Annotated in this window: 14 protein-coding genes and 1 pseudogene; 7 read left to right on the forward strand and 8 right to left on the reverse strand. The window is 73.9% G+C overall.

From position 1 onward, the window contains the following. The first annotated feature begins 145 nt into the window (after positions 1-145). From ACZ4Z1_RS35340 to ACZ4Z1_RS35370, 7 genes are all read left to right on the forward strand, one after another. Positions 146-2,005, forward strand: coding sequence for a lasso peptide isopeptide bond-forming cyclase (locus tag ACZ4Z1_RS35340; RefSeq protein ID WP_468490759.1), 1,860 nt, complete (start codon positions 146-148; stop codon positions 2,003-2,005). A gap of 21 nt (positions 2,006-2,026) precedes the next feature. After that, positions 2,027-2,284 (forward strand): lasso peptide biosynthesis PqqD family chaperone, encoded by a 258-nt coding sequence (locus ACZ4Z1_RS35345; protein ID WP_468490760.1) that lies wholly within the window; start codon positions 2,027-2,029, stop codon positions 2,282-2,284. Positions 2,285-2,327: 43 nt separating this feature from the next. Next, positions 2,328-2,744, forward strand: a complete 417-nt coding sequence (locus ACZ4Z1_RS35350) for a lasso peptide biosynthesis B2 protein (protein ID WP_468490761.1) — start codon at positions 2,328-2,330, stop codon at positions 2,742-2,744. Between the two features lie 148 nt (positions 2,745-2,892). Next, positions 2,893-4,674 (forward strand): ABC transporter ATP-binding protein, encoded by a 1,782-nt coding sequence (locus ACZ4Z1_RS35355; protein ID WP_468490762.1) that lies wholly within the window; start codon positions 2,893-2,895, stop codon positions 4,672-4,674. 281 nt (positions 4,675-4,955) lie between these two features. Next, on the forward strand, positions 4,956-5,627 hold the full coding sequence (locus ACZ4Z1_RS35360) for a hemopexin repeat-containing protein (RefSeq protein WP_468490763.1): 672 nt from the start codon (positions 4,956-4,958) through the stop codon (positions 5,625-5,627). Between the two features lie 231 nt (positions 5,628-5,858). Continuing rightward, positions 5,859-6,524, forward strand: a complete 666-nt coding sequence (locus tag ACZ4Z1_RS35365) for a TetR/AcrR family transcriptional regulator (protein WP_468490764.1) — start codon at positions 5,859-5,861, stop codon at positions 6,522-6,524. Positions 6,525-6,735: 211 nt separating this feature from the next. Next, a complete protein-coding gene (locus ACZ4Z1_RS35370) occupies positions 6,736-7,866 on the forward strand; it encodes an epoxide hydrolase family protein (protein WP_468490765.1) in 1,131 nt (376 codons plus the stop codon). 87 nt (positions 7,867-7,953) lie between these two features. Here the strand turns inward: ACZ4Z1_RS35370 and ACZ4Z1_RS35375 are convergent, their stop codons facing one another. The 8 genes and pseudogenes from ACZ4Z1_RS35375 to ACZ4Z1_RS35410 all read right to left on the reverse strand — a co-directional run. Next, complete coding sequence (locus tag ACZ4Z1_RS35375; RefSeq protein WP_468490766.1) at positions 7,954-8,457, reverse strand: hypothetical protein; 504 nt, start codon at positions 8,455-8,457, stop codon at positions 7,954-7,956. After that, positions 8,454-9,197 (reverse strand): alpha/beta fold hydrolase, encoded by a 744-nt coding sequence (locus tag ACZ4Z1_RS35380; protein ID WP_468490777.1) that lies wholly within the window; start codon positions 9,195-9,197, stop codon positions 8,454-8,456. The genes ACZ4Z1_RS35375 and ACZ4Z1_RS35380 overlap by 4 nt, the downstream gene beginning before the upstream one ends. A 183-nt stretch (positions 9,198-9,380) precedes the next feature. After that, complete coding sequence (locus ACZ4Z1_RS35385) at positions 9,381-10,577, reverse strand: cytochrome P450 (protein WP_468490767.1); 1,197 nt, start codon at positions 10,575-10,577, stop codon at positions 9,381-9,383. 146 nt (positions 10,578-10,723) lie between these two features. Further along, a complete protein-coding gene (locus tag ACZ4Z1_RS35390) occupies positions 10,724-11,938 on the reverse strand; it encodes a cytochrome P450 (protein ID WP_468490778.1) in 1,215 nt (404 codons plus the stop codon). 277 nt (positions 11,939-12,215) lie between these two features. Continuing rightward, positions 12,216-15,506, reverse strand: a complete 3,291-nt coding sequence (gene fabD, locus ACZ4Z1_RS35395) for an ACP S-malonyltransferase (RefSeq protein ID WP_468490779.1) — start codon at positions 15,504-15,506, stop codon at positions 12,216-12,218. Between the two features lie 41 nt (positions 15,507-15,547). After that, positions 15,548-37,408 (reverse strand): annotated as a pseudogene (locus ACZ4Z1_RS35400) (amino acid adenylation domain-containing protein); the annotation flags it as partial. Positions 37,409-37,424: 16 nt separating this feature from the next. Continuing rightward, entirely contained in the window at positions 37,425-45,806 is an 8,382-nt protein-coding gene (locus tag ACZ4Z1_RS35405; RefSeq protein ID WP_468490768.1) for a type I polyketide synthase, read from the reverse strand. Between the two features lie 44 nt (positions 45,807-45,850). Next, positions 45,851-49,056: condensation domain-containing protein (locus ACZ4Z1_RS35410; protein ID WP_468490769.1), on the reverse strand; the 3,206-nt coding region annotated here is incomplete at its 5' end.

Here is a 49,056-nt window from a genome sequence, read left to right on the forward strand (position 1 = left end):
AGGTGAAGAGAGAGGAGCAGGAGCAAGCATATTGATCCTCGGCGCCCCCCCCCCCCCCCCCCCCCCCCCCCGCCCCGCGGCAGGCCGAGCCCGTCCGCCGGTCCCCCGCCCGTTCCCGAAGTCACTCCGACCGAAGGCCGTAGCTGTGGAAGAGTCCCTGTCTCTGTCGGCCCTGTCCAGCTGGTTCGTCGTCCTGCCCGACACCGACGCGGCCACCACGGTCGCCGCGAAGGCACTCTCCCACGCGTCGCACAGCCTGCGTCACGCGTCCGGCAGGCCCTGGCTGGTGGGCCGGTGGACGGCGGAGTCGGCCGTCGTGGGAGTGCACGGCAAGACCCGCGTCGTCGTGATCGGGGAGCATTCCGTCACCCACCAAGAAGCCCAGCGCGCCGCCGCGGCAGCAGCCACCACCGCGTCGCTGACTGCTCTGGACCGCCACAGCACCACCTGGGCGGGCAGCTTCCACCTCGTGGCCAGTTCAGACGGAGAGGTCCGGGTACAGGGCGGGGTCGTCGACCTGCGGCGGGTGTTCTACGCCGACACCACGCCTGCGGCGTCGGCCCGGGTGAGCGTCGCGTCCGACCGGGCCGACGTGCTGGCCGAACTGGTCGGTGCGGAGCTGGACGAACGCCGTCTCGCCCTGGAGTTGCTCACCTTGGGCGTACCGCACCCGCTGTCGGGATCACCGCAGTGGCGGGGCGTCCACGCTCTGCCCGGCGGCCACTGCCTGAGGCTCGACGCCGACGGGCGGGCGCGGTCGAGCCGGTGGTGGTCGCCGCCCGACCCCGATGTTCCGCTGGCGGAGGGGGCCGTGCGCCTGCGCGAGGTGCTGACCGCCGCCGTCGATGTGCGCACGCGGGGACGCGACCTGGTGACGACGGACCTGGGCGGTCTGGACTCGACCGCCGTGTGCTGCGCCGCGGCACGCGGGGAGGCGAAGGTCGTCGCCTACACCGCCGCCCTCCACGACGAACTCGGCGATGATGTGCACTGGGCGCGGCAGACCGTCCAGACCCTGGGATCGGTCGAGCATCACGTCGTGCCCGCCCAGGACACGGCCCTGACGTTCGACGGCATCGATACCCTCCAGGACATCCTGGACACGCCCAGCATGCTCACGGTCGACCGCAACCGCCGCATGCACCTCGTGGGCCTGGCGGCCGCCCGGGGTTCCGGGGTGCACCTGACCGGACTGGGAGGCGACGAACTCCTGGCCGGAACACCTGCCCGCCTGCACGCCTTGATGTCCGCTCACCCCTTCCGCGCGCTGCGGGACGTGCGCGGGTACGCGGCCAAGTACCAGTGGCCCCGGCGCAAGGTGCTGCGCCAACTCGTGGACCGCCGCTCCTACCGGAGCTGGCTCGCCCGGGTCGCCCGTGACCTGACCGAACCGGCGGCCGCCGCGGACGAGCCGCTGCTCGACTGGTCCGTACCGCCCCGGATGCCGCCCTGGGCCACGTCCGAGGCTGTCGCGGCGGCGCGCGAGCTGCTGTCCACCTGCCTTCCGGACGCCGAGCCGCGGGGCAGGGGGCATGGCGAACACCGGGAACTGGCCGCGATGGACGGCATCTCCCAGTGGACCCGGCACATCGGGCAGATGGCCGCACCCCTGGGGGTCACCGTGGCGGCCCCGTACTACGACGACCGCGTCATCGAAGCGTGCCTCGCGGTCCGAACACCGGACCGGATCACCCCTTGGCGTTACAAACCGCTGATCGTGGAGGCCACGCGCGGCATCGTGCCCGAAGCCGTCCGCACGCGCGGCACCAAGGCCAACGCCACCTTCGAGGAAGAGACCGGGCTGCGGCGCCACCGCGGCCGGCTGCTGGCGCTCTGCGAGGAGTCCCGGCTGGGCCGGCTCGGCCTGGTCGACGTGGACGCCCTGCGGGAGTGGTGCCGCCGCTCGCTGTCCGCGGAGACGGAGAGCTACCTGCTGCACCCGACCGTGGCCTGTGAAGTGTGGCTGCGCTCCCGCGACATGACACCGGCACCGCCGGGCCCCTGACCGAACAGAGAGGTGACGGCGATGTACGCGCTGAAACCCGGTGTTCTGCTGACCGAGACCGAGTACGGCATGGCGCTGCTCGACCAGAAGAGCGCCGAGTACTGGACCCTCAACCCCACAGCGGCAGTCGTCCTCCAGTCCCTGCTGGACGGCCGCGGCATCGAGCAGGCGGTGGAGGCACTGACCGGACACTACGAGGGTGTCGACACCGACCTGGCCACCCAAGACGTCATTCGCATCATCGACGACCTGCGCTCCGCGGGCCTCATCGCGCCGTAGCCGCCGCACCGGGCACGCGCCTGCCCCAGGGAAGAGGTACGCAATGTCGACGCCGGAAGCGGTCCCCTACCGCCCTCGCTCCATCCCCTTGGCCCGCCGCCTCACGGCTCGGGTGGCGGTGGGCTGCGCCCATGCGCTGGCCACGCTGCCACCCGGCCGGATCCGCGTCGTCCTGGGCTGGATACGGCGCGGGGCCGAGCCCGCCACGCTCGCCGAGGCCGCCCGCGCCCGGCAGACGGTGCTCGCCGTGAGCCTGGCCGCCGGAGGGAGCAAAGGATGCCTGCCCCGGTCCCTGGCCACCGTGCTGCTGTGCCGTCTCCACGGGCAGTGGCCCGCATGGTGCGTAGGAGTCCGCGCCCGCCCGCCGTTCGCCGCACACGCCTGGGTGGAAGCGGAAGGGGAACTCGTCGGGGAGAACGTACCGGCCTCCTACTTCCAGCGCTTCTTCGCCGTGGAGTGAGGCCGTGACCTCAGCGCCCCCGACCGAAGCCCGCCGTACCGACGGCCCGGCGCACCCACCGGATCAGTCGGCCGGCCCCGTCGGCCCCGACCCTGCGTGGTCCGGCCTCCGGATCCTCGCCGGCCATCTGCGACCGCAGCGCGGACGCATGCTCGTCGGAGTCGCGCTCGGCCTGCTGGGCAGCCTCCTGGGACTGGCCCAGCCGATGGCGGCCAAGCACGTGATGGACCTCATCGGCCATGAGCAGCCGACCGCCGGCCCCGTCATCATCCTCAGTACGCTGGTGGTGGCCGGCGGACTTCTCGCGGGTCTCGGCCACTATGTGCTCGACTGCTCCGCCGAGTCCGTCGTGTGCACCGTCCGGCGCAGGCTGACCCACCTTCTTCCACGCCTGCGCGTGCCGGTGATCGAACACACCGAGCCGGGCGATCTGATCGCCCGCGTCACCTCTGACACCGCACTGCTGCGACGCACCGCTCCCCAGGCCGTGTCGGCCGCGGTCACCGGCACTCTGATCACTGTGGCGACCATCGTGATGATGGGGCTGCTGGACGCTGTGCTGCTCGGCGTCACCCTCACCGTGATCGCGTTCGTCGGCCTCGTCGTCATCGTGGTGACCCCGCACATCGGCCGGGCCACCCGGCACACGCAGGAAGCCGTCGGCCGCATGGGAGCCGGGCTCGAACGGACGCTGGGTGCGCTGCGCACCGTCAAGGCGGCGGGCGCCGAGCAGCGGGAGACCGCGGCGCTGCACCGTGCGGCCGAGTACGCCCGCCGCACGGGCGTCCGCGCCGCCGCATGGGAGGCGGTGTCGGCAACCCTGTCGGCCGTCGTCCTCCAGGCCTGCTTCCTGGTCGTGCTCGGCGTAGGCGGTGCGCGGGTGACCTCCGGCTCCATCGGCGTCTCCACTCTCGTCGCCTTCCTGCTCTACCTCTTCGCGCTCGCCCCCAGGATCGGGCAACTGGTCGAAGGGGCTGGGCAGTTGCAGATCGGGGCAGCCGCGGCCGTGCGTATCCGGGAAGCCGAGTCGCTGGAGGCCGAGGAAGCGGAGGGTGGTACGGAAGCGGAGGGTACGGCAGGGCGTACGGAAGGACGTGGCGACGCGGCGGCCACGGCCCCCGAGCAGCCTCCCGGCTCTCACGGACGGCACGGGCACCCCGCCACGGTGACCTTCCGGCAGGTGCGCTTCGCCTACCGGCCAGATCTCCCCTCGGTCCACCGTCACGTCTCCTTCGCCGTTCCCGCCGGGGGCATGACTGCGATCGTCGGACCGTCCGGCGCGGGCAAGACCACCGTCTTCGCCCTCATCGAGCGTTTCTACGAGCCGGACGCCGGCCGCGTACTGCTGGACGGCAGGGACGTACGCCGATGGCCTCTCGCCGAGCTCCGCGCCGCCATCGGCTACGTCGAACAGGACCCGACCGTCCTCGCCGGAACCTTGCGCGACAACCTGACACTGGGCGCAGCCGACGCCACCGACGAGCAGATTGCCCAGGTCCTGCGCCTGGCCCGGCTCGACACCGTGACGGACCGCCTGCCGCACGGTCTGGACACCCAGGTCGGCCACCGCGGCAACCGGCTCTCCGGCGGCGAGCGGCAGCGGGTGGCGATCGCCCGGGCCTTGCTCCGACGGCCTCGGCTGCTCCTCCTCGACGAGGCCACCTCCCAGCTCGACGCGGCCAACGAGGCCGCCCTGCGGGAGACCATCACGGACACCGCACGCCGCACCACCGTCCTGGTGGTCGCACACCGTCTGTCCACCGTGATCACCGCCGACCGCATCCTGGTCATGGAAGCCGGCCGGGTCCGGGCACGGGGAACCCATGTCGAACTGATGGCGCGTGACGCCCTGTACGCCGAATTGGCGAGCACACAACTGATCGCCTTCCGCCGGCGTCACGGACCTTCAGCCCCGGTTCCGGAATGCTGACCTCGGCGTTCAGGTCCGTCCCGGATCGGCGACGTCGCGGGCTCGCGCCGCGGTCCGGCTCGTCCCCAGGCAAGTTGTACGGGTGACGTGCGAGGCCACCGAGGGAGTTTTAGGTGGATGAGGTATGGCCTGATCCAAATGGTGGAGTGATGAGGAATGAGCCGATACATGGTGGTGGCGTGACACGACCGCAGTGGGCTGGCAGGGTGACGGAACGAGCTCGGACAGCCGCCGGCCGGCCGGCGTCAACCAGACCCATCGACTGCAAGAGGGTGTGGAACGTGGCAGAGCAGACCGCTGCATCGGGGTCCTTCTACCGGCGCATCGACGCCGTGGTGAGGGCCAAGGGCAACGACCCCGTCACGTGGGTCCTCAAGGACAACTCCTACGTGCGCTACGACATGAAGGACAACCACGGCTTCGAGGGGTACCCGAAGCTCATCGAGGGCAACTGGCCCGGCCTGGTGGACAGCTTCGGGCGCCGTATCGACGCCGCGCTCAACCGCCGGGACCAGCCGCACATCGTCTACCTCTTCAAGGACAGCCAGTACGTCCGCTACGACCTGGATTCCGACAAGGTCGAGCCGGGCTACCCGCTGAGCATCGCGGAGGGGTGGAAGGGGCTGCCGCCGGACTTCCAGCTCGGCATCGACGCGGCCGTCAACCACCAGAGCAGCCCGAACGTCAGCTGGTTCTTCAAGGACGACCTGTACATCCGCTACGACGTCCCGAACGACAAGCTGCTGGGCGGCCCGACGCCCATCCTGCGCGGCTGGCGCGGGCTGCCGGAGACCTTCCAGCGGGGTATCGACGCGGCCGTCAACTCGGTGCTCGACGCGGACAAGGTGTACCTGTTCAAGGATGACCAGTACGTCCGGTACGACCTGGTCAGCGACAGGACCGACAGCGGCTATCCGCTGCCGATCGAGGGAAACTGGAACTTCTTCGTGTGAGCCGCTCGGCATGACGCTTGCGGCGGCACGGCGCCCCGTCCGGCTGGTTCCGGGCGGGGCGCTGGCGTGGGTGTTCGGACCGCTGCCAGGTCCACCGGGCCACCCGGCGCACGTCGACATCCAGGTTTCCCGTCGGGCGTGTGCCGAAGGCGTGGGGTGCACTGCCGCAGCGTGATGACGGCGCAATCACCTATTTGTACATCTGTTCTTAAGGCTTGTACGTTAGCGCGCATGTCGCACATCGAACCGCTGCCGACGGACCCTCCCGAAGGCGGAACGGCTGCCCAAGACGTGGTCGGCGGCGAGTGCCGGCCCCGCGCCGGGTCGGGTGGCGGGCGGCGGCGCACCCGTCGCAACGACCCCGGCCGCAAGACGCACATCCTGGACGCCACCCTCGACGTCATCGCGGAGCGCGGGGTGGCCGGGACGACGCATCGGCACGTCGCTGCCCGGGCCGGCGTACCGCTCGGGTCGATCACCTACCACTTCGCCGGCCTGGCCGATCTCCGGACGCAGGCGTTCGCCCGGCACGTCGAGCAGCAGTCCGCCGTGTTCAGGGGCCTGTTCGAAGGCGTCGGGACGCGCGAGCAATGCGTCGAGGTCCTCGTCGATCTCGTCCACGGAGGTCCGACCCGGCACCGCAGCGCGGTCCTCGGCTTCGAGCTGCACCTGGCGGCGCTGCGCAACCCCGCGCTGCGGGCTCTGACGCAGGCATGGACACAGGACAGCCGCACCGTTCTGGCCCGTTTCACCGGCCCGGACGGCGCCGCCCGCCTGGACGCCCTGCTCGAAGGGATGATCCTGCACGCGCTGCTCAGGACCGCGCCGGAGTCGCGCGAGACGACGCGGGAGGCGATCGCCCGGACGCTCGGCCCAGCCGGTCGGCCGGGAACGTGACCGGGGTTCCTGCCGCCGTCCCGACAGCGTCGGTAGCGGGCGCGGTGACGACGGCCGGTGAGAGGGCTGCCGCGTGCGACAGCCGCTGCCTCCGTCCACCGGCCCGGAGGCTTCCGCCGGAACACTGCTCTGGGGTACGGGTGCGGCGCTCGCGCTCCGGCACGCATACACACACCGCTGTCGTGCGAGTACGAAACCCTTGGAGATTCCCGTGGCCCGTCATACGCCCCTGATCACCGTCACCGAGGCGGAGCTGAACGAGTTGCGCTCACGGCTGCTGCACACCCGCTGGCCGGCCCCCTGGCCCGCCGGCGGGTGGGAGGCCGGAACGGACCCCGGTGAACTGCGACGCCTGGTCACCTACTGGGCCGGCGACTACGACTGGCGTACTCACGAAGCCTGCGTCAACGCCCTGCCGTCGCACCTCGCGGACATCGACGGAACGCCCGTCCACTACCTGCGTTTCGACGGCGAACACCCCGGCGCCCTGCCGATCGTCCTGACCAACGGGTGGCCCAGCTCCTTCCTCGAACTGACCGGCCTCGCCCGGCGGCTGGCCACGCCGACGCGGTACGGGGGTGACGCCGCCGACGCGTTCACCGTCATCGTCCCCTCGCTGCCGGGCTTCGGCTTCTCGCCGCAGCGGCCCTCGCTCGCGGAGCCGCCGCAGACCCATCAGATCTGGCACCGCCTCATGCATGACGAACTCGGCTTCGAGCGCTACGCGGCGCACGGCAGTGACCTGGGCGCCGGCATCACCTCCCGGCTCGGCGAGGCGCACTCCGAGGCGGTGGTGGGCATCCACCTGACGGCGATCGCCGGCCCGGTCGCCTACGACGCGGCCGGTGTCACCCCGGAGGAACAGGAGTACCTCGATTCCGTCGCGGCGTGGTCCGCGGAAGAAGGCGGCTATCTGCACCAGCAGAGCACCCGCCCTCTCACGCTGAGCTACGGCCTGGCCGACTCACCGACCGGGCTGCTCGCCTGGCTCGTCGAGAAGTACCGCGCGTGGAGCGACTGCGGTGGGGACCTGTCGTCCCGGTTCAGCGACGACTTCCTGCTGACCCAGGCGTCGCTCTACTGGTTCACCGGCGCCATCTCGACTTCTTTGCGGCCCTACTACGAGTACGCCCAGGGGCTGACGAGGAGGGTCGAGCGGGTCGACGTGCCCACCGCCGTCGCCCTGTTCCCGGCCGACCTCACCCAGCCGCCCCGCAGTTGGGCCGAGCGCACGTACAACGTCACCAGGTACACGCGCATGCCTCGTGGCGGCCACTTCGCCGCCCACGAAGAACCCGAGCTCCTCGCGCACGATCTCACCGAGTTCTTCCACGCACACTGAGAGATGGTCAGCCGATGGGGTTGACGAAGGTGGCGGGGTGGCGCCGTCCTGGTGGACGGCCATCGTCGCGCTGCTTCCTCACGGGCGTCAGCCCTCGTCGTCCTGATCGTCTCTGGAGGCGCGCCGCCCCCGCGTGACCGCGAGGACACTGCCGACGACGGCGATCACGGCGATGGCCAGGGCGATGCTGAATCCGCCCTCCGTGTCCCAGTACACGTCTTCCAGGCTGATCAGCAGCGCCGCCTCGTCGACGACGAGGGCCAGGCCCACCCCGTAGGCCAGGCCCAGCCAGGCGCGTGCCCGTGCCGAGCGTTCGGCCAGGCTCGCCGCGCCCACCACCGCGAGCAGCAGGATCCCCCACACGTAGTGGTGCAGGTGCACCCCGCCGGCCTGAAGGTCGCCGACTCCGGCCGCGTCGATGTGGATGAGCCAGGTCAGCAGGCGCATCCCGCCGAAGGTGAGCGTGAACCCCCACCAGGCCAGGATGAAGCCCCGGCGCTTCGGTGAGATGCCGGGCAGCAGGCGCAGCCAGGGCGAGGGGCGCTCCGTGTGTCCGGACGGTGCGCGGCCGGACGTCTTCGAGGACTTCATCCGAGCTCTCCCGCCGTGAACTTCTCGATCAGTGCGGCCATGGCGTCCGGCGCGCTGTAGTGGGCCGCGTGCGCCGCGCCCGGGATGTCTTCCGCGCGCCCGTCGGCGACCAGACCTGCCAGGCGCCGCGTCCATGTGCCGGAGGCGATGGTGTCACCCGCTCCCCGTACGACGAGTGTGGGCGCGCGGACCCGGGCCAGGTTCGCCTCGAATGAGTCGGCCGCGTCCCGCAGCGAGTGGTCAAAGGAGGCGGCGCAGCGCAGGGGGCCGGTCATCAGATAGTCGAACGCGGCCAGGAAGAGCAGGCGGAGGGGCTCTCGGGGAGCGTCCGCGACGAGCCGTGCGAACTGGCGCCGTCCGGAGACCCCCGGTTCGAGCGCCGGACCGACCAGCACCATGCGGCTCACCAGGTGGGGGTGGCGGGCGGCCAGGGCCGCGGCCACCTGGCAGCCGACCGAATTGGCCACCACCGGACTCGGGCCCAGGAGCAGTCGCCGGTGCAGGCAGGCCAAGGCGTCGGCGAGCTGTCCGACATCGGGTGCCCGGCGCACGGCGGACCGCGACCGCGCGTTGCCCGGCAAGTCCGGCACCACCACGGTCGCCCCGCCCGCGGCCAGCCGACGCGCGAGCGGCCCGAAGTACCGCCCCGAGAGTCCGAGGCCGTGTACGAGCACCATGGCCGGGCGGCCCTCGCGGGGCGGGGGCCCGTACCTGCGGGCGAAGAAACCGACGTCACTCATGTGATCCACGTGCCCACGATCACCTCCCGCACAACCCGGGTCCAGCCCGGCGCGCAGGCTGGGTGACCTGCGGTGCCGTCGGCAGGTCCTGGGACGAGGGCGTGGTCGCGAAGGCGTCCGGGTGCCTGCGGAACCGGCGCATCGCCTCGTCGGGCCTCGGTCCAGGCCGGCCGCCCCCGCTCGTCAGGCGCCCCCGAGCGTCAACCGCAGAGATTCCATGCCGATGTTCGCGCGCACCAGCCGCGCCCGGTGCGAGGTCCCCTCGGTGATCGTGTACTCGGGAATCCGGCGGTGCCACTCCTCGAGGAGGAGGTGCATCTCCAGGCGGGCGAGGTGGGCGCCGAGGCAGCGGTGGGCGCCGAGGCCGAAGCTGGTGTGTGCGTTGTCCGGGCGGTGGAAGTCGATGGTGTCGGCGTGCGGGCAGGTGGTCTCGTCCCGGTTGGCCGTTGACAGGTGGACGTTGATCCAGGTGCCGGCGGGCACGGGGCAGCCGGCGATCTCGGTGTCCTCGGTGGTGACCCTCGGCAGGAACGGCGCCGGCGGGTCCAGTCGCAGCAGTTCCTCCACCGCCGCCGGTACGAGGGAGAGGTCGTCCGCGAGTTCCCGGCGCCGCTCGGGGTGGGCGGCCAGGCGCTCCATGCCGAGGCTCAGCGCGTCGGTGACGGTCTCCAGGCCGGCCATGACGAACATCAGGCACAGTCCCAGGGCCTCGTCGTCGCTGAGGCGGTCCGCGCCGTCGATGGCCAGCAGTTCGCTCAGGATGTCGTCACCGGGGCTGCGGCGGCGGGTCTGGATCAGGTCGGCCAGATAGCCGCCCATGGCCATGGTCTGTCCGATCCTGGCGGTCCGGTCCTCGTCCGTGAGGGACAGTTCGCCGGCGGCATCGGCGGTGAGGTCGATGGCGGCGTTCTTCCACTCCGTGAAGCGGACGTGGTCCTCCAGGGGCAGTCCGAGCAGGGTCAGCAGTGCCTGGGCGGGGAAGGGGACGGCGACGTCGGCGACGAAGTCGCAGGTACCGCGAGCCTTGACGGCCTCGATGAGGGCGACGGCCCGGGTGCGCAGGGCCTCCTCCAGCGGCCGGATCCGGCGGGGGCTGAAGAAGGGCTGCAGGATGCGCCGGTAGCGGGTCTGCTCGGGCGGGTCGAAGGCCAGGGGGATGAGGGGGTAGCCGGTCTCCACGGTGTCGAATGCCTTCTTGGCGGAGAACCGGTTGGGTTGCCTGAGCACCGCCTTGACGGCTGCGAGGCTGGTCACGGCGAGGCCGTCCGCCATGCGCACCGGCTCCTCCTGGGCGAGCAGGAGCCGCCAGGCGTCGTCGCGGCCTTCGGCCACCGGGAGGTCGCCGACCGTGCGGACGGTGTCGTGGTCAAGCCTGGTCATGGTGCCGTTCCGTTCTGTGTCATGGCTCCGCCATGCGTGGTGGCCGGGCCGGTGTCCCGCCCCGGCCGGGATTTCCGTGGGGAAGCGGAGGGACGGGAGACCGCGGGTCCTGGCCCGTCCGCTCCCGTCCTTACCGCTCCTCGGGGTCAGACCCGTATGGGCAGCCGTGCCGCGCCGCGCAGGCTGAGCAGGCCGTTCCACTCGACGTCGCCGTCCATGCTCAGCCCGGGGAAGCGCCGCACCAGCTCGCCGATGGCCACCCGGCCCTCGATACGGGCCAGTGCCGCACCGAGGCAGTGGTGGAGGCCGCCGCCGAAGGAGAGGTGGCGGCGCGCGTTCGGGCGGTCGAGCCGCAGTTCCTCGGCGTCGGGGCCCCAGAACGACTCGTCCCGGTTGGCTCCGGCCAGGTTGGCGAGGATGAACGATCCGGCGGGGATCTCGTACCCGCCGACCTGGTACGGCTCCAGCGTCACGCGCCTGCTGTTGTGGACCGGGGCGTCGTAGCGCAGGAACTCCTCGACCGCGTTGCCGATCAGTTCCGGTGCGGCGCGCAGCGCCTCCAGCTGGTCCGGGTTGCGCAGCAGGGCGAGCGTCCCGCCGGAGAGCAGGTTGACGGTCGTCTCGTGGCCCGCGACGTAGAGCATGGTCACCTGGGCGACCAGTTCGTCGTGGGTGAGGGCGTCCCCTTCGTCCTCCGCGGCGATCAGCGCGGTGAGCAGGTCGTCGGCGGGATGGTCGCGCTTCCAGGCGACGGCGTCGCCGACCAGGTCGAACAGCTCCGCGTCGGCGGCCTCGACCGCCTGCATCACGACGGGGTCGGTGGTGGGCTCGACCGAGCGCATCAGCATGCCGGTGAGGTAGCGCATCCGCCGGTGGTCGGTCGGCGGCATCCCGAGCATCCGGGCGATCACGGTGAACGGCAGCGGGAAGGCGAGGGTTTCGACCAGGTCGGCGCCTCCTGCCTCGGCGATGCCGTCCAGCGCCTCGTCGACCAGGGCGCGGATCTGCGGCTCCATCGCGTCGATCGCGCGCGGGGTGAAGGCCATGGAGACCAGCTTGCGCAGCCGGGTGTGGTCCGGCGGGTCCCGGTCGAGCAGGGCCAGCCCCTTCAGGCGCGGCTCGTCGGTGACGCCGGCCTTCTCGTACGCCTCGCGGAACGGGCCGGGGGCGACGTGGCGTTGCTCGACGGAGAGGCCGGACCGCACCAGCGCGTGCACGTCCTCGTAGCGGGAGAGCATCCAGAAGCCGCCGGGGTGTTCGTGGACCGGCACGTGTCTGCGCAGCTGCGCGTAGTGGGGGTAGGGATCGTCCATGAAGTCCGGCGTGAACGGGTTGAAGATCATCGGCTCGCTCTGCGGCACCGTGCTCAAGGTTTCTCCTGTTTGTGAACCGGACGTACGGGCGCCGGCTGTCGCGGACGGGGTGGGGCGGTCCGGTCCCGGGGCGGACCGCGCCGGTGACGCGGGGTGGGCCGGTCCTCGGCGGACCCGCCGTGAAGGGGCGCGCCGTTCGAGGCGGGCCGGCGAAGGGGGCGGGTCCTCGGGCGTGGTGCCGGGTCAGATGCCGCGGGCAGGGGCCGGGTCTCGGTGGAGAGGGGCGGTCCCTGTGGCGGTCCGGTGGCTGCGCCCTGAGAACGATTCATACGTTACCCGCCGAAAGCCGTATCTTCCAGGCCTTTTGCATGCTGTGCAGCCGGGCCGCGAGGTGCTCCGCCGCGCCCTCCATGAGGGTGTCGGCAATGGCTTCGACCGTACGGGCCCGCCACTGCCGCAGGGCGGTCCCGGCGACCGCCTGGTTGAACGCGCCCATCGACGGCCCGCAGTGCACCAGGTAGTCGGCCCGGGACCGCTGGTCGCCCGTCGACGCGAGACGGCGGGCGCGTGCGAAGTACTGCTGGAGCAGGGCGGTGTGCCCGGCGTCCGGCCCGCTGCCCGGTGGTACGGCCGGCAGTGGCTCTCCGCCCAGGTAGCGGTCGCGTATCCGCGCCCGGACTTCGTCGTCGAGTCCGCTGGACGAGGTGTGCCGGCGCGACAGGTCGTGGAGCCGGGACGCCCGGGCGGGGAAGAGGAGGCCGCGCTTCAAGTAGCGTGCCCGGGCGCCGGGTTCGGACGGCTCGTCCCACGGTGCGGTGGTCACGTCGTACTCGCGCGCCTCCTGCAGGAGGTCCTTCACCTCGTCGCTGGTGGCCGCCTCCACCGAGCACTGGTTCACCGAACCCGTCAGCACGAAGTCGGCGCCCATGAGGAACGCCGCCGCGGCTGCTTCCGGGGTGCCGATGCCGCCGGCGCAGCCGACGTGCACCCGGTGGCCGGGCAGGGCCGCCTCGTCCCGCAGCCGGAGCAGCGCCGGAAGCAGGGTCAGCAGGTCCGGCGCGCCGGTGAGCCATCCGCCGTCCGCTTCGGCGCACAGATCGTCCGCCATGGGGCGGCCCGCCGCGGCGCCGGCCTCCTCCTCGGTCACCGCGCCGGCCGCGAGCAGCCGGGCGACCAGGGGTGCGGGCGGCGGCGCGAGGAACGCGGCGGCGATGTCGGTACGGGAGACCTTCGCCAGGATCCGGCCGCCCTTGAGCCGGTAGCGGACCAGCTGCTCGGTGATGAGCGGGAAGCCCGACGTCTCGACCAGGCCGATGCCGTGCCGCAGCAGGGCGTCGACCAGCGCGGCCTCCTGTTCCGGCGCGCCGTTGCGGTAGAGGTGGTTGACGCCGAAGGTGCCGCCGGGGCCCAGTTCGCCGACGGTGTCCCGCAGGTACCGGTCCGTTTCCCCGGCGCTGAGGCCGCCGATGCCGAGGAAGCCGAGCAGGCCCGCCTTGGCCGACGCGCGCACCAGCTCCGGGCCGGACACTCCGCCGTACATCGAGCCCACCACGTAGGCGCGTCGCAGCCCGTACCGTTCGCGGAACGTGCGGGCGCCGAGCGTGTCGGCGTCGAGCGGGGCGATGTCGGCTGTGGCGCTGTCGAGCGGGGGCCGGCCGGGGTTCGCAGTTGCGGTGGCTGCGGCCACGGCGGTGGGAGACGGAGCCACCGGTGGGAGTGGTTCGGCGGCCGCCCTGATGCGCGTGACCAGCTTGGTGAGCACCTGGCCCGGGCCCAGTTCGACGAAGGAGAAGTCGCCGTGGCCCATCAGCCGGCGCACGGTGTCCGTCCAGCGGACCGGCGAGGCGATCTGTGCCGCGAGGCGTTCCTTGAGGTCTGCGTGGGTGTACGGCAGGGCGTCGACGTTCGCCAGGACCGGTACCGACGGCGGGCGCAGGGTGAATCCGTCGAGAAAGCGGGCGAACCGCCCGGCCGCGCCGCGCATGTAGCGGGAGTGCAGCGGCGCGCTGACGTACAGCCGGACGGCCCGGGCGCCAGCGGCCCCGAAGGCCGTGCAGGCCGCGTCGATGCGCTCGCCCGGGCCGGAGATGACGAACTGGTCGGGGGCGTTGTGGTTGGCCAGGTCCAGGCCGTCAAGAGCGGGTTCGGCTAGCATCCGGGTGACGGTCTCCTCGTCGATCCCGATCACGGCTGCCATCGCGCCGTCGTCGGCGGCGGCCATCAGAGCACCGCGTTCACGTACCAGCCGCAGCCCTGTCCCGAAGTCGAAGACGCCGGCCGCGAAGAGCGCCGCGTACTCGCCGAGGCTGTGCCCGACCAGGTAGTCCGGCGGCACCGGGTCCTGGGCCGCGCGGTCGAGATACGACAGGGCGCCGACCACGTACAGCGCGGGCTGGGTGAACTCGGTGCGGCCGAGGCGGCGCTCCGGGTCGGACAAGCACAGTTCGGCGATCGAGTAGCCGAGCACGCGGTCCGCGGTCGCCGTCTCCTCCGGGAACCGTTCGAACAGCCCGGCTCCCATCCCCCGTCGTTGCGCTCCCTGCCCCGGGAAGCCGTAGACCTTCATGCCGTGTGCCTTCCTCGATGTCTGCGCTGCTGTGGGGGCTTTCGGGGCCGCGGAAGCCTCCGGGGCCCCGGAAGTCCGCGGGGGCGCCGGGAGCCGTGCGGCCTCCGCGCTCCTTCGTGCCTTGGGGGCGGCACGGGTACGTACCGCCTCGAACAGGCCGATGTCGTCGGTGAACGGGCTGAGCAGCGGCAGCGACTGTGTACGCGATCCCTCCGGGAGGGCGGCGCGTACGAAGTTGTGCAGCGTGCCCGAGGGACCGAGGTCGAGGAGGAGGAAGTCGCCACGCTGCCGCAGGGCCGTCAGGGTGCCCTCGAAGTCGATCGGCCGGCGGGCGACGGCACGGAAGTGGTCCGCGGTCGGCCGCTCGACGGGTCTGCCGTCCACGCAGGACAGCCAGGGGATGCGCGGCGGGGTGAGTGTCACGTCCTCGAAGCCCGCCCGGCACGTGTCGAGCACCTCGTCCATCAGCCGGGAGTGGTAGCCGTACTCCACCGGCACCCGCAGGTGCAGAATGCCGGCGGCGCGCAGCCCGGCCTCGGCCCGGGTCAGTGCCGCCTCCGCGCCCGCGACGACGAAGCTGCCCGGGTAGTTGCGGGCCGCGATCTCGCAGCCGCGCAGCGCGGGCACCGCCTCCAGCACCTCCGGACCCGCGAACACGGCGAGCATCCCGCCGGGAGGAGTGGCGCGCAGCGCGTCCGCCTGCCGGACGAGCAGCCGCAGGCAGTCGAACGGGTCGAGGCTGCCCGCGACGACGGCCGCGGCGTACTCGCCGAGGCTGGCGCCGAGCAGGAGGTCGGGGGTGATTCCCGCCGACCGCAGGGTCTCCGCCAGAGCCAGTTCGATCATGACGATGCCCGGGTGGGTGATCCGCGTGTCGAGGAAGGGCCGGCTCTTGCGCCGGCCCGGGTCGAAGATCCGGGCCAGCACCGACTCGCCCAGTTCCCCGGCGACCGCGGCGTCGTAGCGGTGCAGTGCCGCGCGGAACACGTCGTTGCCGTCGAACAGCTCCCGGCCCATCTGGTAGTACTGCGAACCTTGCCCGGAGAACATGAACACCACGGGCAGCGGCCCGCCGGCGGACGCCGTCCCGCTCACCGGTAGGTGTCCCAGAACAGGCCGCCGGCCGCCGGGGCGGTGGGGACGGCGGTGCTCCGGATGACGACCCGCCGGTTCAGCACGGGCTCCGGCAGCGGCTGCCTGGCGGGGCGGTCGCCGGGGGGCGCGGGGGCGAGCAGCAGGTGCGCGTTGGTGCCGCCGTCCGCGAAGCAGCTGACCGCGGCGGCGGTGGCGACGTCCGGCCAGGGCAGGGCCTGCCTGGGGAAGTACAGCGGCGAGGCGGCCACGTCGAAGTGTTCCAGCGGCTCCTGTCCGGAGCCGAACGGCACCTGTTCCTTGTGGTGCAGCATCAGGACCACCTTGATGAACGCGGCGATGCCCTCCGCGACCAGCGGGTGGCCGATGTTGGGCTTGACCGAGCCGAGGGCCACCGGCTGCGCCGAGCCGGCCCGGTAGACCGCCTCCACAGCCTTGAGTTCGAGCAGGTCGGTGACGGTCGTCCCGGAGCCGTTGGCCTCCACCCAGCCGACGTCCAGCGGGCCGAGGCCGCTGCGCTCCAGGGCGGTGGCCATCACCTCCTTCTGCGCCTGCAGGTTGGGCGTGGCCGGGCCGGCGGTCCGGCCGTCGTTGTTGACCGCGATGCCCTTGAGGACCGCGAGCACCCGGTCCCCGTCCGCCTGCGCCCTGGACAGCGGCTTCAGGACGACCGCGCCGACGCCTTCGCCGAGGATCAGGCCGGCCGCCCGCCGGTCGAAGAGGTGGAACTCCGGCCCCGGGTTGAGCAGTCCGCGCTGCCCGAAGACCTGGTAGGACCGGTCGTCACCGAGCAGGCTCACCCCCGCGACCACGGCCGACTCGATGTCGCCCGCGCGCAGGGCCTGCGCGGCCGCGTCCATCGCCACCAGGGCGGACGAGCAGGCGGTGTCGACGACCAGGCTGGGGCCGCGGAAGTCGAAGAACTGGGAGATGTTGGCGGCGAGGTAGTTCTGGCCGGTGGCGACCACCGGGTTCTTCGCCCGCGTCAGCCGCGCCGGGTCCGGTGTGTGGGTCGCCCGGCCTCCGACGTACACACCGATCCGGCGGCCCTTGAGGTCGGCGGGCCGGTGACCGGCGTGGTGCACGGCCCGGTTCACCTCCTCGATCAGCAGGAGCGCCTGCGGGTCCATGGCCGCGACGTCCGGTTCGGACAGCAGGAAGGCCTCCGGGTCGAAGCGCAGCTCGTCGGCGAGCAGTCCGGCGTGGTGGCCGACCGGCCGGCCGAAGCGCTCCTCGGGGACCGGCCGCAGCGCCGAGCGGCCCTGGCGCAGCAGCTTCCAGTACGCGTCGGCGGATCCGGCGTCGGCGAAGCGGCAGGAGAGGCCGACGACGGCGATGTCCGCGACGGCGCGCGAGGGGTTCCCGGCGGGGGACGCGCCGACGGTGAGGGCCGTATCGGCCGAAGCCGTACCGGAGAGGGGTGTACGGGACGGGTCCGCACCGGCCGGGGGTGCGTCGGCCGGAGCCGGGTCGGCCGGAGCCGCATCGGCCGGAGCCGCAGCGACAGCGGCCGCACCGAAGGCCGCGACCAGGGCCTCCGGATGCTCGTCGGCGAGGTACGCGGCGAAGCCGTCGGCGGTCGGGTGTTCCAGCAGTGCCGACGGGTCGACCGACACGTCGAGCCGCTTGGCGGCCCCCTGGGCGAGCTGGGAGACCAGGATCGAGTCGATGCCGTAGTCGTGCACCGGTACGTCGCCGGTCAGCCGGGCCCGGTCGAAGCGCAGTTCCTCCGCGAGCCGGTCGAGCAGCCACGAGGCCGCCGCGCCGGCCGCGGCCCGGAGCGCGCCGGACGTCCGCGTGGGCGCGGCGGGCGGTCGGGGCGAGGAGGTGTCCGGGGGTGTGACCTGAGGCGATGACGTGGACGCCGTCGGCTCCGCGGCCGGTTCCAGGCGGCGGTCCGCCAGCCGTTCGGGGCGCCAGTCGGCGCCGGGCCGTACCACCGCGGGCAGGACCACCCGCGCGCCGCTCGTCAACGCCCGGTCCAGCAGGGCGAGTCCCTGCTCGTCCGTCAGGGCGGCCAGCCCGGAGGCCCGGTAGGCGGCGCTGCGCGCCTCCCCCATGCCGGTGTCCTTCCAGCTCGGCCACTCCACGCTGATCAGTGGCAGCCCGTACGGACGGGCCTCGGCGACCGCGTCCAGGTAGGCATTGGCCATCGCGTAGTCGCTCTGTCCGACCGCCAGCGCGGGCACGGCGGCGGCGACCGAGGAGTAGAGCACGAACAGGCTCAGCGGCTCGTCACGGAAGCACTCCACGAGGGTGTCCAGGCCGAAGATCTTCGGGTCGGTCACCCGCTCGACGCCGGTGCGCGGCTTCCGTACGAAGGCGGGGTTCTCGGTGTCGGTGAAGCCCGCGCTGTGGATCACGCCGCCGACCGGGCCGAGCCGGAGCCGGACGTCCGCCAGGGCCTTGGCCGTGGCCTCCCGGTCGTCCAGCGGCACGGCGAGCACCTCCAGTTGCACGCCCCGGTCCACCAGGTCGGCGAGCGGGCGCAGCTTGCGCCCCAGGGGACCGTCGGCGGCGATGTGCGTGGCCCATTCGGCCCGGGGCGGCAGTTCCTCGCGTCCGGTGAGGACGAGTTTGCGGACGCCGTACCGGTCGACGAAGTGCCGGGCGCTCAGCAGGCCGATCCCTCGGGTGCCTCCGGTCACCCAGAGGACGTGGCCTTCCGGGAAGTGCGGCGCGCGCCGGGGTGCGGCGGGCAGTTCGCGCAGTTCCGCGCGGTGCCGTACGCCGTCGCGGTAGGTGATCTCGGACGGGCCTTCGCCGGTGGCCAGTTCGTCGGCCACCCACCGGCAGAGCTGCTCGTCGGAGGACGGTCCGGTGTGCAGGTGGCGGGAACGCACGTGCCGGTACTCGCTCTGCAGCATCCGGTACAGGCCGGTACGCGCCGCGCCGCCGGGTACGGCGTCCGGGCCCCTGGAGACCAGCAGGGCGCTCAGGTCGCGCCGTCCCTGGCCGACCAGGTGCTGCAGCCAGCGCAGCCAGGTGTGCAGGGCGGCGCGGTCGACGGGCGCCGACGGGTCGGCGCAGCCCGCCAGGTCGACCACGGCGTCGAAGCGGTCCCACCGGGTGGCGGGCCCGTCGAGGTCGGTGGCGAGCTGTTCGGTGGTGAGGATCTCGGAGTCCGGGAGTGTGGCGGCGAGTCGGGCGGCCAGCTCCCCGGTCCCCGGAGCGGTCAGGACGGCGGTGCGGCCGGGCGCGGTGGTACGCCCGGGAGTGCCGGCGGGGGCGGGGACCCAGTGCCGGGTCAGCAGCAGGCCTTCCGTGGCGGTGGTTTCGAGGGCGGCCAGTTCGGCGTCGGCCGCCGCCAGCCACACCCGCTCGCCACCGAAGGGGTAGCCCGGCAGCGACACCCGTGCGGGCCGTCCTTCCGGGTGCAGGGCCGGCCAGTCGACCTGCTGTCCTGCCGTCCAGGCGACGGCGTACGCCGCGGGATCGGCCTGCGGGGTGTTCCCCGCGGCCGGGGTGCGCGGGTCGGCCACTCCCGTCCAGCTGTCGGCAGGGGTGACGCCGGTTGTGAACTCGTCCAGCCGGTCTGCCAGTTGGGGCAGACTCTCGAACCGGATCGCGAGGCGGTGCGCCATGGCCTCACGTCCGGTCTGCAGCGTCCAGGCGACCTGTTCCGGTGCCGCCCCGGCGCCCTCGGCCCGCAGGTGTGCCGCGAGGCGGCGCGCCTGCTCGGTCAGCCGGTCGGCCTCGCGGGCGGAGAGCACGGCCAGTTGCGGTCCGGCCGGACGGGCCGGGGGCTGCGTTGCGGCCGGGTGTTCCTGGAGGATGACGTGGGCGTTGGTGCCGCCGGCGCCGAAGGAACTCACTCCGGCGGTCCGCGGCTGCTCCGTGCCGTCCGCGAGCATCCGGCGCGGCCAGGGCGCCGTCTCCCGCTGGACGTGGAACGGTGTCGCCGCGAAGTCGATGTTCGGGTTGGGCGGGTCGGCGTGCAGGGTGGGGGCCAGCTCACCGTGGCGCATCTGGAGCAGCACCTTGGTGATCGCCGCGATGCCGGCCGCCGATTCGGCGTGGCCGATGGCGGACTTGACCGAGCCGATCGGCAGCCGCTCGGGCAGATCGCCCTGGAAGGCCCGCATCATGCCCGCGACCTCCACCGGGTCGCCGAGGGCGGTACCGGTGCCGTGTGCCTCCACGTAGTCCAGGTCCGCCGGGCGCATCCCGGCACGGTCGAGCGCGGTCCGGACGAGGTCGCCCTGCGCCCTGGGGTTGGGCACGTTGAAGCCGCGGCCGGATCCGCCGTGGTTGACCGCGGACGCCTTGACCACCGCCAGGACACGGTCGCCGTCGGCCAGTGCCGCGTCCAGGCGTTTGAGGAGTACGGCGCCGGAGCCCTCGGCCGGTACATAACCGGTGCCGTCTGCGCCGAAACTGCGGCAGCGGCCGTCCTCGGCGAGGAAGTTGCGCCACGCCAGTTGCAGGTATTTCGCCGGGTGGCTGGTGATGTTGACACCGCCGGCCACCGCGACGTCGCAGTCACCGTTGCGGATGGCCAGGCACGCCTGGTGGACGGTGACCAGCGCGGAGGAGCACATGGTGTCCACGGCGACGCTGGGACCGGAGAAGTCGAAGAAGTACGAGACCCGGTTGGCCACCGAGGCGAACGAGGAGTGCGGGGGCAGGCCCTCGCCGCGCAGCGCGGCCTGCACCCCGTACAGCTGGTACTGGCCGTACATCATGCCCACGAACACACCGGTGCGGGAGCCGCGCAGTTGCTCGCGGGTGTAGCCGGCGTCCTCCAGCAGGTGCCAGGTGGTCTCCAGGAAGACCCGCTCCTGGGGGTCGGTGTGCTCGGCCTCGATCTGCGACATCCGGAAGAACAGCGGGTCGAAGCGGTCGGCGTCGCGCAGGAAGCCGCCCCACTTGCCGTACGTCCGGCCGGTGGCCGTCTTGTCCGCGTCGTAGAACCGGTCGTGGTTCCACCGGTCGGCCGGGACTTCCTCGACGCAGTCGCGGCCGGCCCGCAGGTTGCGCCAGAACTCGTCCACGTCGTCGGCCTGCGGGTAGCGGCCCGCGACGCCGATGATCGCGATGTCGTCGGCGTCGGCGGTGGCTGGGGTGACCGGGGCGGGGGCGACGGCCGGGGCGGGGATGAGGGTCGCGGCGGCCTGGTCCGTGTCGGCCCGGTCGGAGACGGGCCCGGAGGCGGGGTCGGAGACGGGCTCCGGGGCGGGGCCGGGCTTCTCCCCTGCGTCCGGCGCGGCGAACGCGTCGGGGTACGTGTCGGCCAGGTACTCCGCCAGTTCGCGGACCGTCACGTACTCGAACAGAAGGGTCTTGGACAGCGGGCCGCAGTGCTCCTCGAACCGCCGGGTCGCGCTCAGCGTGATCAGCGAGTCCACGCCGTAACGGTCGAAGGGCTCCGTGACGGCCAGTTCCGCCTCGGGGAGCTTCAGCTCTTCCGCCATGATCCGGCGCACCACCTCCTCGGCCCGGGCGCACACGTCCGTCCGGTCCCGCGGCGCGGTGTTCCGAGACGCGGTTGCCGGGTCAGCGGACGGCCGGGCCTCGGTGGGCCTGTCCGCCGTGGCGGCAGCCGGCGGGGCGGCCGGTTCCGCGTTGAGCGCGGCCAGGATGCGGGCCGGGTCCCCCGGTGCGAGCAGCAGGCGCGGCGCGGTGCCGGCCAGGGCGCGTTCCAGCGCGTCCAGCGCCGGTTGGGTGCGCAGCGGACGCATGCCGAGTTCCCTGGCCATGGCCTCCTCGCCCGCGGCGTCGGTGCGCATGCCGCCGTCGGCCCAGACCGGCCAGGCGGCGGCGAGGGTGCGGCCCCGCCGGCTGCCCTCGCGGCGCCACCGCTCCCGCTGTTCGGCGAAGTGGTCCAGGAAGCCGTTGGCGAAGGCGTAATCGGTCTGGCCGACGTTGCCGAACGCCGCCGCCGCGGAGGACAGGGTGACGAAGTAGTCCAGTGGGTCGTCGCGGGTCGCGTCGTCCAGCAGCACCGTGCCGTGGACCTTGGCGGCCAGCACCGCCTCCGCGTCCGCCCGGTCCTTGCGTTGCAGCAGGCCGTCCCTGAGCACTCCGGCGGCGTGCAGGACGCCGCTGAGCGGCCCGTAGACCCGGCGGGCCTCGTCGATCAGCGTGCGTACGCCCGCGGGGTCGGTGACGTCGGCCCGTACCAGGTGGGCGCCGATGGCCTCGATCCGGGCGCGGGCCCCGGGGCCCGGAGCGCTTCTGGCGGCGAGCACGATCCCGCCGCCGGGGTTGCCGGCGGCGCCCCGTACGGCCGCGATGTGCTCGGCCAGCAGCAGCCCCAGCGCGCCCGTGCCACCGGTGATCACATGGGCTCCGGAACCAGTGAACGCGGACTCGGCGCGGGCCGGCAGGGTCAGCCGGCGCCAGGCACGGCGGGTGCGGCCCGCCGCGTCGACGCGGGCCTCGGTGTCACCGGCGGAGCCGAGTTCGCGGACCACCGCGTCGCCCAGCGGGCCGGCCGCGACGGCCAGCACGCCGAAGTCGACCGCCGGGTGCTCCTTGCGCACCGACCGGGCGAACGCGGCCATGGCCGGGAGGGCCGGCGAGGAGGCCGGGTCGCGGTGCACGAAGAGGTAGCGCAGCGCAGCACCGCGTCGCTCCCGCTGCCAGGCCTGGAGGAACGCCGTGGCGGTGTGGAAGCCGTACTCCACCGCCCTGCCGGGATCGGCACCTTCGCCGGCCAGGTGCACCACGTGCACCGGTCCCGGCTGCCCGGCGCGGACCGCCGCGTCCGCGTCGAAACCGGCGCCGAGCGCGATCCGCCGGGTGGCCAGGCCCGCAGCCGTCAGAGCGGTGCCCACCTCGTCCCCGTGGGAGCCGGCGTCCAGCAGCACGACGGAGCCGGTCAGCTGCTGACGGGTACGCGGCGCACGTTCCATGACCGGCTCGAAGGCGGTGACCGTGTCCCGGGCAGGCACTGCGCGGAGCGTGAACTCCTCGATGGTTGCGGCCACTTCACCGGACCGGTCCAGGAGGCTCACGTCGAAGCGGAGCGTGCCGCTGGCGGCCGGCCGCGCCGAGGGGACGGCGTAGGCGTACATCTCCTCGGGCAGGTCGGCGTGGAGCCGGACCGAGCCCAGGGAGAACGGCAGGTACGACAGCGGGGCCGCCGTGTCGCCGGCGCCGGGCGCGAGTCTGCCGGCCGTCTGCAGGGCCGCGTCGAGCAGCGACGGGTGGAACACGTACGTGCCCGCGTCCGCGACGTGCGCCGTGGGGAGCCGCAGCGCCGCCAGGGCCTCGTTCTCCCCCACGGCGAGTTCCTCGATCACCTGGAAGACGGGCCCGTAGTCGAAGCCCAGCCGGGAGAAGACCGCGTAACAGTCCGGTCCTTCCTGGACGGTGGTGCAGCGCGCACGCACGGCCGGCACGTCGACGGGCGCGGGGCGGCCTTCGGGCACGCCGAGCAGCAGGGTGCCGTGGGCGTGCACCGGGGAGGCGTCCCCGTCGGTCCGTACCTCGAAGGACGCGTCGGAGCGGTCACCGGTGAGCTGGACCACGAGCCGGTGCTCGGAGCCGGCCGGGACCCGGACGGGGGCGGCCCACACGAGGCCGTCGACACCGCGGACCGGCGTGCCGGCGGCCAGCTCGCCGGCCAGCCGGGCCATCTCCAGGTACGCCACGCCGGCCAGCACCGGTTCGCCGCCCACGACGTGCTCGCGGAGGAAGAACTCCTCCCCCGTCAGCGTCTTGGCGAACGCCGGTCCGGCGAAGGTGGAGACGTTGGTGTCGAGCAGGGCCGGGTGCAGCCGGGCGGTTGCCCGCTCCGGCGCGGCGGACGGGCCGGCGTCCGGGGTGAACCAGTGCCGGGTGCGGGCGAACGGGTAGGTGGGCAGGGGCACCCGGCGGCGGGCCGCGCCCTCGTGCAGGGCCGCCCAGTCGGCCTCGGCGCCTGCCAGCCAGTCGTCCGCGACGGCGGTCAGGTCCCGGGAGGTGGTGGCCGGGCGCGGGGTGCGGTGCCGCTCGGCCTGTCCGGTGCGCACCGCGGACGAGCGGCCGGCGAGATGCGCGGCCAGTTCGGCGCGGAGCGCGGCGGTGCCGTCGGCGACCACGGCGAGCCGGTGGGTCATCGCCTCACGGCCCACCTGAAGGGTGTACGCGAGGTCGCCCGGAGCCACGTCGTGGTCCGCCAGGTGGCCGGCGAGCCGTTCGGTGGTCTGGCGCAGCTCCTCGGGCGTGCGGGCGGAGAGCACGAACAGCTGCTCCGCCGCCGGCTCCTCGCGGGTGTCCCGCATGGTGGGTTCCTCCAGGACGATGTGCGCGTTGGCCCCGCCGAAGCCGAAGGAGCTGACACCGCCGCGGCGCGGCAGGACGTTCCCGTCGGCGTCGCGCGGCCGCGGCCAGGGGCGGGCGGTCGAGGCGACCTCGAACGGGCCGCCGTCGAGTTCCAGGTGGGGGTTCTGCTGCTGGACGTGGAGGCTGGCCGGGATGGTGCCGTGCCGCAGCGCGAGCACGACCTTGAGCAGTCCGGCGATGCCCGCCGCGGCCTCCAGGTGGCCGATGTTCGTCTTCACCGAGCCGATGGCGCAGCCGGGTGCCGCGGCCGGCCCGTGCCCGTCGCGCAGTCTGCGGAAGGCGGTGCTCAGGCCGGTGGTCTCGATCGGGTCGCCCAGGGCGGTGCCGGTGCCGTGCGCCTCGATGTAGCCGACGGTCTCCGGGGGTACGCCGGCTGCGCGGTACGCCTCGACCAGCAGGTCGGCCTGGGCGTCCGGACCGGGCGCGGTGAGCGAGGTGGTGCGGCCGCCGTGGCCGGCGACGGCCGCCGTGATCACCGCGTGCACGGTGTCGCCGTCGCGCCGCGCCCGCCCGTCCGGCTTGAGGAGCACCACGCCGGCGCCCTCGCCGCGTACGTAGCCGTCGGCCCGGCTGTCGAAGGTCTTGCAGCGGCCGTCCGGGCTGAGCATGCCGCCCTGGCTGAGCACTTCGTGGACGGCCGGCGACAGGACCAGGTTGACCCCGCCCGCGATCGCCAGGTCACAGGTGCCGTCGCGGAGCGCGGCGCAGGCCTGGTGGACGGCGGTGAGCGAACCGGAGCAGGCGGTGTCCAGCGCCATGCTGGGGCCGCGCAGGTCCAGCAGGTAGGAGACGCGGTTGGGGATGACCGAGAGCGCCGCGCCGGTGGCGGTGTGCCCCTGGGGTGCGCACCCGGCGGCGCGCTGGATCTCCAGGTACTCGGCGTTGGCGACGCCGACGTAGACGCCGACGCGCTTTCCGGCCAGGTCGGACGGGCGGTAGCCGGCGTCCTCGACGGCCGACCAGACCACTTCCAGCATCAGCCGCTGCTGCGGGTCCATCAGCTCCGCCTCGCGCGGGGAGATCCCGAAGAAGGCCGCGTCGAAGCGGTCCACGTCGGGCACGAAGCCGCCCCAGCGGGTCTCCGGCCGGTCCCGCCAGTCCCAGCGTTCGGCGGGGACTTCCCCGATCAGGTCGTCTCCGGCGGCCAGATGCTGCCAGAACTCCGCCAGGTCGGCGGAGCCCGGCAGGCGTGCGGCCATGCCGATGACCGCGATGCGGTCGCCGTGCGACGGCTCGGCGGGGGTCCTGTCCGGTGTTGTGTCCGGGGTCCCGGTCGGTGTTCCGGCGGGAATGCCGGCCGGAACACCGGTCCGGTCCTCGGCGGGCCGCGGTACGGCCGTGGGCGCCTCAGCGGGGGCGCCGAACCGTGCGGCCAGGTCGGCGGGGTGGTTCTTCCACAGGTGTCCGGCCAGCGCGGACAGCGTGCCGTGGCGGTAGAACAGCGTCGGATAGACCTCGATGCCGTACGCCGTGCGCAGCTCGACGCTCAGCGCGGTGAAGCGGACCGAGTTCATGCCTGCCTCGCCGAGCGGGGTGTGCGCGCCGATGTCCTCGGCCGGCACTCCCGTCAGGCGGCTGACCATGCCGGCCAGTTCGGCCGTCAGGGCGTCGGTGTCCGCCGGGGGTTCGGTGGCGGCCGCCGGCCGCCCGGTGTCCGGGACGCCGAAGCGGGCCCGCAGTTCGGCGGGCGGCAAGGCGGCCAGCGTGGCCCGGTCGACCTTCTCGTTGAGGGTGTGTGGGAAGCCGGTCACCCTCACCAGCGCGTCCGGGATCATGTGGTCCGGGAGCCAGGCCGCCAGGTGTTCCCGGGACGGGTGGGCGGCGCCGTCGTCGAGTACGTAACAGGCCAGCAGCGAGCGGTCGCCGCCGCCTTGGCCGCGGGCCACCGCGACGGCGTCGCGGACGCCCGGCAGCCGCCGCAAGGCCGTCTCGATCTCCGTCAGTTCCACCCGGTGGCCGCGCACCTTCACCTGGGAGTCGATCCGCCCCAGGTAGGTGATGCGGCCGTCGGGCAGGCGGCGGACCAGATCGCCCGTACGGTACATCCGCGCGTCGGGCGCGGACGCGAACGGGTCGGGCAGGAAGCGCTCGGCGGTCAGCTCGGGGCGTCCCAGGTAGCCGTCGGCCACTCCGTCGCCGCCGATGTACAGCTCACCGGGCGCGCCGGACGGCACCGGCCGGCGGGCGCTGTCGAGCACGTACAGGCGGGTGTTGGCGATGGGGGCGCCGATGGTCACCGGTTCGCCGCGGCGCAGCCGGGCGGCCGCCGACCAGATGGTGGTCTCGGTCGGTCCGTAGAGGTTCCACACCTCGCGGTTGCCGGCGAGCAGCGCCTCGGCCGTGTCGCCGGGCAGGGCTTCGCCGCCGCACAATACGGTGAGCGAGGGGTCTCCCTGCCATCCGGCGGCCAGCAGCATGGCCCACGTCGCGGGGGTGGCCTGGACGACCGTGGCCGCGCTGCGCTCGACCGCCTCCCGCAGCCGCAGTCCGTCCTGGGCGACCTCGGTCGGCAGTACCTCCACCGTGCCGCCGGTGATCAGCGGCAGGTACAGCTCCAGGCCCGAGATGTCGAAGCAGACCGTGGTCAGGGCGAGCAGGGTGTCCCGGGGCCCGAAGCCGGGCTCGCGCGCCATCGACCACAGGAAGTTGGTCAGTGCCCGGTGCGGGACCTGTACGCCCTTGGGGCGGCCGGTCGACCCGGAGGTGTAGAGGATGTACGCCGCGTCGGACGGTCCGGCGGGGCCGGGCGAGGGAGCCGAGGGCGGCTCCCGGTCCGTGTCGACGAGGAGCCGGGGCACCGTCCCGTTCCACGGGGCGTCGACGGTGCTGTGGGTGATGATCAGGTGCAGTCCGGCGTCGTCGGCCATGTAGGCCAGCCGCTGCCCCGGGTACGCGGGATCGAGCGGGACGTACGTACCGCCGGCGGCCTGCACGGCGAGCAGCGCCACCGGCAGACCGGCGTCGCGCGGGAGCAGGACGCCGACCGTACGGCCCCGGCCGACGCCGGCGGCGGTGAGGCGGGAAGCCAGGGCCGTCACCTGGTCGCGGAGCCGGCGGTAGGTCAGCTCGGTACTGCCGTACCGGACCGCCACGGCCTCGGGGCGTGCCTCGGCCTGGCGGCGCACCAGGTCCCAGACGAGGGTATCCGCCGGGTAGTCGGCGGCGGCGGGCGGCGCGAGGAGCGCGTGCTCGCCCTCGGTCAGCAGGTCCAGGTCACCGACCGTGGTGCGGGGCGCGCCGACGGCGGAGGCCAGCAGGGTGACGAAGTGTTCTCCGAAGCGTTCCACCGTGGCGGTGTCGAACAGGTCCGGGTTGTACTTCAGCGTGTACCGGCAGCCGTCGGGGTGGTCGACGAGGTCGAGGGTCAGGTCGAACTCGCCCTCCTGGTGCACGCCGTCGACCCGGCCCCGCACCACGCCGTCGTCCCGCAGGTCGCGGGCCCAGTTGTGGAAGTAGAACGCCACGTCGAACAGGGCGTCCGGGGCGCCCGGGTCCGCCCGCCGCAGGTCCTCGGCGAGGGTGAGCAGGGGGTAGGCACTGTGCTCCAGGGCTTCCAGGACCGTCCGGTGGACGCGGCGGACCAGGTCGCGGAAGGGCTCCTGGCCGTCGACCCGTTCGGCCAGCACGACCATGTTCATGAAGTAGCCGAGCACGTCGTCGTACCCGTCGGCCGGGCGGCCCGCCGTCGGGGTGCCGACGGTGATGTCCGCCTGGTCGCCGTAGCGGTGCAGCAGCGCGAAGTAGCCCGCCAGCATGACGCTGGACAGGGACGTGTGCGCCTCGGCCGCGAGGGCGCGGGCCCGGTCCGTGACCGTCGCCGGGACGCGTCCCTCGACGCTCGCGCCGCGGAAGCCGGGCACGGGCGGCCGCGAGCGGTCCAGCGGCAGCGGCATGGTGGTCCGCCGGCCCCGCAGGCGCTCGGTCCAGTACGTACGCAGGCGCTCCGCCTGTGGTCCGGCGAGCAGTTCGCGCTGCCAGGTGACGAAGTCGGCGAACCGGCGGGCGGGCCGGTCCGCGGGCAGCGGGCGGCCGTCACGGAGTGCGCGGCAGCCGCGCTCCACCTCGGCCAGCAGCAGGGGGATGGACAGCCCGTCGAGCACCAGGTGGTGCACCGTCAGGCACAGGGCCTGCCTGCCGTCGCCGAGGGTGTAGAGCGTCGCGCGCAGCAGCGGCCCATGGGCCAGGTCGAACGGCTGCCGCGTGTCGGCGGCTATCCGGTCCCGGAGGTCGTTGTCCGCCACGGAGGTGAGGAAGACCTGCTGGAAGGGGAGTTCCGGTTCGGCCGCGATACGGACGTACGGGCCGTCGCCGTCCGTACGGACGGTGGCGCGCAGTTCCTCGTGGCGGTCGAGCAGGTCCTGCAGGACCACGCGCAGGGTCAGCACGTCCACGTCGGCGTCGAGCCAAAAGGCGAGGGGCAGGTTGTAGGCGTGGTTCCCCGGCGCGATCTGCTCGATCACCCAGAGGGCGCGCTGGCCTTCCGACAGGGGGTGGGTGGACAGGCCGGTGTCACCGCGGGGGCGGAGGACGGTCCGCGCCTCCGGCGGGGCTGCCGGCGCGGGCCGGGTGCCCGGGGCGGTGGGAGGTGCGGTCGCCGGGGCCGGCTCCGCCGCCGTACCAGCCGGGGCCGTGGCTACGGCAACCGTCGCTGCCGGAGCCGGGGCGGCCGGAGCCGGGGGCGGCGTGCTCGCGGAAGCCGGTGCCGTACGCACGCGCTCCTCGGCAGCCGGCACGGTCTCCGTCACCACCGCGGCCGCGGACTGCGCTGCGCCCGTCGGCACCGCGTCGGCGAGCCAGCCGGACGCCAGGTGCGCGGTCAGCTCCCGCAGCGTGGGGAGCCGGAAGAACTCGTCCAGCGGCACGGTGACGCCGAACGCCTCGTCCACGACGGACACGATCTTCATCCCGCTGAGGGAGTCGAAGCCGTAGTCCATCAGCGGGCGGTCGGGGTCGATCCGCTCGTCCAGCTTCAGGATCCGCTCCAGCAGCTCCCGCAGCCGTTCGCCGACCACCGCTTCCGGATCGGAAGGTGTCACGGCCGTCATCGCCTCTTCCCCGTCCTGCCGTGCCACGACGGCCGTCACTGCTTCCGGGGCGGTGACCTGCACCGCCGCGGGAACGTCCTGCGTCCTTCCGGCGGGCGCGCCCGCGGGCGCCTCCGCCGTCGCCGCCCGTACGGCGTCTTCGCTCTCGGCGACCAGTACGCGCTGTCCCAGCTCGGCGTCCGCGGAGCCGAGCGCCGTGATGCCCGTCCAGCCCTCCTCCCGGAGCAGCCGGGTCCAGCCGGCCGGCGGGGCCAGTGGCGAGCCGGGGATGCGCAGTTCGCCGTCCTGGAACGCCCACCAGCCCTCCATCACACCGCCGCCGAGCGTGAGGTACGGCCGGAGTGTGGTCAGTTCGTTGAGCACCAGCCTGCCGCCGGGCCGCAGCATGGCCTTGATCCTGCGCAGCGTGGCCCGCAGGTCTTTGGTGGCGTGTACGACATTGGTGGCCAGGACCAGGTCGGCGGAGCCGGGCGGGAAGCCCTGGGCTGCGAAGTCGCGTTCCAGGTTGAGCAGCGCGAACCGTACGAACGGGTACGGCGCGGCGAACCGGTCACGGCCGTGTTCGAGGAAGCGCGGCGAGATGTCGGTGAAGGTGTAGCCGACGCGGCCGGGGTGACCGGCCGGCAGCGGGAGCACCCGTTCGCTCGTGGCTCCGGTCCCGGCGCCCAGCTCCACCACCCGGAGCGTCTCGTCGCCGGACAGCCGCGGGAGCCGGGCGTCCAGGAAGCCGCGGACCGAGTCGGCCACCAGCCGGTTGAAGTGGTCGGTGAGCGGGTTCCCCCGGTAGAGGTTCCGCACCAGCTCCATGGAGCCGTCGGGGAACATGACTTCGGTGCCGACCAGCTCGCCGCGCAGGAGCTGCGGGTACACGCGCAGGAAGGCGCGGTTGAGGGTGGCCGTGGGCTCGATGTCCGGGTGCGTGGCCGCGACGCGGTCGAACTCGGCCTCCCACTGGTCCGCGGCCCTGGCGGGCCCTTCCTCGGTGACACGGACGGTGGTGGTGAAGCGGTCGCCGTCGCGGGTCAGGAACCCGGCTTCGGTCAGGAGGCCGAGCACCGCCTCGTGCAGGCGCCGGAACTTGTCCCGGATGCGGAGCCGGTCGCGCAGTTCCTCCGCGTGGTGGCGCTCCCCCGGAGTCCGGAAGGCGCCCATCCGCCGGTACACGCCGAGCAGCCCGGACACCGAGGCCGCGTCCAGCTCCGCGTACCCGGCGAGCACCCGGGTGACGGCGGGGTCGGCGCCCGTCGTGGTGTGCGGGTGCCCGGTGGCGTCGGCCGGCGCGTCCGGGCGGCCGTCGCCGGGCGGCGTGGCCCCGGCGCCGGTCCCGGCGGCGGACGGCCGGGGAATCCAGTACCGCTTGCGGGCGAACGGGTAGCCGGGCAGTTCGATCCGGCGGGCGGTCCCCGGGGTGATCCGCGACCAGTCGACCTCGGCGCCCGTCACCCAGTGGTCGGCCACCGCCGTCACGTCCCGCCGCGTCAGCGCGTCGTCCAGGGCGGCGGATTCGCCGGCGGAGCGACGTACGACGGTACGGGCCACCCGGCCGGTGCGGATGCGGTCGTCCGCGCCGCCCGCCGCGTACGTCTCCAGCAGTGCGACGGCTTCGGCCACCGAGCCGGCGGTCAGGGCCAGGCGGAACTCGTATGCCGTACGGCCGGACTGCAGCGTGTGCGCGACATCGGTGAGCCGTGGGAACCGGCCGCCGTCCTCCGGGCTGGCCCCGGCGGGCCGGATGCCCGCCACCGCCTGCGCCAGCGCGCCGATGGTCTCGGCCGCCCTGGCCGCCGGCGGCAGCCGGGTGCCCAGTTCCGCCGCCAGCAGCGCGTGGAAGTGGGCGCGTTCGGTCATGCCGAATCCGCAGTCGACCAGGTCGGTCCCGAGGTCGAGCGTCCCGGGCGCCACGCCGGCCAGTCCGGCGGCCAGCCGCAGGCAGCGGCTCCGGGCGTCCTCCAGCGCGTCCTCGGCCGTCGCGGTGTCCGCCGGGGCGCCGCGGCGCAGGAAGGCCGCGAGGTCAGCGGCGTACGCGGGCAGCCGGTCCGCGCTCCTGGCGGACAGCACCAGCACCTGTTCCCCTGCGGGCTCCTCCGGCTCCGGCGCGCCGGCCGGCAGGTGCTCCTCCATGACCACGCAGGCATTGGCACCGCCCGCGCCGAACGAGCTGACGACGGCCCGCCGCGGCAGCTCGGCGGTTGTGCCGTCCGTGCCGGGCCGCGTCTGCCGTGCCCAGGGCTGGAGGGTCTGCTGCACTTCGAAGGGTGTGGCCGTGAAGTCGATCTCCGGGTTGCGGCGTTCGGAGTGCAGGGACGGCGCCAGCATCCCGTGCCGGAACTGCAGCAGCACCTTGGTCAGCCCGGCGATGCCGGCCGCCGACTCCAGGTGGCCGATGTTGGTCTTCACCGAGCCGACCGCGACCGGCGGCCGTCCGGTACGGCGTGCCGGGTCGACGGGCCCGCCGAACGCCTCGGTCAGCCCGGCGATCTCGATCGGGTCGCCGAGCAGGGTGCCGGTGCCGTGGGCCTCCACGTAGCCGACGGTGTCCGCGCCGACTCCGGCACGGTGCAGTGCCTCGCGGATCACGGCACTCTGGGCGGCCGCGCTCGGCACGGTGTACCCGCCGCTGTTGCCGCCGGAGTTGACGGCCGAGCCGCGGATCACACCGAGGACGCGGTCGCCGTCCGCGACCGCCGCCGCCAGCGGTTTGAGCAGGACGGCGCCGACGCCCTCGCCGTCGACGAAGCCGTCCGCGTCCGCGCCGAACGCCTTGAGCCGGTCGTCGCGGGCGAGCATCCCGGCCTGTGCCAGGCCGCGCAGGTGCTTCGGGTGCAGGATGAGGTTCACCCCGCCCGCGAGCGCGGCGGCGCACTCGCCGGACCTGATGCTCTGGCAGGCCAGGTGCAGGGCGGTCAGCGAGGCCGAGCACGCGGTGTCCACCGCCATGCTGGGGCCGGTGAAGTCGAAGGTGTAGGAGACCCGGTTGGCGACGGACCAGTGGCGGGAGTGGGCGTCGGCCGGTACGCCGAGCGCGTTCGCCTCGCCGCCCATCCACTCGTAGTCGCTGCCCATGACCCCGGCGAAGACGCCGACCGGTCCCTGGGCGGCGAGCACCGCCGCCGGGTAGCCGGCGTCGTCCAGGACCGCCGCCGCGGTCTGGAGGAACAGGCGCTCCTGGGGGTCCATCGCTTCGGCGTCGGCGGGTGAGATGTGGAAGAACAGCGGGTCGAACGCGTCGACGTCGTCGATGAATCCGGCCCACTTGCTGTAGGAGCCGCGCTGCCCGGCCGGGTCGTGGTGCGCGTCCGCGTCCCAGCGGTCGGCGGGCACCTCCCGGATGCAGTGCCGGCCCTCGGCCAGGTTGTCCCACAGCTCGCCGGCCGTGCGGGCCAGCGGGTAGCGCCCGGCGACGCCGATGACCGCGATACGGTCGTCGGCGCTCTCCTCGGCCGGTGTGCCGCCCGCGGGGGACGCGGCGGCGGGTGCGTCGGCGTACAGCTTGCCGATGAGGAAGTCGGCCACCGCTCTCGGTGTGCGCCGGTCGAAGACCAGGGTCGCGGGCAGCCGCAGTCCGGTGCGTGCGGCGAGTTTGTTGCGCAGTTCCACGGCGGTCAGCGAGGTGAAGCCCAGACGCAGGAACTCGGCGTCGGGGGCGATGGCGGCGGCCGAGTCGTGCTTGAGCGCCGCCGCGGCCTCCCGTAGCACCAGGTCCCGGACGACGCGCTCGCGTTCACCCACGGGGACTCCCCGCAGACCGGTGTTCTCGCGGGTGGCGGGCTCGCCACCGACGGGGGTACGGGCGGTGCGCACGGCCGGCCGGGGCCGTGCCGGGGCCGGTGTGCGGAACAGCGCCGGCGGTCTGCCCGTCGCGGGATCGGTCGCCGTACGGTCGAGCCGGGCCGCGACCAGGTGGGCCCGGTCCGTGGCGACGGCGGCGTCCAGGAGTGCCAGGGCTTCCTCGGTGGCCAGCGGGAGCACTCCGGCGTCGGTCAGCCGTGCCAGGTCGGCCGTGTCGAGCCGTCCCGTCAGGGCGCTGGGCTGCGCCCACAGGCCCCAGCCCAGCGACAGGGCGGGCAGGCCCAGTCCGCGCCGGTGGTGTGCCAGCGCGTCGAGGAAGGCGTTGGCGGCGGCGTAGTTGCCCTGCCCGGCGGTGCCCAGCGTGGCGGCGACGGAGGAGAACAGGACGAAGGCCGACAGGTCGTGGTCGCGGGTCAGTTCGTGCAGGTGCCAGGCGGCGTCGGCCTTGGCTGCCAGCACGGAGCGCAGCCGTCGCGGTGTCAGGGAGCCGATCACTCCGTCGTCCAGCGCGCCGGCCGCGTGGACGACGGCGCGCAGCGGGCGGTCCTGCGGGACGGTGGCCAGCAGTCCGGCGAGTGCTGTGCGGTCGCTGACGTCGCACGCCGCCGAGGTCGCCGTCGCGCCCAGCGCGGTCAGCTCGTCGGCGAGCTCCCGCGCCCCCCGGCGGCCGGCCAGCAGCAGGTGGCGGACGCCGTGTTCCGTCACCAGGTGCCGGGCGACCAGCCGGCCCAGGGTTCCGGACGCCCCGGTGACCAGCACGGTGCCGCCGGTGGGGAAGGCGGGCGGCACGGGGGTGCCGGGCAGGTTCGCGCGGACCAGCCTCGGAACGCGGACGCGGCCGCCGCGGATCAGGGCCTGGGGTTCGCCGGCAGCCACCAGCTGCGGCAGCAGCCGGGGCAGCGTCTCCATGTCGTCGGTGTCGACGAGCAGGATCCGGTCCGGGTTCTCCGTCTGCGCGGCCCGTACCAGGCCCCACACGGCGGCAGCGGCGGGGTCCGGCTCCGCGTCGGCGCCGTCGGCGGACGGTACGGCGCGGTGCGTCGCGACCACCAGGCGCGCCTCACCGGTCTCCGCGCCGGTGAGCCATGTCTGCAGGTCGGCGAGGACCGCGGAGGTCACCGCCTGGACGCGCTCGGGCAGGTCACCGCCGGCGGACGGGCAGCGCAGCGTCGTCACGTCCGCGAGGGTGGCCGCGGCCCCGGGGGCGGCCGGCGCGGGGATCCAGTTCAGCTCGTACAGCGCGGCGTCACCCGGCTCGCCGGCGAGTGCCGTACCGAGCGGACGCAGGGTGAGGGAGCCCGCCGACAGCAGGCCGCGGCCGGTGCCGTCGGCGACGTGCAGGGCCGTCGAGCCGTCCGCCAGCGGGGTGAGGCGCGCCCGCAGGCCGGTCGCCTCCGCGGCGGCGTCCGCGTCCAGCCACCGTACGTCGCTCCAGGAGAACGGCAGTGCGGGCCCAGCCGTCACGTCCAGCGCGTGCAGGGCGGCGTCGAGCAGCGCGGGGCGGACCGGCTCGGGCAGGGACACCTCGGCGAACAGCTCGCCGTCGTGCTGCCACAGGGCCCGCAGGCCCCGGAAGGCCGGGCCGTACTCCAGTCCCCGGTCGGCGCGGTCGTCGTACCAGGAGGTGAGGTCCACCGCTTCGGCGCCCGGGGGCGGCCATGCGGCGAGGTCCGGCAGGGCCGTGTCCTGCTCCGGCGTCGTGTCCTGCGTGGCGAGTGTGCCGGTGGCGTGCAACTGCCAGCCGTCCTGCGGGCGGCGGGCGTACAGCCGCAGGTCACGGTGACCGCCGTCGGCGGGGTCCATCAGCAGCTGGATCTCGATCTCGCCTTCTTCGGGCACCACCACGGGCGCCTGGAGGGTGAGTTCGTCCACCGCGTGTCCGGCGTGCAGCGCCATGTCCAGCAGGGCGGTGCCGGGTACGACGACGCGGCCCCGGACCCGGTGGTCGGCCAGCCACGGGTGCGACCGCAGGGACAGCCGGCCGGTCAGGGCCGTCTGTCCGGCGTCCGCCAGGTCGACGGGGGCGGACAGCAGCGGCCGGGGCTTGCGCAGCCAGTACGGTTTCGGCTGGAAGGCGTACGTGGGCAGTGCCACGGTGCGGGCGCCGGTGTCCGCGAAGAACGGCTGCCAGTCGACCGGCACGCCCCGGGCGTACAGCTCGGCCACGGACAGCAGGAACCGGCGGGACGCGTCCTCGCCGCGGCGCAGCGATCCGACGGCGGTCACGGCGTGGTCGCCGTCCTGGGCGATCTCCTCGATGCCGGCCGTCAGCACGGGGTGCGCGCTGCACTCGACGAAGGTCCGGTGTCCTTCGGCCAGGAGGGCGCCGATGGCCGTCTCGAAGCGGACGGTGTTGCGCAGGTTGCGGTACCAGTAATCGGCGTCGAGGTCCGCGGTGTCCTGGACGTCGCCGGTCAGGGTCGAGTGGAAGGCCACCGGCGCCGAGCGCGGGACGATGCCGGCCAGGTCCGTACGGATACGGTCGCGGATGCGCTCGACGTGCGCCGAGTGCGAGGCGTAGTCCACCGGGATGCGGCGCGCCCGTACGTCCTCGGCCGCGCAGTGCGCCAGCAGCTCGTCCAGCGCCTCGGTACCGCCGGACACCACCGTCATGCCCGGGCCGTTGAGGGCGGCGACGGAGATCCGGCCGTCCCAGGCCCGGAGCAGGGAGCGGGTCTCCTCCGCCGGCAGGGCCACGGCCGCCATGCCGCCTTCACCGGCGATCTCCAGCAGCGCCCGGGAGCGCAGCGCGACCACGCGGGCGCCGTCCTCCAGCGACAGGCCGCCGGCCGCGCAGGCGGCGGCGATCTCGCCCTGGGAGTGTCCGACCACGGCGGACGGCACCAATCCGGCGGACCGCCAGACTTCGGCCAGTGACACCATGACCGCCCACAGCACGGGCTGTACGACGTCGACCCGGGACAGTGCCGCCTCGTCGTCGATGGCGTCCCACAGCGACCAGTCGACCAGGCCGCTCAGCGCGCGCCCGCACTCGTCCATCCGCGCGGCGAACGCCGGGGAGGTCTTCCGCAGCCCCTTGGCCATGCCGACCCACTGGGAGCCCTGGCCGGGGAACACCCACACCACACCGGATTCCGGGGCGACGGAGCCTTCCACCACCAGCGGTGACGACTCCCCCACCGCCAAGGCGGACAAGCCGGTCAGCAACTCGGCGCGGTCCTGGGCGACGACCACCGCACGGTGCTCGAAAGCCGACCGGCTGGTCACGGTCGAGAACCCGATGTCGCGCGGATTCGCGTCCGCGTCGGACCGTACGTGGTCCAGCAGCCGCGCTGCCTGCTCGCGTAGGGCCGCCTCGGTCACGCCCGACACCACGACCGGCGCCGGGTGCTCCTGGGGCGGTGCCTGCCCGGGGGTGTCCGCGGTCTCCGCGGGCGCCTGCTCGATGATCACGTGCGCGTTGGTGCCGCTGGCCCCGAAGGACGAGACGCCGGCCCGGCGCGGCCGCCCGGTCTCCGGCCACGGCCGCTGCTCGGTCAGCAACTCGACCGCCCCCGACGACCAGTCCACATGGCGCGACGGCACATCGGCGTGCAGCGTTCGCGGCAGCACACCATGACGCAGCGCCAGCACCATCTTGATCACGCCGCCGACCCCGGCCGCCGCCTGCGCATGGCCGATGTTCGACTTCAGCGAACCCAGCCACAGCGGTTCTTCACGGTCCTGCCCGTACGTCGCCAGCAACGCCTGCGCCTCGATCGGATCGCCCAGCGTCGTGCCGGTGCCGTGCGCCTCCACCGCGTCCACGTCCGCCGCCGACAGGCCCGCGCTCACCAGCGCGTCACGGATGACCCGCTCCTGCGACGGCCCGTTCGGAGCCGTCAGTCCGCTGGACGCGCCGTCCTGGTTGACGGCAGAGCCACGTACCACCGCCAGCACCGGGTGCCCGTTGCGCCGCGCGTCCGACAGCCGCTCCAGCACCAGGACGCCCACGCCCTCGGACCAGCCCGTACCGTCGGCCGCGTCCGAGAACGCCTTGCACCGGCCGTCCGGCGACACGGCGCGCTGGCGGGAGAATTCCACGAACGTCGTCGGCGTGGACATCACCGCCACCCCGCCCGCGAGTGCGAGGGAGCACTCCCCCGACCGCAGCGACTGCGCCGCCAGGTGCAACGCCACCAGCGACGACGAACACGCCGTGTCCACCGTCACCGCCGGGCCCTCGAACCCGAACGTGTACGCCACCCGCCCGGACGCCACACTCGGCAGGCTGCCGGTCAGCAGCTGTCCCTCCAGGCCGCTCGCCGCGCCCGCGAGCTGCGACGCGTAGTCGCTGTACATCACTCCCGCGAACACGCCGGTACGGCTGCCGCGCAGCGAGGCGGGGGCGATGCCCGCGCGCTCCAGCGCCTCCCAGGAGGACTGGAGCAGCAGCCGCTGCTGGGGGTCGGTGGCCAGGGCCTCCCGTGGCGACATCCCGAAGAACCCCGCGTCGAACTCCGCGGCGTCGTGGAGGAATCCGCCGTGCCGGGTGTAGGTGGTGCCGGGCCGGTCCGGGTCGGGGTCGTACAGTCCGTCGAGGTCCCAGCCGCGGTCCGCCGGGAAGGCGGACACCGCGTCCACGCCGTCGATGACGAGCTGGTGCAGGTCCTCGGGTGAGGTCACGCCGCCGGGGAACCGGCACGCCATGCCCACGATCGCGACCGGCTCCCGGCCCGCCGACTCCAGCCGTGCCAGCTTTCCACGGGTCTGCCGCAGCTCGGTGGTGACCCGCTTCAGGTAGGCGAGCAGCTTCTCGTCGCTCATGTTCTCAGGGCCTTCCCAGCTCATCGTCGATCAAGGAAAAGAGCTCGTCCGCGCCGGCCGCGGCGATCTCCTGGTCGAGCACCGGCTCCGGCGCGTCCTCGGTGGTCACCGTGGCCAGCAGCTCCCACAGCCGGGCGGTGACGGCCGTGCGCAGCGCGTCGTCGCCGACGGCGGCCACGCGCGCCTCCATCAGGTCCAGGTCGGCGAGGACCGAGGGCATGTCAGGGGCCTGCGGCGCGACCGGGGTTGGCGGTGCGGCGGCAGGTGGCGGCGGTCCGGCCGGAGCCGGTGATGCGGCCGGGAGCTGTTCCGGGGTGAGCCGTCCCAGCAGGTGCCGTGCCAGCGCGGCCGGGCTCGGGTGGTCGAAGGTGACCGTGGCGGCCAGGGTGAGGCCGGTCAGGGCACCGATCCGGTTGCGCAGTTCCAGGGCGGTCAGCGAGTCGAAGCCCAGCTCCGTGAAGCCCCGGTCGAAGGGCACGTCGCCCACACCCGACCGGCCCAGCGCGGTCGCGATCTCCGTCTGCACCATGCGGCGCACCGCCAGCTCCCGGTCGTGGCCGGACAGGGTGAGCAGCCGGTCCCGGAAGGTCTGCGTCCGCCCTGCTGCCCCGGTGCCCGCCCCGCCGGCGGCGCGGACGGAGGTGCGCCCGGCCCCGGAGGACGGCCGGGACCGTCCGCGGAGCATCATGGGCAGGCCGGCCTGCGACGGCCCGGAGCGGTCGAACCGGGCGGGTACCAGGTGTGCCCGGTCCGCGCCGAGCGCGAGGTCGAACAAGGCCAGCCCGTCGTGCGTGGGCAGTGTCAGCAATCCCCTGCGCAGCATCCGCCGCAGGTCGGCGTCGCCGAGCCGCCCGGTCATGCCGGTGCGCTGCTCCCACAGGCCCCAGCCCAGGGAGAGTGCGGGCAGCCCCAGCCGGCGCCGGTGGTGGGCCAGCGCGTCGAGGAAGGCGTTGCCGGCCGCGTAGTTCGCCTGTCCGGCCAGTCCGATCGTGGCCGAGACCGAGGAGAACAGCACGAACGCCGACAGGCCGAGGTCGCGGGTCAGCTCGTGCAGGTGCCAGGCCGCGTCCGCCTTCGCGGCCAGGACGGCCGTGAGCTGATTGGCCGTCAGCGACAGTGTCGCGCCGTCGTCCATCACCCCGGCCGCGTGCACCACGGCCCGCAGCGGCGCCGATGCGGGGACCGCCGCGACGGTCTCCGCGAGCGCGGACCGGTCGGTGACGTCGCAGGCGGCCACCCGGACGGTGGCGCCCGCCGCAGTCAGTTCCGCGACCAGGCCGTCCGCGCCGTCGGCGGCCGGGCCGCTGCGGCTGACGAGCAGCAGGTGGCGTACGCCGTGCGCGGTCACCAGGTGCCGTGCCACGGCGGCGCCGAGTCCGCCGGTCCCGCCGGTGATCAGGACGGTTCCACCGGGGCCGGCGGCCAGGCGGCCTGGGCCGGTTCCGGGCCCGGGCACGGAGCCGCGCGCCAGCCGGGGTGCGAGGACCGTGCCGGAGGCCAGGGCGAGCTGTGGTTCGCCCGTCGCCAGGGCGCGGTCCAGGTCGTCGGCCGCCGGTTCGCCGGTGCCGTCGCAGTCCAGCAGGACGATCCGGCCCGGGTGTTCGGTCTGCGCCGGCCGCAGCAGTCCCCATACGGTGGCGGCGGCGAGGTCGACGGGGGTGTCCGGTTCCACGGCCACGCCCCGCCTGGTACGGACCACCAGCCGTGACGTGCCGTCGTCGTGGTCCCGCAGCCATTTCTGTACGTCGCGCAGTACGGACTGCGTGGTCGCGTGGACGGCGTCCGGCAGGCCCGCCCCGTCCGCCGTCGCCTCGTCCGTCGTCACCTCCAGGACGTCCGTCGTGGCGTACGCCTGCACCGGCCCGCCGGACGCGGCGGCCTCCCGCCACTCGACCTGGAAGAGGTCGGGGTCGAAGCGCCGGGCCTCCAGCGGCCGCAGGGCGAGGGAGCCGACTGTCAGCACGTCGATGCCGCTGCCGTCGGTGACGGCCAGCGACGCCCGGTGCTCACCGGCCGGGCTGATCCGGACCCGGAGCTGGGAGGCGCCCACCGCCGTCAGCCGTACGCCGGACCACGAGAACGGCACGACCGGGCCGGGCCCCGCCTCCAGCACCAGGGGGTGCAGCGCCGCGTCGAGCAGCGCCGGGTGTACGTGGAAGGGGCCCGCCTCGTCCCGCAGTGCCAGTTCGGCGAGGAGGTCGTCCCCGTGCCGCCAGACGGCCTGGAGGTTGCGGAACGCCGGGCCGTATTCCAGGCCGCGCTCGGCGAGCCGGTCGTAGCAGTCCGCGAGGTCCACCGGGACGGCTCCGGGCGGGGGCCATGCGGTCAGCGTGGCGCCCGGTGCGCCGGCCGGACCCGTACCGACCTGTCCGGTGGCGTGCAGCTGCCATGTGCCGTCGCCGTCACCATGGACGCGGCCGTGGACACGGACCGCGCGCCGGCCCGCCTCGTCGGGGGCCGCCGCACGCAGCTGCACCTCGACCTCGCCCCGCTCCGGGACGATCAGCGGCGTGTGCAGGGTCAGTTCCTCCACCAGGTCGCCGACGCCCAGGGCCATTTCCAGCAACGCCGTTCCGGGCACCACGATCCGCCCCTGCACGCGGTGGTCGGCCAGCCAGGGGCGGGCTTGCAGCGACAGGCGTTCGGTGCGGAGAATGCCGTCACCGTCGGCGAGTTCCACCGCGCGCCCCAGCAGCGGCTGGTCGGCCCTGGCGTCGAGCCAGTACCGCCGGCGCCGGAAGGCGTACGTCGGCAGTTCGACGCGGGACGCGCCGGCGCCGGCGAACGCCGGGCTCCAGTCCACCGCCGTACCGCGCGTCCAGACCTCCGCCACGGACGTCAGGAACCGGTCCAGTCCCCCTTCGTCACGCCGCAGCGTCCCCGAGACGGCGGCCGGGGCGGGCGTCCCGGGGCGGCTGTCCAGGACTTCCTGGACGGCCGGGACGAGCACCGGGTGGGAGCTGACCTCGATGAAGGTGCCGTGCCCTTGTGCGGCCAGTGCTTCCACGGCCGACCGGAAGTGCACGGTCTGCCGCAGGTTCCGGTACCAGTAGCCCGCGTCCACCAGCCCGTCGCCCAGCCAGTCCCGTTCGACGGTCGAGTAGAACGGCACCTGTGCGGGGCGGGGGCGCAGGTCCGCGAGCACCCGGGCGAGTTCGTCCTCGATGCGCTCGACGTGCGAGGTGTGCGAGGCGTAGTCCACCGGGACCTTGCGGGCCCGGCCGCCCTCCGCCTCGCACACGGTCAGCAGTGCGTCCAGCGCCTCCGGGTCACCGGCGACCACCGTGGCCGAAGGGCCGTTCAGCGCGGCGATCTCCAGGCGGTCCGCCCATGGCTCGATCCGCGACTCCACCTCCGCCAGGGGCAGCGCCAGCGACACCATCCCGCCGAGGCCGGCCAGCCCCGCGGCGATCGCCTGCGACCGCAGCGCCACCACCCGCGCCGCGTCCCGCAGGGACAGCGCACCGGCCACGCACGCCGCCGCGATCTCGCCCTGGGAGTGCCCCACCACCGCCGACGGCTCGACGCCGTACGACCGCCACAGGGCCGCGAGCGAAACCATCACCGCCCAGGACGCCGGCTGCACCACGTCCACCCGTGTGAGCGTCGGTTCGCCGGGGGCCTGCCGCAGTACGCCTTCGAGGTCCCAGTCCACGAACTCGGCCAGTGCCGTGGCACACGCGCGGAGCCGTTCCGCGAACGCGGGGGCCTCGTCCAGCAGCGCGGCGGCCATGCCGGCCCACTGTGAACCCTGGCCGGGGAAGACGAAGACCACCCGGTCGCCTGTGCGGCGGGCCGCTCCTGTGATCACGTGCGGCGCCTTCTCGTCGCGCGCCGCCCCGTCCAGCCCGGCGAGCAGGGTCTCCCGGTCTGCGGCCACGACGACGGCACGGTGCTCGAACTCCGTACGGGAAGCCGCCAGCGACCAGCCGATGTCCACCGGGCGCAGTTCCGCGCCGGACGCCACCCGTTCGCGCAGCCTGTCGGCCTGGGCCCGCAGCGCGGCCTCGGACGCGCCCGACACCAGCACCGGTACCGGGCGCTCCGGGGCCGCCGCCTCCCGAGGGCTGTCCGCGGTCTCCGCGGGCGCCTGCTCAATGATCACGTGCGCGTTGGTGCCGCTGATCCCGAAGGACGAGACGCCGGCCCGACGCGGCCGCCCGGTCTCCGGCCACGGCCGCTGCTCGGTCAGCAGCCCGACCGCCCCCGACGACCAGTCCACATGGCGCGACGGCACATCGGCGTGCAGCGTTCGCGGCAGCACACCATGACGCAGCGCCAGCACGGTCTTGATCACGCCTGCGACACCCGCGGCTGCCTGGGTGTGGCCGATGTTCGACTTCAGCGAGCCCAGCCACAGCGGTTCCGTACGGCCTTGCCCGTAGGTCGCCAGCAGCGCCTGCGCCTCGATCGGGTCACCCAAGGTCGTGCCGGTGCCGTGCGCCTCCACCGCGTCCACGTCCGCCGCCGACAGGCCCGCGCTCGCCAGCGCGTCACGGATGACCCGTTGCTGGGCGGGGCCGTTGGGGGCGCTGAGGCCGTTGGACGCGCCGTCCTGGTTGGTGGCCGAGCCGCGCACCACCGCCAGGACGCGGTGCCCGTTGCGCCGCGCGTCCGACAGCCGCTCCAGCACCAGGACGCCCACGCCCTCGGACCAGCCTGTACCGTCGGCCGCGTCCGAGAACGCCTTGCACCGGCCGTCCGGCGACAGCCCGCCCTGCCGGGAGAACTCCATGAACATGCCGGGCGTGGACATCACCGCCGCGCCGCCGGCCAACGCCAGCGAGCACTCCCCCGACCGCAGCGACTGCGCCGCCAGGTGCAACGCCACCAGCGACGACGAACACGCCGTGTCCACCGTCACCGCCGGGCCCTCGAACCCGAACGTGTACGCCACCCGCCCGGACGCCACACTCGGAGCGCCGCCGGTGAGCGCGTGTCCGCCGAAGCTCTCCGACGTCTCATGCAGCCGGGGCACGTAGTCCTGGTTCATGACACCCATGAACACGGCCGTACGGCTCCCGCGCAGCGTGACGGGATCGACGGCGGAACGTTCCAGCGCCTCCCACGACGCCTCCAACAGCAGCCGCTGCTGCGGGTCCATCGCCCGCGCCTCCCGCGGGCTGATCCGGAAGAAGTCGGCGTCGAACTCCGCCGCGTCCGGCAGGAAACCGCCCGTACGCACGCCACCCGTGCTCGCCTCGTCCAGGCTCCAGCCGCGGTCCTCCGGGAACGCCGACATCGCATCCGTCCCCTCGGACACCAGCCGCCACAGGTCGTCCGGTGACGCCACACCGCCCGGCAGCCGGCAGCTCATGCCCACGATCGCGACCGGATCGTCGTCCGGGACGGGAGCGTCGGCGCCGCCCCGGTCCGGCGCGTCCCCCGCCAGCTCGTCGCGGAGGTGGCGTACGACCGCGCCGGGCGTGGGGTGGTCGAAGACCAGGGTGGTCGGCAGCCGCAGGCCGGTCGCGCGGCTCAGCCGGTTGCTGAGTTCCACCGCGGTGACCGAGTCGAAACCGAGCTCCTTGAACGTCCGGTCGGAGCCGACCTCCGCCGTGTCGGCGTGCCCGAGGACGGCCGCCGTCTGCGCGCCGACCAGCTCCCGCAGTTCCCGTTCGTCCGTGCTGGACGGCTCGGCGGCGGGCTCAGCCTCCGGTATCGCCGCCGGCTGCGGTACGGGCAGGGCGGCACCGTCGCCGGAGATCCAGTAGGGCTGCCGCTGGAAGGCGTACGGAGGCAGTTCCACCGTACGGGCACCGGTGCCCTCGAACATCGCCCGCCAGTCCAACGCCACGCCCTGGACGTGCAGTTCGGCCATGGACAGCAGCAACCGCCGGGCGCCTCCCTCGCCGCGCCGCAACGTGCCCTGGACGAGCGCGCCGGACACCCGGCCGACCGTGTCCTGGACGGCCATGGTGAGCACCGGGTGCGGGCTGGCCTCCACGAACACTCCGTGCCCGTCCTCGGCGAGCGCCCTGACGGCGTCCTCCAGGCGTACCGTTTCGCGCAGGTTGCGGTACCAGTACTCGGTGTCCAGACGGTCCGCTTCCAGACGGCCACCGGTGACGGTGGAGTAGAACGCGACGCCGCTGTCCCGGGCCGTGACGTGCCGGGCCGCCCGCAGGACCTCGTCGCGGATCTCCTCCACCTGCGCCGAGTGCGAGGCGTAGTCGATCGGCACGATCCGGGCACGGACGCCCTGGGCCTTGTACTCGGCCACCATCGCGTGCACGACGTCGACGGGTCCGGAGACGACGACCGCGTTCGGGCCGTTCAGCGCACCGATCGTCACCCGTTCCGGATCGACGTCGGCCGCGGGCATCGCCAGCAGGGCCATCGCCCCGCGACCGGACAGCCGGGCGACGATGGCCTTGCCGCGCTCGGCCATCAGCCGGAGGGCGTCCTCCAGGGAGACGATCCCCGCCGCGCAGGCCGCGGTGATCTCCCCCTGGGAGTGGCCCACCACGGCGGACGGCGCGAGGCCGACCGAGCGCCAGACCTCGGCCAGCGACACCTGCACCGCGAACAGTGCGGGCTGCATGACGTCCATGCGCAGCAGTGCGGCCTCGTCGGCGAGCACGTCGCGCAACGACCAGTCGACCAGTGCGTCCAGCAGCCGCGCGCAGGTGTCCATCCGGGCGGCGAACACCGGTGAGGTCTCCCACAGCTCCAGCGCCATCCCGGCCCACTGCGGCCCCTGGCCGGGGAACATCCAGACCACGCCCGGTTTCTGGGCGGAAGGGCCCTGGGCGGAGGTGGCCACGCCTTCGACGACGTTCGGCGTGGGCTCGCCGGCCGCCAGCGCGGCCAGGCCGTCGAGCAGTTCGGCGCGGTCGGCGGCCACGACGATGCCGCGGTGCTTCAGTGCCGTACGGGTGGTGGCCGTCGAGAAGCCCACGTCCGCAGGGGTCAGCTCCTCCTCTGCCGCCACCCGCTCCAGCAGTCGTCCCGCCTGGGCGCGCAGCGCCTGCGCGCTGCCGCCCGACACCAGGACCGGCACCGGGAGCACGGCCGGGCCTCCGGTACGGGGGCCCGGCGGGGCGCCCCCTTCTCCGGAGCCGTCCCCGGCCGGCTCGCCGGTGCCCGAGGGCGTGCCAGGGGCCTCCGCGACCACCAGGTGGCAGTTGGTGCCGCCCAGGCCGAACGAGCTGACTCCGGCGAGGCGGGGGCCCGGCGGCCACGGGCCGGTGGTGTCGTTCACCCGGAGCCGCAGCCGCTCCATCGGGATCGAAGGGTGCGGCTCGGTGTAGTGCAGGCTCGCCGGGAGGATCCCGTGGCGCAGCGACAGCGCGACCTTGATCAGCCCGACGACGCCGGCGGCGCCGTCCAGGTGCCCGATGTTGGTCTTCACCGAGCCGACGAGCAACGGCTGCCCCGGCTCCCGGCCCTGGCCGAGCACGGTGCCGAGGGCGTCCGCCTCGACGGGGTCCCCTGCCTTCGTGCCGGTGCCGTGCGCCTCCACGTAGCGTACGTGCGCGGGGTCGGTCCCCGCCCGGGCACAGGCGTCGCGCAGCAGGGCCCGCTGTGCGTCACCGTCCGGCACGGTGAGCGCGGGGCCGCCGCCGTCGTTGTTCACGGCGCCGCCGAGCAGGACGCAGTGGATCCGGTCGCCGTCCGCGAGGGCGTCCGCCAGGCGTTTGAGGACGACCATGCCGCCGCCCTCGCCCCGGACGGTGCCGTTGGCGCGCGCGTCGAAGGCGTGGCACCGGCCGTCCGGTGACAGGGCGCCGGAGCGGGCGAAGGCGAGCGTGCTGTCCGGCGTCAGGTTCAGGTGGACGCCGCCGGCCAGCGCCAGTGCGGTGGTGTGCGACAGCAGGCTCTCGCAGGCAAGGTGCACGGCGACCAGGGACGAGGACTGTGCCGTGTCGACCGTGAGGCTGGGGCCGCGCAGGCCGAGGTGGTAGGAGAGCCGGTTGGCGATGACGCCCCGGCTCAGCCCGGCCAGCGAGTGGTGCGACACGGCGCCGGGGCCGTGCCGGTGGACGAGCGTGGCGTAATCGTCGCCGGTGGCGCCGAGCAGCACCGCGGCGGAGCCGCCGCGCAGGGTCTCCGGCACGATGCCCGCGTGTTCCAGCGCCGTCCAGGCGAGTTCGAGCGCCAGCCGCTGCCGCGGGTCCATCGCCGCCGCTTCCCTCGGTGAGATACCGAAGAAGCCGGGGTCGAAGCCGTCGACCCGGTCCAGGAAGCCGCCCCGCCGCTGTCCCGGTCCGTCCAGGGTTCCGGCGGCACCGTCGAGGTCCCATCGCCCGTCCGGTACGTCGGTGATCGCGTCCACGCCGTCGTGCAGCAGGCGCCAGAAGGCGGCGAGGTCGTCGGCGCCCGGGACCCGGCAGGACATGCCGACGACGGCGACCGCGCGCTCGGCCGGGTACTGCGTGGTCATGTCCGCTTCCTCCGCCGGGGGTGCCTGATGATCGGGGCGGCCGGTCATCCCGCTGCATCCGTTCGTGCCTGGCCCGATCCGGCGCGCAGCCGGGTCAGGTCCGCTTCGGGGCGGGCCACGATCTCCCGCAGCAGCCGCTCGTAGGCGCGCGCCATGCCCTCGGCCGTCCGCCGGGTGAACAGGTCGGTGCTGTACTCCAGCGAGCACCGCAGTCCGGCCGCCGTCTCCTGGGCCGTCAGGCTGAGGTCGTACTTCGCCGTACGGGAGCCGGGTACCGGGTCCAGCGGGACCACGGTGAGCGCCGCGGGCTCGCCGTCGTCGGCCGGCAGCGGAGCCGGGAGCAGGTTGAACATCACCTGGAACAGCGGGGAGTGCGCCGGGTCGGGTTCCGGCACCAGGGCCCGGACCAGGTCGGCGAACGGCAGGTCCTTGTGTTCGTGGGCCTCGGCGACGGCCTGCCTGGTCTGGGTCAGCAGCTCGGTGAACGGGCGCTCCGGCGCGATGCCGAGGCGCAGCACGACCATGTTGACGAAGTAGCCGACGAGCTGTTCCAGCTCGGATGCAGGCCGGTTGGCGACGGGTGATCCGATCGCCAGTTCCCGGTCCTCGCAGTGGCCGCCCAGCAGCACCGCGAACGCCGCCAGCAGGGTCATGTACAGCGAGGTGCCGCGCTCCTGGCTGAGCCGCTGGAGCCGGGTGTGCAGGTCGAGCGGGACGTGGAAGTCCACCGAGGCGCCCTGGAAGGACTTCACCGGGCATCGCTGGTAGTCGCCGCGCAGCGACAGGCAGGCCGGCAGGCCCTCCAGACGGCGGCGCCAGTACGTCTGCTGGCGGTCCAGTTCCGCGGCGTCGACCGTGCGGCTCTGCCGGCGGGCGAAGTCGGCGTACTGGAGCGGCAGGGACGGCAAGGCCGGTTCACGTCCCTGGCTCAGCGCGCCGTACAGCGCGAGCAGTTCGGTGAGCAGCGTCCGTACCGACCAGCCGTCGAAGACGCCCCAGGGCCGGGTGAGGACGAGGACGTGTCCGTCGTCCGGCAGGGTCAGGACGTGGGCCCGCAGGACGTAGGGGTCGTCCGGCGAGAAGGGGCGCAGCCGTTCGGCGCGGAGCCATTCGGTGACCGCGGTGTCGTCGCCGGCCGCGACGACGCACACGGTGAAGCCGGCGCTGTCGTGCACCCGCTGGGTGATGGTCCCGTCGGTGCGGACGTAACTGGTCCGCAGCACCGCGTGGCGGGCGACGAGGGCTTCGACGGCGCGCACGTAGGCGTCGCGGTCCAGCCGCCCCTGGACCCGGAAGGCGAGCTGCACGTTGTCGTACGACGTGCCCAGGTGCGCGGGCCGGTCGAGGAACCACAGGTCCCGCTGTTGCAGGGCGAGCGGCGCCGGCTCGTCGTCCCCGGCGGCGCCGGGCCGGGCCGGCTCGGGTCCCGTGGCGCCCGGCTCCCGGCCCAGGGCCTCGGCCATCTCCGCCACGGTGGCACCGGTGAGGATCAGCTGGAGCGGCAGTTCCGCTCCCGTCTCCTCCTTCACGCGCAGGTTGAGCCGGACGGCCAGCAGGGAGTCCCCGCCCAGGGAGAAGAAGTTGTCCTCGATTCCGACGCGGCCGACTCCGAGCACGTCTTCCAGTACCCGGCAGAGCGTGTGCTGTGCCTCGGTCGTGGGCGCGACGTAGACCTCCTTGGCCACGGCGTCCTCGTCCGGTGCGGGCAGCGCGCGCTTGTCGACCTTGCCGTTGACCGTGACGGGCAGTTCTTCGAGGAGTACGAAGACGCCGGGGACCATGTAGTCCGGCAGTTCCGCCGACAGGCGGTCCTTGAGCGTGCGCGCCATGGACGGGCCCAGGTCGCCGATCCGCGGGACGTTGGCGAGGTCCGCGGCGCGGTAGGGGGCACGTGCCCGTACGGGAGGCAGTGCTCCCTTGCCGAGGACCAGGTCCAGCGCGTCGGGACGGTCCTGCGACCAGGTGGGCGCCACCCGGTAGCCGAGCGATTCGGCGTGGCGCAGTACGGCTTCCAGCTCCCGCACTTCCCCGGCGGCCCGCGCGGACAGCCGGGCGCCGCCCGGCAGCGGCTCGATCTCGTGGGAGGGCGACCAGCGGGTCAGCCCTTCGGCGAGCCGTACGTCGTCGGCGACCCGGGGATTGGCCAGGCCGCTGACGCCGAACCGGGCGGGGGTGCCGTTGTCCAGGAGTGTGCGCAGCTGCGCGGCGGTGGGGATGTCCAGCCAGGGGAAGGGCTCGGCCGGAGGGGTGGCGCCCTTGGTCAGGACGACGTCGTAGCGGTAGGCGAGCATCTCGTTGTCGCCCGTTCCGCGCTTGGCCATCAGGTCGACGGCGCCCAGTTCGGGGAACCGCTCGGTCAGCCCGGCGCAGTACGTGGGGCTGAGGAGCAGTTCGTTCTCCTGCCGCCGGTGCCGCTGCAGTCGCGCGGTCATGGCTCCGGCAGTGGTGCGGCCGCCGGTACGGCCGCGCTCGACCGCGCCGAGGTGGGCGGTGTACAGGTCCAGGTTCCTGAGGTCGCCGAGGAGGATGCGGCCGCCGTCCTCGACGTGGGGCAGCAGTTGCGCGATGACGTCTTCCAGGTACTGCCGGTTCGGGAAGTACTGCGCGACCGAGTTGACGACCACGGTGTCGAAGGTGGCGCCGGACTCCTCCGCCAGGCGCCGCACCGACAGGGCGTCCCCCTGCTCCAGGGTGACGTGCGACCAGCCCCGGCGTTCCACGCCCCGCCGGACGTCGCCGAGCGCCGACGCCGACAGGTCGAGGGCGTGCACCGACGCGCAGTCCTGGGCGTAGCGGAAGAGCAGCAGTCCGGTGCCGCAGCCGATCTCCAGGAGCCGCTTGGGCCGCAGTTCCCCGATGCGCCGGACCGTACCGTCCACCCACTCGCGCATCTCGCGCTCCGCGATGGGCTCGCCGGTGTAGCTGCTGTCCCAGCCGGCCAGGTTCAGGTCGTCCGCGGTGTCCTCATCGAGGGACCCGGTGTACTGGTCCTCGAACACGCGCTGCCACTGGTCGAGGAGCCCGGCGTTCTGTTCCCGGGCCGCGGCGTCCAGCCACCGCGCCGTCGGCGACACGTAGGCGACCAGCGCACGGCTGCCACCGGATTCCCGCGGGACGACGACACTGTGGGACACGGCTTCGTGCCGCCCGAGGGCGGCCTCGATCTCGCCGAGTTCGATGCGGAAGCCGCGGATCTTGACCTGGTCGTCGTTACGGCCCTGGTACTCCAGCGATCCGTCCGGCAACTGCC

The organism is Streptomyces sp. NPDC030165 (assembly GCF_055573595.1).

Coding starts and splice junctions, on each gene's coding strand:
- ACZ4Z1_RS35385 (WP_468490767.1), bottom strand. CDS start 10,577: ATGACCAGGCTTGACCACGACACCGTCCGCACGGTCGGCGACCTCCCG.
- fabD (WP_468490779.1), bottom strand. CDS start 15,506: ATGTTCTCCGGGCAAGGTTCGCAGTACTACCAGATGGGCCGGGAGCTG.
- ACZ4Z1_RS35345 (WP_468490760.1), top strand. CDS start 2,027: ATGTACGCGCTGAAACCCGGTGTTCTGCTGACCGAGACCGAGTACGGC.
- ACZ4Z1_RS35405 (WP_468490768.1), bottom strand. CDS start 45,806: ATGACCACGCAGTACCCGGCCGAGCGCGCGGTCGCCGTCGTCGGCATG.
- ACZ4Z1_RS35365 (WP_468490764.1), top strand. CDS start 5,859: ATGTCGCACATCGAACCGCTGCCGACGGACCCTCCCGAAGGCGGAACG.
- ACZ4Z1_RS35350 (WP_468490761.1), top strand. CDS start 2,328: ATGTCGACGCCGGAAGCGGTCCCCTACCGCCCTCGCTCCATCCCCTTG.
- ACZ4Z1_RS35375 (WP_468490766.1), bottom strand. CDS start 8,457: ATGAAGTCCTCGAAGACGTCCGGCCGCGCACCGTCCGGACACACGGAG.
- ACZ4Z1_RS35355 (WP_468490762.1), top strand. CDS start 2,893: ATGCTCGTCGGAGTCGCGCTCGGCCTGCTGGGCAGCCTCCTGGGACTG.
- ACZ4Z1_RS35380 (WP_468490777.1), bottom strand. CDS start 9,197: ATGAGTGACGTCGGTTTCTTCGCCCGCAGGTACGGGCCCCCGCCCCGC.